Source organism: Coraliomargarita parva (assembly GCF_027257905.1).
Taxonomy (GTDB): Bacteria; Verrucomicrobiota; Verrucomicrobiia; order Opitutales; family Coraliomargaritaceae; genus Coraliomargarita_A; species Coraliomargarita_A parva.
This window is the reverse complement of record NZ_JAPZEI010000011.1, coordinates 1-56,727: the sequence shown is the minus strand read 5'-3', so window position 1 is coordinate 56,727 and position 56,727 is coordinate 1. Positions and strand designations below refer to the sequence as shown.

The 56,727-nt window shown below is 58.0% G+C and carries 59 protein-coding genes, 1 tRNA gene and 1 pseudogene (2 of these 61 cut by a window edge); 20 read left to right on the top strand and 41 right to left on the bottom strand.

The features are described 5' to 3' along the window. Positions 1-2 carry a 2-nt sliver of a class I adenylate-forming enzyme family protein gene (locus O2597_RS15500; protein ID WP_269526317.1) on the bottom strand. It extends 1,333 nt beyond the left edge of the window, so only 2 of the gene's 1,335 nt are visible here; its start codon straddles the left edge of the window (only 2 of its three bases are visible, at positions 1-2); its stop codon lies beyond the left edge, outside the window. Then, positions 1-2,289, bottom strand: the 5' portion of a protein-coding gene (locus O2597_RS15495) for an MMPL family transporter (RefSeq protein ID WP_269526315.1). It extends 6 nt beyond the left edge of the window; the window shows 2,289 of its 2,295 coding nt (coding positions 1-2,289); the start codon lies at positions 2,287-2,289; its stop codon lies off the left edge, out of view. Before O2597_RS15495 ends, O2597_RS15500 begins: the two co-directional genes overlap by 8 nt. Further along, entirely contained in the window at positions 2,286-2,948 is a 663-nt protein-coding gene (locus O2597_RS15490) for a hypothetical protein (protein WP_269526313.1), read from the bottom strand. Before O2597_RS15490 ends, O2597_RS15495 begins: the two co-directional genes overlap by 4 nt. A gap of 53 nt (positions 2,949-3,001) precedes the next feature. Then, positions 3,002-3,778, bottom strand: coding sequence for a glycosyltransferase family 2 protein (locus O2597_RS15485; protein WP_269526311.1), 777 nt, complete (start codon positions 3,776-3,778; stop codon positions 3,002-3,004). Next, a complete protein-coding gene (locus tag O2597_RS15480) occupies positions 3,768-4,553 on the bottom strand; it encodes a lysophospholipid acyltransferase family protein (RefSeq protein ID WP_269526309.1) in 786 nt (261 codons plus the stop codon). Before O2597_RS15480 ends, O2597_RS15485 begins: the two co-directional genes overlap by 11 nt. Continuing rightward, positions 4,543-5,451, bottom strand: a complete 909-nt coding sequence (locus O2597_RS15475; RefSeq protein ID WP_269526307.1) for a hypothetical protein — start codon at positions 5,449-5,451, stop codon at positions 4,543-4,545. The genes O2597_RS15480 and O2597_RS15475 overlap by 11 nt, the downstream gene beginning before the upstream one ends. Continuing rightward, positions 5,444-6,097, bottom strand: coding sequence for a hypothetical protein (locus tag O2597_RS15470; RefSeq protein ID WP_269526305.1), 654 nt, complete (start codon positions 6,095-6,097; stop codon positions 5,444-5,446). The genes O2597_RS15475 and O2597_RS15470 overlap by 8 nt, the downstream gene beginning before the upstream one ends. Then, positions 6,090-7,178, bottom strand: coding sequence for a beta-ketoacyl-[acyl-carrier-protein] synthase family protein (locus O2597_RS15465; protein WP_269526303.1), 1,089 nt, complete (start codon positions 7,176-7,178; stop codon positions 6,090-6,092). Before O2597_RS15465 ends, O2597_RS15470 begins: the two co-directional genes overlap by 8 nt. Positions 7,179-7,185: 7 nt before the next feature. Continuing rightward, positions 7,186-7,509 (bottom strand): phosphopantetheine-binding protein, encoded by a 324-nt coding sequence (locus O2597_RS15460; protein WP_269526301.1) that lies wholly within the window; start codon positions 7,507-7,509, stop codon positions 7,186-7,188. Positions 7,510-7,583: 74 nt separating this feature from the next. Then, a complete protein-coding gene (locus O2597_RS15455) occupies positions 7,584-8,216 on the bottom strand; it encodes a TVP38/TMEM64 family protein (RefSeq protein ID WP_269526299.1) in 633 nt (210 codons plus the stop codon). Positions 8,217-8,339: 123 nt separating this feature from the next. Here O2597_RS15455 and O2597_RS15450 point away from each other — a divergent pair, with 123 nt between their 5' ends. After that, positions 8,340-9,599 (top strand): NAD(P)/FAD-dependent oxidoreductase, encoded by a 1,260-nt coding sequence (locus O2597_RS15450; protein WP_269526297.1) that lies wholly within the window; start codon positions 8,340-8,342, stop codon positions 9,597-9,599. Between the two features lie 12 nt (positions 9,600-9,611). Here the strand turns inward: O2597_RS15450 and O2597_RS15445 are convergent, their stop codons facing one another. From O2597_RS15445 to O2597_RS15410, 8 genes are all read right to left on the bottom strand, one after another. Beyond that, the gene (locus O2597_RS15445; RefSeq protein ID WP_269526295.1) at positions 9,612-10,400 is read right to left on the bottom strand and encodes a polysaccharide deacetylase family protein; all 789 of its coding nucleotides are present in this window, start codon (positions 10,398-10,400) and stop codon (positions 9,612-9,614) included. 7 nt (positions 10,401-10,407) lie between these two features. Continuing rightward, entirely contained in the window at positions 10,408-11,133 is a 726-nt protein-coding gene (locus O2597_RS15440; protein WP_269526293.1) for a phosphatase PAP2 family protein, read from the bottom strand. After that, complete coding sequence (locus O2597_RS15435) at positions 11,134-11,295, bottom strand: hypothetical protein (protein WP_269526291.1); 162 nt, start codon at positions 11,293-11,295, stop codon at positions 11,134-11,136. It lies immediately after the preceding gene. An 11-nt stretch (positions 11,296-11,306) separates the two neighbouring features. Further along, positions 11,307-12,155, bottom strand: a complete 849-nt coding sequence (locus tag O2597_RS15430; RefSeq protein ID WP_269526289.1) for a DUF6159 family protein — start codon at positions 12,153-12,155, stop codon at positions 11,307-11,309. Positions 12,156-12,246: 91 nt separating this feature from the next. Next, positions 12,247-12,915 carry a hypothetical protein gene (locus O2597_RS15425; RefSeq protein ID WP_269526287.1) on the bottom strand — a complete coding sequence of 223 codons (669 nt, stop codon included), beginning with the start codon at positions 12,913-12,915 and terminating at the stop codon, positions 12,247-12,249. Positions 12,916-12,998: 83 nt separating this feature from the next. Then, entirely contained in the window at positions 12,999-15,065 is a 2,067-nt protein-coding gene (gene uvrB, locus O2597_RS15420) for an excinuclease ABC subunit UvrB (RefSeq protein ID WP_269526286.1), read from the bottom strand. A gap of 71 nt (positions 15,066-15,136) precedes the next feature. Further along, positions 15,137-15,844, bottom strand: a complete 708-nt coding sequence (locus O2597_RS15415; protein WP_269526284.1) for an SDR family oxidoreductase — start codon at positions 15,842-15,844, stop codon at positions 15,137-15,139. Between the two features lie 60 nt (positions 15,845-15,904). Then, positions 15,905-16,699 (bottom strand): metallophosphoesterase, encoded by a 795-nt coding sequence (locus O2597_RS15410; protein WP_269526283.1) that lies wholly within the window; start codon positions 16,697-16,699, stop codon positions 15,905-15,907. A 214-nt stretch (positions 16,700-16,913) separates the two neighbouring features. Between O2597_RS15410 and O2597_RS15405 the strand changes: the two genes are divergently transcribed. From O2597_RS15405 to O2597_RS18750, 8 genes and pseudogenes are all read left to right on the top strand, one after another. Beyond that, a complete protein-coding gene (locus O2597_RS15405) occupies positions 16,914-19,175 on the top strand; it encodes a glycoside hydrolase family 3 N-terminal domain-containing protein (protein WP_345783025.1) in 2,262 nt (753 codons plus the stop codon). Positions 19,176-19,889: 714 nt separating this feature from the next. Next, entirely contained in the window at positions 19,890-20,726 is an 837-nt protein-coding gene (locus tag O2597_RS15400) for a rolling circle replication-associated protein (protein WP_269526279.1), read from the top strand. Beyond that, positions 20,684-21,019, top strand: coding sequence for a hypothetical protein (locus tag O2597_RS15395; RefSeq protein WP_269526277.1), 336 nt, complete (start codon positions 20,684-20,686; stop codon positions 21,017-21,019). Before O2597_RS15400 ends, O2597_RS15395 begins: the two co-directional genes overlap by 43 nt. Positions 21,020-21,291: 272 nt before the next feature. Continuing rightward, the gene (locus O2597_RS15390; RefSeq protein WP_269526275.1) at positions 21,292-21,726 is read left to right on the top strand and encodes a hypothetical protein; all 435 of its coding nucleotides are present in this window, start codon (positions 21,292-21,294) and stop codon (positions 21,724-21,726) included. 62 nt (positions 21,727-21,788) lie between these two features. Continuing rightward, positions 21,789-22,211 (top strand): hypothetical protein, encoded by a 423-nt coding sequence (locus tag O2597_RS15385; RefSeq protein ID WP_269526273.1) that lies wholly within the window; start codon positions 21,789-21,791, stop codon positions 22,209-22,211. Positions 22,212-22,339: 128 nt separating this feature from the next. Then, entirely contained in the window at positions 22,340-22,741 is a 402-nt protein-coding gene (locus O2597_RS15380; protein ID WP_269526271.1) for a hypothetical protein, read from the top strand. Next, positions 22,695-22,934 carry a helix-turn-helix transcriptional regulator gene (locus tag O2597_RS18675; protein WP_345783024.1) on the top strand — a complete coding sequence of 80 codons (240 nt, stop codon included), beginning with the start codon at positions 22,695-22,697 and terminating at the stop codon, positions 22,932-22,934. Before O2597_RS15380 ends, O2597_RS18675 begins: the two co-directional genes overlap by 47 nt. Continuing rightward, positions 22,931-23,977: pseudogene (locus O2597_RS18750) on the top strand (tyrosine-type recombinase/integrase); the annotation flags it as partial. The gene O2597_RS18675 and the pseudogene O2597_RS18750, both read left to right, overlap by 4 nt. Before the next feature lie 229 nt (positions 23,978-24,206). Here the strand turns inward: O2597_RS18750 and O2597_RS15375 are convergent. Continuing rightward, positions 24,207-24,292 (bottom strand) — tRNA-Tyr (locus O2597_RS15375). A gap of 107 nt (positions 24,293-24,399) precedes the next feature. Between O2597_RS15375 and O2597_RS15370 the strand changes: the two genes are divergently transcribed. Beyond that, complete coding sequence (locus tag O2597_RS15370; RefSeq protein WP_269526269.1) at positions 24,400-26,190, top strand: chloride channel protein; 1,791 nt, start codon at positions 24,400-24,402, stop codon at positions 26,188-26,190. Here the strand turns inward: O2597_RS15370 and O2597_RS15365 are convergent. The 3 genes from O2597_RS15365 to O2597_RS15355 form a co-directional block, all read right to left on the bottom strand. After that, entirely contained in the window at positions 26,187-27,041 is an 855-nt protein-coding gene (locus O2597_RS15365) for a hypothetical protein (protein ID WP_269526267.1), read from the bottom strand. The genes O2597_RS15370 and O2597_RS15365 overlap by 4 nt on opposite strands. Positions 27,042-27,047: 6 nt before the next feature. Next, on the bottom strand, positions 27,048-27,968 hold the full coding sequence (locus O2597_RS15360; protein WP_269526265.1) for a prepilin peptidase: 921 nt from the start codon (positions 27,966-27,968) through the stop codon (positions 27,048-27,050). Between the two features lie 98 nt (positions 27,969-28,066). Further along, on the bottom strand, positions 28,067-28,993 hold the full coding sequence (locus O2597_RS15355) for a shikimate dehydrogenase family protein (protein WP_269526264.1): 927 nt from the start codon (positions 28,991-28,993) through the stop codon (positions 28,067-28,069). Positions 28,994-29,204: 211 nt separating this feature from the next. On the opposite strand from O2597_RS15355, the gene O2597_RS15350 reads away from it, so the two are divergent. From O2597_RS15350 to O2597_RS15320, 7 genes are all read left to right on the top strand, one after another. After that, the gene (locus O2597_RS15350) at positions 29,205-30,098 is read left to right on the top strand and encodes a UDP-2,3-diacylglucosamine diphosphatase (RefSeq protein ID WP_269526262.1); all 894 of its coding nucleotides are present in this window, start codon (positions 29,205-29,207) and stop codon (positions 30,096-30,098) included. A gap of 249 nt (positions 30,099-30,347) precedes the next feature. Continuing rightward, complete coding sequence (locus O2597_RS15345) at positions 30,348-31,109, top strand: DUF3450 family protein (protein WP_269526260.1); 762 nt, start codon at positions 30,348-30,350, stop codon at positions 31,107-31,109. Positions 31,110-31,129: 20 nt separating this feature from the next. Then, the gene (locus tag O2597_RS15340; RefSeq protein ID WP_269526258.1) at positions 31,130-32,548 is read left to right on the top strand and encodes a MotA/TolQ/ExbB proton channel family protein; all 1,419 of its coding nucleotides are present in this window, start codon (positions 31,130-31,132) and stop codon (positions 32,546-32,548) included. 10 nt (positions 32,549-32,558) lie between these two features. Beyond that, complete coding sequence (locus O2597_RS15335; RefSeq protein WP_269526256.1) at positions 32,559-33,158, top strand: MotA/TolQ/ExbB proton channel family protein; 600 nt, start codon at positions 32,559-32,561, stop codon at positions 33,156-33,158. 40 nt (positions 33,159-33,198) lie between these two features. Beyond that, positions 33,199-33,597 carry an ExbD/TolR family protein gene (locus tag O2597_RS15330; RefSeq protein WP_269526254.1) on the top strand — a complete coding sequence of 133 codons (399 nt, stop codon included), beginning with the start codon at positions 33,199-33,201 and terminating at the stop codon, positions 33,595-33,597. Positions 33,598-33,613: 16 nt separating this feature from the next. Continuing rightward, a complete protein-coding gene (locus O2597_RS15325) occupies positions 33,614-34,273 on the top strand; it encodes an energy transducer TonB (RefSeq protein WP_269526252.1) in 660 nt (219 codons plus the stop codon). Positions 34,274-34,297: 24 nt separating this feature from the next. Next, entirely contained in the window at positions 34,298-35,659 is a 1,362-nt protein-coding gene (locus tag O2597_RS15320; protein WP_269526250.1) for a tetratricopeptide repeat protein, read from the top strand. Between the two features lie 267 nt (positions 35,660-35,926). Here O2597_RS15320 and O2597_RS15315 read toward each other — a convergent pair whose 3' ends face one another. The 4 genes from O2597_RS15315 to O2597_RS15300 form a co-directional block, all read right to left on the bottom strand. Next, positions 35,927-36,862 (bottom strand): hypothetical protein, encoded by a 936-nt coding sequence (locus tag O2597_RS15315; RefSeq protein ID WP_269526248.1) that lies wholly within the window; start codon positions 36,860-36,862, stop codon positions 35,927-35,929. 77 nt (positions 36,863-36,939) lie between these two features. Then, positions 36,940-38,133, bottom strand: coding sequence for a two-component system sensor histidine kinase NtrB (locus O2597_RS15310; protein ID WP_269526246.1), 1,194 nt, complete (start codon positions 38,131-38,133; stop codon positions 36,940-36,942). Positions 38,134-38,220: 87 nt separating this feature from the next. Continuing rightward, positions 38,221-38,625 carry a four helix bundle protein gene (locus O2597_RS15305; RefSeq protein ID WP_269526244.1) on the bottom strand — a complete coding sequence of 135 codons (405 nt, stop codon included), beginning with the start codon at positions 38,623-38,625 and terminating at the stop codon, positions 38,221-38,223. 52 nt (positions 38,626-38,677) lie between these two features. Further along, positions 38,678-39,328 (bottom strand): phosphopantothenoylcysteine decarboxylase, encoded by a 651-nt coding sequence (locus tag O2597_RS15300; RefSeq protein WP_269526242.1) that lies wholly within the window; start codon positions 39,326-39,328, stop codon positions 38,678-38,680. Positions 39,329-39,353: 25 nt separating this feature from the next. On the opposite strand from O2597_RS15300, the gene O2597_RS15295 reads away from it, so the two are divergent. Further along, entirely contained in the window at positions 39,354-40,136 is a 783-nt protein-coding gene (locus O2597_RS15295; protein ID WP_269526240.1) for a VC0807 family protein, read from the top strand. Between the two features lie 87 nt (positions 40,137-40,223). On the opposite strand, the gene O2597_RS15290 is transcribed toward O2597_RS15295, so the two are convergent. The 5 genes from O2597_RS15290 to hisC all read right to left on the bottom strand — a co-directional run bounded on the left by O2597_RS15290 (position 40,224) and on the right by hisC (position 44,627). Next, positions 40,224-40,424: a hypothetical protein gene (locus O2597_RS15290; protein WP_269526239.1), complete on the bottom strand. Its 201-nt coding sequence runs from the start codon at positions 40,422-40,424 to the stop codon at positions 40,224-40,226. A 260-nt stretch (positions 40,425-40,684) separates the two neighbouring features. Then, positions 40,685-41,977: a citrate synthase gene (locus O2597_RS15285; protein WP_269526238.1), complete on the bottom strand. Its 1,293-nt coding sequence runs from the start codon at positions 41,975-41,977 to the stop codon at positions 40,685-40,687. A 57-nt stretch (positions 41,978-42,034) separates the two neighbouring features. Then, the gene (hisH, locus tag O2597_RS15280) at positions 42,035-42,673 is read right to left on the bottom strand and encodes an imidazole glycerol phosphate synthase subunit HisH (protein ID WP_269526236.1); all 639 of its coding nucleotides are present in this window, start codon (positions 42,671-42,673) and stop codon (positions 42,035-42,037) included. Between the two features lie 278 nt (positions 42,674-42,951). Beyond that, positions 42,952-43,554: an imidazoleglycerol-phosphate dehydratase HisB gene (hisB, locus tag O2597_RS15275; RefSeq protein ID WP_269526235.1), complete on the bottom strand. Its 603-nt coding sequence runs from the start codon at positions 43,552-43,554 to the stop codon at positions 42,952-42,954. Beyond that, positions 43,536-44,627, bottom strand: coding sequence for a histidinol-phosphate transaminase (gene hisC / locus O2597_RS15270; RefSeq protein WP_269526233.1), 1,092 nt, complete (start codon positions 44,625-44,627; stop codon positions 43,536-43,538). The genes hisB and hisC overlap by 19 nt, the downstream gene beginning before the upstream one ends. Positions 44,628-44,809: 182 nt before the next feature. On the opposite strand from hisC, the gene O2597_RS15265 reads away from it, so the two are divergent. Both O2597_RS15265 and O2597_RS15260 read left to right on the top strand, forming a co-directional pair. Then, positions 44,810-45,298 (top strand): hypothetical protein, encoded by a 489-nt coding sequence (locus tag O2597_RS15265; RefSeq protein WP_269526231.1) that lies wholly within the window; start codon positions 44,810-44,812, stop codon positions 45,296-45,298. After that, positions 45,291-46,037: a thioredoxin-like domain-containing protein gene (locus O2597_RS15260; protein ID WP_269526229.1), complete on the top strand. Its 747-nt coding sequence runs from the start codon at positions 45,291-45,293 to the stop codon at positions 46,035-46,037. Before O2597_RS15265 ends, O2597_RS15260 begins: the two co-directional genes overlap by 8 nt. Here the strand turns inward: O2597_RS15260 and hisD are convergent. The 10 genes from hisD to mgtE form a co-directional block, all read right to left on the bottom strand. After that, positions 46,034-47,329 (bottom strand): histidinol dehydrogenase, encoded by a 1,296-nt coding sequence (hisD, locus tag O2597_RS15255; protein WP_269526227.1) that lies wholly within the window; start codon positions 47,327-47,329, stop codon positions 46,034-46,036. The two genes, O2597_RS15260 and hisD, sit on opposite strands and share 4 nt — an antisense overlap. 47 nt (positions 47,330-47,376) lie before the next feature. Beyond that, a complete protein-coding gene (locus O2597_RS15250) occupies positions 47,377-48,123 on the bottom strand; it encodes a hypothetical protein (RefSeq protein WP_269526225.1) in 747 nt (248 codons plus the stop codon). Positions 48,124-48,166: 43 nt separating this feature from the next. Further along, on the bottom strand, positions 48,167-49,714 hold the full coding sequence (gene guaA, locus O2597_RS15245; RefSeq protein WP_269526223.1) for a glutamine-hydrolyzing GMP synthase: 1,548 nt from the start codon (positions 49,712-49,714) through the stop codon (positions 48,167-48,169). A 37-nt stretch (positions 49,715-49,751) separates the two neighbouring features. After that, entirely contained in the window at positions 49,752-49,985 is a 234-nt protein-coding gene (locus O2597_RS15240) for a hypothetical protein (protein ID WP_269526221.1), read from the bottom strand. A gap of 174 nt (positions 49,986-50,159) precedes the next feature. Next, positions 50,160-51,281 (bottom strand): Gfo/Idh/MocA family protein, encoded by a 1,122-nt coding sequence (locus O2597_RS15235; RefSeq protein WP_269526219.1) that lies wholly within the window; start codon positions 51,279-51,281, stop codon positions 50,160-50,162. Between the two features lie 19 nt (positions 51,282-51,300). After that, complete coding sequence (locus tag O2597_RS15230; RefSeq protein ID WP_269526217.1) at positions 51,301-52,074, bottom strand: sugar phosphate isomerase/epimerase family protein; 774 nt, start codon at positions 52,072-52,074, stop codon at positions 51,301-51,303. Positions 52,075-52,095: 21 nt separating this feature from the next. Further along, on the bottom strand, positions 52,096-53,250 hold the full coding sequence (locus tag O2597_RS15225; protein WP_269526215.1) for a Gfo/Idh/MocA family protein: 1,155 nt from the start codon (positions 53,248-53,250) through the stop codon (positions 52,096-52,098). 12 nt (positions 53,251-53,262) lie between these two features. Continuing rightward, a complete protein-coding gene (locus O2597_RS15220) occupies positions 53,263-54,315 on the bottom strand; it encodes a sugar phosphate isomerase/epimerase family protein (RefSeq protein WP_269526213.1) in 1,053 nt (350 codons plus the stop codon). A gap of 68 nt (positions 54,316-54,383) precedes the next feature. Next, positions 54,384-55,136, bottom strand: coding sequence for an AraC family transcriptional regulator (locus O2597_RS15215; protein WP_269526211.1), 753 nt, complete (start codon positions 55,134-55,136; stop codon positions 54,384-54,386). 17 nt (positions 55,137-55,153) lie between these two features. Next, positions 55,154-56,500 (bottom strand): magnesium transporter, encoded by a 1,347-nt coding sequence (gene mgtE, locus O2597_RS15210; protein WP_269526209.1) that lies wholly within the window; start codon positions 56,498-56,500, stop codon positions 55,154-55,156. Positions 56,501-56,727: the final 227 nt, after the last annotated feature.

The following is a 56,727-nucleotide window of genomic DNA, read 5'->3' as shown; positions in this document are numbered from 1 at the left end:
ATGAGTCCCCCCTTTTCTGGCACGGTACAACAAGTAGGAGTAATTAAAGCCCAGACCGCAGGCGGTGACCAGGAAAACGGTCAGTCCCAAGGCATGGATCGCCGGAATCTTGCTCCATGCGAGAATGGCAAAGGAAGCGGAGGTCGTCAGCCCGGAGACTAGGACAGAGAGAGGAACTTCCCCGTTACGGCGCACGCCAAGCCAGGTAAAGACCGCATAGTCCAGAACAAGGCAGGCCCCCAGAAACATCCCGATCAAATGGAAGATTCCGGGACTGCCGGGAGACAGGTCGATCAGGGTGGCGGCCCCGCTCACGGAAAAGAGCGGCACGCTGGCCACCAAGGCGCCGGCCTTCGGCCCGAGCACGATCAACAAGACCACTAAAATCACCAAGGCCGCCCACAAACTGAGCTCCAGCGTCCGGTGCCGGTAGCCCGACAAGACCTGGGACAGGCTCTCCACCTGGCTCAAACGAAGTGTTTTCATGCCCTCGGGAAAATCCGGAAGCTCGACCGACTCGTCCAGCAGACTGACACCCCAGTAAATATTGTCCGAATGCCCCACCATGCCTTCCTGCGCACCCGACAAGATCGCGGTCAACGCGGCCATTTCACTTTCATAATCGAGATCGCGATCCAGCATGGACTCGCAGTAACCCGCCCATGCCTCCCGGAAGGGCTCGAAGGCATCCGGCTCGAAGCCCTGCGCATCCAGTGCCGACATCAACTGCCGGTCAAAATCCGGATGAGAGCGGACAAATTCGCGGGCCTGCTGGAAATCGTCGTAGCGTGGGGTAAACTCGAGCGCATTGAGCAAGGACGGTGCAGGATCCATCCCGCCGATCCAAGTAGAGAGTTGTTCCACCTCTTCACGCAAATCGGCAAAGTCTTCCCCTGCGGTAATTAGGATTTGCTGGGAACGCCCCATCATACGGTGCAGTTCGGCTTCGCGTTGATCCAGATACGGAAGCGGATATTTCAGGCTGCGAATATCGTCCTGCCAGCGAAGAAAGGGAAAGGCCGCCAGCCCCAAGAGCCCGGCGGTGAAAGCAAGGACGGCCAACCAAGCCGGTGACCGCCGGGCACCGCGCCAGGCAACCGCAACTGCATCATGGTCCAGTATCCCGAAAGTGTAGATCAGCGTCACCACCGCCGCCACCGCCAGACCGCAGCCGACAAAGGCGCCCATTTGCTGAAGTACCGGAAGATGTGAAAACAGAAGGATGGCAAATCCGGCAAGCGTACTGCCGCAGCTAATCAGAAACGGAGGGAGGAAGCCCCGCAGCGTACGGGTCTCTTTGCCGGAACCGTGCAGATAGGCATGCAGCCCGTAGTCCACAATCACACCACAGAGCACACAACCGAAGATAAGCGCGAAGACATGCATGCGGTCGTAGAGCAACATCATCAAGGCCACTCCCATGAGCAGCGAAGCCGCGAGCATGACAAAGACATGCAGGACCAGAAAAACACGGCGGCACAGGAACACGCAGATCAGGAACACCGCGACAAAGGTCGAGACATTGAGCCAGCGTACCTCTTTGCGCACGGCTTGCTCAGTCTCGTAGGCATAACGGTTCGCACCCGAGTCCAACGCATGCATCCCCGGAGCAACCTCGCGTCCTGCCTCAAGCGCTACCTCCAGCAGGTTAAAGACCGGCACCTGTCCTTTAGCAGACATCGAGGATACGGCAAGTTTGACCTGCAACAGGTAGTCGGACTCGGACCTCGCTGAAGGCTGTGACTGCACCTGCTCAAAAAGAGTCAGCGCATCCGGCAAGAGCAACAAGGGGTCCGACGGGATCAAATCCTCGAAGGCAATCATCTGCGGCTGCTCCAGTGCGGACTCCAGATGCGAAACGGCATATTCTGCCAGCGCCTGACTGTCAGCCACGCCCTCCGGTCCCACCTGCTTCGGGACCCCCGCCAGCCATGAGGGAAAAAGCAACTCGAAGCGTTTCCGGAAGACCGAACGCCCCAGCGCCCCAAGCCCCGATTCCTCAGATAACAGCACGACGTCCTCGACCAATTCGGAGGCCTCAAGGACCTCGCGGTAGCGTTGCACCGCTTCCGGGTCACTCACATCTTGTAGTGCGATCATGATACGGTCCGCATAGACCGAGTTCATGATCCCGCGAGCGAGTCCCAGTTCCGGTGCCGGTGCCTCGTCGGGAATCAAATCGAGCACGTTGGTCGACACCTTGCCAGGCCAATCCAAACGGGCCAGATACACCGCACTGGCAAGCAAGGGCAGGAGCAGGACAAGCATGGCGATCCAACGACGTCTCATGGCTGCATTGCGTGCTCCGCTTCGGGCTCGAAGAAATAATCCGCCACTTCCGCCTCGCTGAAAGCCTCTGGGAACTCAGCCGCGTCCATCCGTATGCGGATCGAGGAGCGGGCCGACTTGTACAGGTCGATTCCATTCACTTCCCTGGCCGTACCGGTCAAATCGATGCGTTCGTAATCCACGTCGGACTCCGGCTTGGCCACCAACTGAAGACGCCAACCGCCCTCACTGGTGAAGTCGCCATACAAGTCGTAAGTCTGCGCCAGTGCCTGGATATCCAAATTCACCAAGCTGGGAAAAAGCGCCAGACTCCCCCGTCGCGAGGAGCTCTCGGGAATGCGGCGAACATCGGCGTCACCCGATTTTCGGTAATAGGCATAGTCGGCGCCCACATGGACAGCCATGGCCTCCGCGCCGGTGTAAGCCAGGCTCACAGCCCCCTCAGAGGACTTGCGAAAGACCCCGCGGTAAAGCTTGGGTTCCTTACGGAAGGCGAAACTCCGGCTCTCCGTGAACGCGGCGCGCACATTCCCAACCATGCGCAACTCTCGAAACAGGTGCGACCATCCCATTTCCAGATTGCCGGCATCCAAATGGTAGGCCGCCACCGCCATGTCCTCAGGCGCCCCATCCTCTGCGCAGAGAACGAAGGGAAACAAGATTAAAACAAGTAATGCGATATGCCGTGTCATCAACATGCCAGATAAGAGGATCAGGTGCGCGCCTTCCAATGGCGGCGGTGCAGCAACATACGCCAAAGCCCCCCAAATACAAAGGCGAACATCAATCGGAACTGCAAGCCGGTCAGCTTCAGGTTGTCTCGGAGATAGTGAAAATGCGAAATACCGCCTTCTTCCTCGCTGAAATAACGCACCGGCACCTCAACCTGACGCGGCGGCGTCCCGAGCCAGACCATGCGCACGGCCACTTCCGGATCGAAGTCGTAGCCCCGGGCAAAGGAGGTGCGCGTCATCGCCTGGCAGAACGGCCCCAAAGGATACACCCGCATCCCGAACAAGGTGTCGCCGAGTCCACACCACAAGGTTTCCAGATCGGTCCAGAATATCGTCAGCTTACGTCCATATAAACGCGCCTTCGGAACTTCGGAACCAAATACCGGACGCCCCATGACCAGTGCATCCGGCGCCGCCGCCGCTTGATTCAACAGGGGCACAATGTGATCCGCCGGATGCTGACCGTCCGCATCCATGGACAACATATGCGTAAAGCCGGCCTCACGGGCGATCTGCGCCGCGTGGTAAACTGCGGCCCCCTTCCCGCCGTTACGCTCGAGACGCAAGACCTTTAATCCGGAATGCAGTCCGCAAGCCGCATCGAGAAAAGCATCGCTCCCGTCGTCGCTGCCGTCCACCACCACCCAGACGTCGGGCCAGACTGCCAAGGCGGCATCCACCGTCCCCTGCAATCGCGAACCGGTGTTGTAAGAAGGAATCAGGACCAGCGCCCTGAGGTCGTGACTAGACGACATGCCCGGAGCCTCCCACTTCGCGGCTGAAGTACGCCTGCAAGGCCGCATTCATGCTGCGGCTGTCCTCGTAGTCCGCAGGATGAAAGCACTCTCCGAGCTCGAGACGGATACACATCGGCAGTCGGGGGATACGACTGACCGACCACCCCTTGGCAAGCGGCGTGTTGATGTAATGGACCAAAACCGTCTGCAAGGGAACGCCCGACTGTCGGGCAATCGCCACCGCACCCAAGCGAAAATCATTGACCGGCCACTCCAATGTCCGGGTCCCTTCAGGAAAGATCAGCAACTGCTCACCTTCCTGCACCTTGCGTTTCCCTTCCCGGATCATGGTCAGGGGATCCGCATTGCTGATAAAGCCCAGCTGCGCTTCCAGATTTCCCCGCATGAGGGATTGTTTCAAGCTCGCCTTGTAGATGCAGGTGATCCGTGGAAGCTGGCAGTAGAAAAGAAAGACATCGAAGAGCGAGGGGTGGTTCGCCACCAGCAGGGGCTTACTGCCCGAGCCGCGCTCGATCCGCTCGAACCCGACATATTCCAGCCGGAAGAGCCGCACGATACGGAGGATGCGAATAAAGAACCTGGAGCAGTAATGAATACCTTTCTGGTAGAAGGCGACCCGCCAAGGCCCGCGAGGCAAGAGGCAAGTAATCAGGCTGCCGATGTTGAAACAGACCACCAGCAAGACGAAGAGCAGCAGGTAGACGTAGTAAACCACAACCCAAAGCGGCCAAAGCATGTAGTCAACCGACCGGTAGTGATACTTAGCTTGCATGCGCGTCTTCGGAATTCATCGGAAGGAAGTTAAACCACATGTATGGACGTTTTTTCAACTCCACTTCCAGTTGGTGCAGCACTTCCTGGAAATGCAGGTAGCCCGCCTGCAAATCGGCCTTCTTGCTTTCGCCGGTGGGCTCGAATGGACGGCTGCAGAGCACATCGACATGCCCCGCTTCCCCCGGAAATCCGAAGGAAAACACCACCGGCATGCGAAAGAGATGCGCCAAGTGGTAGATCGTCACAGGGAAACGGCGGCGGGCCCCCATGAAATCAAAATGCTGGTGCCGGGAACCGTGTTCTTCGCGGTCACACTGGAGGGCAAGCGACACGCCATCTTCCGCCACCGACTTGAGCGCAAAGAGCAGGGATTCCCCTTCATTGATCCAGACAAATTCAACATACTCGCCGAAGATGCGTTGAAGCAGGGTCAGGTCATAGGCGTTACCGACACGCTGGCGCACCATGCGCACCCGACGGCCGAATTGACCGATCATGCAGCCTGTCAGGTCTGAGTAGCCCACATGGAAGGTGCCAAAGAGGGCCGGACGTTCGGAACGGGCCAGTTCGACAAAGGCCTCCTCCTGCCCATTCGGCACAATGTGGAACTCCGGAACCGGCTGTCCGCGCCCGATCCGTAATTTCGCCACCAGTGACTCCGAAAGTGCGAGGAAATGCCGGAAGATTTCGGCATTTGAAGGCTCATGCCCGAGCGCCAGCCGCAGGTATTCACGCGAATAGGCACGCTGCCGCGGCATCAACCAAAAGGCGATCCATACGCCGAAGCGCAACAGGCCTTGAAACCAGGATGCGGGCAAACAGCGGTCGAACCAGATAATGAAATGGTAACCACCGACTGGCCCCGGATTCCGTAATCTTTTGCTCCCTTTAGTCACACCAATCCAACTCCACCTGCCCCGCTTCAAAGCGGAAGCGTTTCGAGCTACGCGACTGCAAGGCCTGAACAAACTCAGGATAGATCGCGTCGTCGGCTATTGATTCCTCAAGGGCTTGCCAGCGGATACTTCCGATCCGTGCCTCCGGCTCCGGCGAGAGCTCGAGGGCCCAAGCATAATTGTAATCACTGCTGATGGCTAAGTCGCGCAGCCAGGAACCGCGCTCCTCGCCGCCACAGAGGATCCAGTTGGCCCCCTGGCAGAGCGCAGTGCTGTTGAGCGCCCTCAGGAGCAGGTTCTGCCCGTTTGCCAGCGGAAATAATTCACGCACCGGCTGCTTCTGCTGGATCAGGTACTGCTCCACCCCGCTGGGATGGATCGAGGTCTGGAACATCTGAGGACTGGGATAGGGAAAGCTGTCGAGAAAGCGTTCGATCGCACAGGTCTCGGCAAAACGGGTGGCATACACCACACTGCTGTCTTCCGAGATCGGCATCTCTTTCAAGACCTCTGAAAGCATCATGCCCAGATGGGTCATGCGACGGGCCACCCGGCGACCGATCGCCTCACGCAGTCCGGCCAGCGATGCCTCGGCATCCTCTCCGGGTTCCCAAACCGCGACTTTGCGAATGTAAAGCTCAGTCATAGCGGATGCGCATAGCGGCATGGGCGCCACCGAAAGCGTTGGAGGTGAGAATCATTTCGGAGAAATCCGCTGCCGCGAAGGAAGCAGGTTGTACGGAATCCGAGAAGAATGGGCCGCTCGCGCCGACATTGCCGGGCACTCGCCCCTCCCGGACCGCGGCGAGGGCAATGCCGAGCTCAACCACCGCACAGCTACCCAATGTGTGGCCAATACTCCCCTTCCAAGAAAAAAGTGGCGCGCCCGGCACGGAACGGGCGGCGGCTTCGGCTTCCAGCCGGCCGGCTTCTAGGGTCCCGGTGCCATGTCCCTTCACCCAGGCGGCCCCCGGTTCAAGATCTTCGCTGATCTGCTGGTAGATCCGGTCGAAGCCGGAACCATCCGGTGCATTTCCTGTAAAATGGTACATCTCGTTGTAGAGCGCCTGCTTGACGATTCGGTAGGGGCTGGGCGAAGCACCGATGACGACTGCACCAGCCCCCTCCCCCAAACCGATCGAGCCGGTCTCATCCGCCTTGTAAGGCTCCGGCATGCCTCCATTGAGGATCTTCAGGGAATGAAACCCCCCGATGACAAAGGGACTGAGAAAATCGAATGAAAACACCAAGGCCTCTTCGGCTTGGCCGGTCTCGACCGCGCGTTCCGCGAGGACCAAGCCGAGCTGGGCGGTCACACAGGCATGAGAGAGGATCGTTGCGTTTGGCCCCCAAGCAAACAGTCGGCGTAATTCCCGGCAGAGGCCCTCCGGCGTGGCCCAGCGGCGCAGTCCTTGGCGCTGACGGTGCTGACTGCACTGGAACAAATGATCGATCCCGTAGTTGCTGCTGGTAAAAAAGATCGGATAGCGCTCGCTCCCCCAGGGACGGGAGGGCAGACCGGCCACGAGCTGCTCCAGATAACCCAGCCAACGGGGACTGCCGGATCCCGGCAAGTCAGGCATCCAGGCGACTGGAACCGTTTCGTCATCCTCGACATCCGGAACCGGACGCTTTTCCAAGGCAAGCAAGCCGTCAAGCAGCGCACGGCAAGTCTGCTTGGCGTCCCCGAATGCCGTTAAGCTCTCTGCTTGTTGAACATAGACCATGCGGGAATCAGGAAGCCGGGTCCTCGACTGCGTCCGGATGAGCCTTGCGATAAGCCGCTTCGACCTGCTCCGGCGCATGTTCCAGAATGTATTCCGCCAGCACCCGAATCGATTTCAAGGCCTGTCGGGTCTCTTCGCTGCTCTTGATCTTCACACCAAAACGCTTCTCCACCTGCAGGACCAACTCCAAGGCGTCGATCGAATCGAGCCCGAGCCCCTCCCCGAACAGGGCTTCTTCTTCGTCAATATCCTCCAATTCCAAGTCGTCCAAATCCAAGGATTCGACTAGTAGGAATTTTAAACTGCCTATTAAGAATTCTTTTTTGCCCATAAAACTTCGACAAAACGCCACAGGATTGCCGGAAAGACAAATTCTAAATCCATTTCGCACTCACCACCAAGCGACTAGGCGGTTTTGCGCCGCTGGTACTGGATCCAGCGCAGGAGCGCCAGGACCAGGACGATGCCACCGATCACCCACAGGTGCCACAGGCTGAAATGGTCGGGTATGAGCCCCCCGCAAGCGACGACACCTGCCGAGATGATCGCGTGGGTAACCAGAGACACCGTCAGGTACAGGACGAAATCCACCCCCATCAGGGCCGGCAGGTAATTCTGCACAAAAAACGGGGCGCCCGGCACCACCCGGAGCAAGAGGACAAAGCGGAAGGCATTCACCTCGGACAATTCGGGGATCGAATACCCTCGACGGGCAAGCAGGGCGGAAAGTGGTACACGCAACAAATGGCGTGCGAGGTAGTAACTGAGGCTGGTATTCACCAATAAGGCCACACAGCAGTAGAACCAGCCTTCCCAGAAACCGTAGGCCACGCCCGCATACAGGTAGAATGCCGCAATCGGAAAGCCCGCCACCGGAAGGAAACACATGGCAAGAAGGAAGCCCCAGCCCGGCAGCGATTGAAGCGACTCCAACAGCTGATTGACGTCGAAATCCAGACGGTAGAGCCAGTACAAGCCGGCCCCAAGGATCAAGCCGAGGGCCAGCAAGCGCAGGAAAATGGAGATTCGTTCTCTCAAGGTACCAGGACTTCTGTTTGAAACCGAACCGCACACAGCAGGCGGATAAAAAGCAAGAGAGGATTTGCTTCAACCGGAATTGGCAAACACAATCCTTGGACTTCCTCGACCACTGACCAAACCATGCAATCTGCATCCACGTACGATTATGACGTTTTCATTATCGGTGGCGGCCCTTCGGGCAGCACGGCCGGCGCCTATCTGGCACAACAGGGTAAGCGCGTCCTAATCGCGGAAAAAGGGCCGTTTCCCGCCTACCGGATCGGGGAATCAATGCTACCGAACGGCAACCGCCTCTTCCGAAAGGCCGGATCTTGGGACAAGGTCGAGGCCGGCGGCTTCATCCAGAAACTGGGCGCCGAGTTCGAAACGGGGGACGGGCGCTACCGCGTGCACAATGTCTTCCGGAACGGCCTGCAGCCGGACTTGCCCTACAGTTATCAGGTCGAGCGGCCCCGCTTCGATCAGCTCCTACTGGAGCATGCGGCGGACTCCGGAGCATCGGTCGATCAGACCGCCGACATCCGCAAAGCGGTCGCCCTCGACCAGGGGGGCTATCGACTGGAAGCGGCCGATGGACGTAGCTGGACTGCCAAATGGCTGATCGATGCCTCCGGACGCCGTTGCTTCCTGGGCCGGCAATGGAAGCTGCCACAATCCCCCAATCCTTACCCCTCCCGCATCGCCGTCTACAATCATTTCGAAGGCGTCCACCGACGCCCCGCGCCGGACGACGGCAATATCATCGTCACACGGCGCAAAGGCGGCTGGTCCTGGCACATCCCGATCAATGAAAGCACCACATCGATCGGCATGGTCACGCTCACGGAAGACTTCAAACGCTCGGGCATGAGTCCCGAAGATTGGTTTCGCCATTGCGTTAGCCAGAGTCCGGTCGTGCAGCAGCGCCTCGAAAATGCCCGTACCCTGACCGAATACCGCACCACCGTCGACTATTCCTACATGTATGACAGCTTCGTCGGTGACCGCTACTTTCTGACCGGGGATGCCGCCACCTTCAGCGACCCGATTTTCTCCGCCGGAATCTACCTCGGTATGGAGTCCTCACTGCTGGCCGCCGACATGCTTCTGAAGGCGGAGGCCACCGGACGCGCACTCACGCCCAGGGAACAGACGCATTACAACAACGAACTGGGCAAAAGCACACAGATCATGCGTGAGTTGATCGACACCTACTATAACGACAGCGGCTTCGCGGTCTTCATGAATCCGACCAACAAGTTCCAGCTCTTTGCCGCGGTCAATACCATCGTGGCAGGCAACACCCGGCCCGGCTTCGGAGTCCGCTGGCGCTACGCCCTCTTTCGCCTGATCTGTCGCCTCAACAAAAACTACCGGATCGTACCTGCGGTCCTAAAATAGAACCAACCGCACTCAGGCAACACGCTCTGTCCGTCTCCGGCTAAGACGCTCGACCGAGGGAAGAATACAGCGATACCCCTGGGTCCGCAAGCCCTCCAGCACCCGCTCAATCGCACGCACCCGAACCTCGGGCGCGACATCCGGGCCCTCGTGCATCAGCAGGATCGCCCCCGGACGCACATTCTTCAGGCTATGCGCCACGATGGCATCCGGATTTTTGCCAACCCCGTCCCCGCTGCGCACGGTCCAAGCGACACAAACCAAACCCCGGCGCTTCAAACCGCCAGCCAGGAAGAAATTCTTGATTCCGACCGGCGACCGATAGAGCCGTACCACGCGTCCGGGCTGGTTGAGCACGCTCAGCGCCCGGTCCAGTTCATGTGCGACACGCTTACGGCCGGCGTACCAGAAATCGCATGTCGGGTGCGTGTGGGTGTGGCAGCCGATCGAGTGCCCCCGCCGCAGCACCTCCTTCACCAATTCGGGATTCCGGGCCGCCCGTCGACCGATCATAAAGAAGGTCGCTTTGGCCTCATAACGGTCCAGCAGTTCCAACAGTTGCGGCGTATCCACCGGATCCGGGCCGTCGTCGATGGTAAGCCAGACCTCCTTGCCTGTCGGCCGGAAGCTGCGAACAACGTCACACATCCCCTGCCAGCCGGGAATGAGCATGTGCGCCACCACCCAAAAGCCGCCGGCGAAAAAGAGGCAGACCCCTAGTGCATCCAGATCCGTGCGCCACAGCAGAATCAAGCCGGCCGCCTTTAACAGCAAGCATTGCAGGAGGAGCCACCACTTCATGATCATCTTACCATGGCACCTTCAACCGCCGCATCCATCCCAGATTTAAGTAAAACACCGTGATGCCGAGCAATACCCCGAAAACCAGGTCGATAAACACATGCTGCCGTGTGCTGATCGTCGAGAGCACAATCGCCAGTCCCCATAAGCCTCCCGCCCACTGCCACCGGCGTCGCACGTTCAAGTGACGCTGCAGCGCCCACAACCAAAGGCCCCCAAAGACCGAATAGCTTACATGCATGGACGGACAGGCATTCCCCGACAAATCGGGACTTTTAAGGAAGGAAAAGAACGAAGGATAAGCATCCCAGTCCACCCCCCACTCGGGAACTTGGGTCGGGTACAGGATAAAGACCGTAAATCCCAGCACGGCCATGAGCAAGGCACCTAGAAAAAGATGCCAGAGCGTGCGGCGCGAAGCGATGAGAACAGACGGCAGGCAGATATAGAACCAGAGCGAAAAATAGATCCACACCGTCCATGGAAGCAGCGGAATCCAACGATCCGGCGCCAGGACCGGCATTTGCCGGACCGGAAAGACAGGGTGTGCCATGACATAGAAATACGCCACAAAGAAGGTGCTAATGACCACCGTGTGCCCGAGGGCCTTGGTCCAAGGCAGTGCTTTGTAACGCTTCGATGCTTCCGACGACATCGCCACATCTCTGTGTAGCTTTTCCTCAAATACAACCCGGAAAGGTATTTTGCCGGACTCCCTCTTCGCGACGGCCATTCAGCGGTTATCGTAGCCCGGTTCGTCCGATTGCGCTTTCAAAGCCGTCTCGCGGTTGCGCCGGTTGTCCTTCTGCATGCTGAAATGTAGCCAAAGGCCGGCCCCGAAGACCAGAACAACGCCGAAGCTAAGCAGCAGCAGAAAGAAGAAGATTGATTGCATACTGGAACTGCCTAGCGCCGTCTAAAGGCATCACGCATGGCATAGGAATCCACCGACTCAGGCAAGGCCCGCCCCGTCGCGTATGTGTAGAGATAGGCCTTGAAGATAAAGTCCGCCGTGCTGCTGATCGCCAGGGTCAGGAAGAAGAGAGGTACGGTCACAGCCAATGCCACAACCGGGGTCGCCGTCATGAACAGGAAGACACCCAGCGCAATCACCGGCAAGGTGATCAGGAAAGAAAAGGTTCCCAGAGAGAAATTACCAGTCAAGGCGGTGCCCCAGGTGTCCTTCAGTGTGCGCATCGAACGCTTGAATGCCTCAATCGGGCCGACACCGTCAGTCACAATCACGGGTACAACGAAGTATGTCAGCGCGGTCCAGGCCGAGCCCAGCAAGGAGGCCACAATCCGGCCGATCTTGTCATTGCGCTCCAGCGCTTTCAGCAGCATGCCGACCACGGCAGAAACAAGCGCCCAACCGAAGATCGCATGGATCCGCTTGATCGCGAACGATAAACCAAAGGCGATTGTCCCCTCTTCCCCCTCAAGGATGCGCATCACCGAGGCCACCAGAGCGGTGTTGAAGAACACGATGACGAAGTAATTGCAGAAATAGAACAGGAACATCGTCACATACATGCCGACCTCTTGCGACTGCCCGGCCGCGCCGTCACCGTCGGCCGCTGCCATCCAAGCTTCCAACTGCCCCGTCTGCCAGAGCGGAAGCAGAAAGCTGGCCACGACCATGAGGCTCGCGATCGATGAAATGACCGGAAAAACGATCAGGTGCTTATGGTCCCAGAGTGTGCTGTAGCTCAGCTTCGCAAACTCCCAACTGCGTGCCCAAGTTTCGAAAAACATAGACCGGACCTATGTAAATAACGTGATTATGGCAATAGTAGATTCGACCCTTGAGAACTGGCAATCAGAACGCCAGCTCAACAGGGACCCGTCAGTCGGGCTCCGGTCCGAGTCGCTTCAGCTGGAACACATAAGCCAGGATGAAGCTCATGACCGCCATCTCTCCCCCATCCTCGAAAATCGCCATAAACCCGCGTATCCGGGAAAGCAGGACATGCAGCATGTCTGCAACCACACCGAAAAAGAAGAGACAGAACAGCAAGCCCAACAGCTGGATGGCAACTTGACGGTTGCGGTGGTCGGCCGTCAGGCAGCCCAAGCCGATGTTGAAGAGAAAGCCGAGCCCGATCACGCCGACCACGATCAATTCCCCGTAATCTGCCGCGCGAAACCCGTGCGCCTTTTCAATTCCGAAGGTTTCCACCAGCCACAGGCCCAGTGTTTCGTGGATGCGCAGCGCATCATCGCAGAAGAAATAAACAAACAACAGGGCGAATACATAATAGAGCCATTGCTTCCGTTGTATCGCAACGGTAAGCAGCAGGCAGGCTAGCCACAGCTCCTTTGTATACTGGTAGAATTCCGCATAGCTACGGTCCTCTTCCAAGGAGAAGACAGGCCGCATACCCAATTCCCGGTAAAAACAGAGGTGCAGGATAATAAAAGCCAAATCGCCGAGCCACAGGAGGTAGAGCAAATCCCGGCTTGCGCCACGGGGCCAAAGCCAGGGGCCGGGATCGATGAACTGTGAGAGGCGCATGGTGAACGACGGGCTGATTCCAAGGTGCAAACAGATACGAAGAATGCAAGCCAGCTCCCACCACTATCGCATTCCGCGTTAGCTCAGCGCCGCTTTTTGGGCAAGCCCTTGGCGTTGTAGACAGCTTTCGACTTTCTCGCTTTTTTCGGTTTTGCCTTCGCTGCGCCACCGGAACCACCACCATGCTTTCCGCTTTGCAGCACCTCGATCTGGTCCCGGATCAACGCCGCCTTTTCAAATTCCAGCTTGCGGGCCGCCTCCAGCATCTCCTCCTCCATCTCGGCAATGACCGAAGCCACATCGCGATCGTCGGATTCGGCCAGGCTCTGCAGCGGGTCCTCCGTCTGCTCGTAACGCTTGCCCGGAGCGTGCAGGCTCTCATCAATACTTCGCTTTACGCCGCGTGGCGTGATCCCGTGCGCCTGATTGTAAGCCAGTTGCTTCTCGCGGCGATAGCCGGTCGTTTCCAGAGTCGCCTTGATCGAGTCGGTGATGACATCCGCATAAAGAATGACTCGTCCCTTTTCGTGACGCGCCGCCCGCCCTGCGGTCTGGATCAGGCTGGTCGCGCTACGCAGAAAGCCCTCCTTGTCCGCATCGAGGATGGCAACCAGGGCCACCTCCGGCAGGTCGAGCCCTTCTCGCAACAAGTTCACCCCGACCAGCACGTCGAACTCGCCCTTGCGCAAGCGCCGCAGGATCTCCACCCGTTCGATGGCGTCGATATCCGAATGCAGGTACTCAACCTGCAGGCCGGCCTCGCGCAGGAAGTCGGTCAGGTCCTCCGACATGCGCTTGGTCAGGGTCGTCGCCAAGGCGCGCTCGCCCTGCTCGGCCGCCGCACGCACCTCCCCGATAAAGTCTTCCACCTGTCCCTTGATCGGGCGGATCTCCATCGGCGGATCCACCAAGCCCGTCGGACGAATCACCTGCTCGGCAACCATTCCGGAGACATCGTATTCGTGCTGCGCCGGTGTGGCCGACACATAAATCGTCTGGCCGGTGATCGACTGGAATTCCTCGAAAGTCTGCGGACGATTGTCGAGGGCCGAGGGCAAACGGAACCCGTACTGCACCAGACGCTCCTTCCGGGCACGGTCGCCATTGTACATCGCCCGCACCTGCGGTATGGTCACGTGGCTCTCGTCGACGAAAAGCAGGAAATCCTTGGGGAAGAAATCGATCAGGCAGAATGGACGCTCGCCCGGCTTGCGGCCGGAGAGATAGCGCGAATAATTCTCGATCCCGGTGCAAAATCCCATTTCCTGCAGCAGCTCGATATCATACTCGGTACGCATCCGGATCCGCTGCGCTTCCAGCAGCATGTTCTGCGATTCGAACCAGGCGATCCGCTCGTCCAGTTCCTCGCGTATCCCTTTCACCGCCCGCTCGATTTTATCCTTCGGCGTCACGTATTGAGTGGCCGGATACAAATGAAACATCTCCAACTTTCCACCGGTTTCGCCCGTCACAGGATCCAGCTCGAAAATACTTTCCAACTCGTCGCCCCAGAACTCGATACGGATGGCGCTCTCCATATAGGCGGGATAGACATCCACCACGTCCCCACGTACCCGGAAAGTGCCGCGCTTGAAGTCCACATCGTTGCGGTTGTATAAGACCTCGACCATCCGGGCCAGGAAATCGTCACGCGAAAGCTCCATTCCCGTCGTAAGGGGAATCATCATCTCCTTGAAATCCTCCGGCGAACCCAGACCGTAGATACAGGACACGCTGGCCACCACGATCACATCATTGCGACTGATCAACGAAGAGGACGCGGCGATCCGCAGGCGCTCGATCTCGTCGTTGATCGAGGAGTCCTTCTCAATGTAGGTGTCGGTCTGCGGGATGTAGGCTTCCGGCTGGTAGTAATCGTAGTAGCTCACAAAGTACTCCACCGCATTGCCGGGAAAGAAGGCCTTGAATTCGGAATACAACTGCGCCGCCAGGGTCTTGTTGTGCGAGATAATCAGGGCCGGGCGCTGCAGTTCCTGAATGACATTGGCCATGGTGAAGGTCTTTCCCGACCCCGTCACCCCCAACAGTGTCTGGTACTTGTTCCCCCCTCGCACCGATTCAACCAACTGCCGGATCGCCTCCGGCTGGTCCCCCTGCGGCCCGTATTCACTGCTGATCTTGAAATCCACACCCCAGAGAAAGCCATGTCTGCGCTTTCTGCAAGCGGATCGTACAGTGCGGCGCCATTGCCCGGTTGAAGCTACGTCCGATAGCTCCAGCCTTTGTCGTCGTGATAGACCATCAGCTTGGTCATCCCTCCGTCGACCGTGAGATTTTCGCCCGTAATGAAACTGCTCTTCGGATCACAGAGAAAAAGGACGGCGTTGACGATATCGGCGGGATTGCCCACGCGCCCGGCCGGGTGCTGGCCGGCATCGGCACCGTCGAATGTAGAACCGCTGGTATCGATCCATCCCGGTGAGATCGCATTGACCCGCGCCTTGCCCGCGAGCGTCACCGCCATCGCATGCGTCAGCGCACTGATGCCCCCCTTGGCCGCGGTGTAGCTTTCCGTGTCGGACTGGCTCATCCGCGAGCGGGTGGATGCAATATTCACAATGCTGGCGCCCGGATTCAGGTGCTCCATGAACAGCTGCGTCAGGTGGAAGGGCGCACTCACCCCCACCCGTAGCACATAATTGAAGTCCTCGTAGGTACAGGTCTCCAAGCCGCCCTTCGAGAGACAGGCATTGTGGACCAGGTAATCGATCGAACCATAGTCCGCGATCACTTTGCCCGCAAAGGACCGAAGCACCTCGGCATCGGCGATATCACCCACAAAATAGTCATTGTCCTGCCGGTCGATGGTGCAGACCGAGACTCCCTGTGCGGCAAAGGCTTCACAAATCGCCTTTCCGATCCCCTGTGCGCCCCCGGTGACAACTGCGACTTTTGAGCTTTCTTTCATCTTCTTGACGAATCCGAATACCCTGACGGCCTTTTGAAATCAATTGGATTCGAACCGATCTTATACCGAGTCCAACAGGGACGCTCCCAACCAGGACTCCGGCCAAATGCGCAACTGCACCTCCCCATGCTCCACCACAGCATAGGCCGCCTGCGCGAAGTCGATGCAGAACGACTTGCCCTTCTCATGCGGACTCGGACAGCGGGTATGCCCGACAATTTGAGGCAGCTCCAAGGCATCCTCAAACTCCTGGTTCCAATCCAGCCAAATGGGCCCGCCATAGGGAAGCAGTCCGCCCCGGGCCCGCCCCGCCGCAAAAATCGGATTCTCGGATTCCTTGTAGATATTTCGCATCGCCTTTTTCCACTGCTGCCGCAACCAGCGATACCGCGCCCCCCGGTCCGGCAGCTCCGAAGGCCACCAGTCCGGATGCACTCCTGCGTGCGAGAACAGCCAGCCGTCAAGCAAGACCGCGACTTCAAGCCCACGCCAAAACTCGGCATCCCAGATTGCATTGATGATTTCAGCACGTTCCAAGGTCGTCTGCGGCAGCCAACTCCCGATGATCTGGTTCGGCCGCCCCCGCTTGCGCAGACAAGCCGGCCGCAAGGCATAGTAAGGGAGATCGTGGTTGCCGCAGATCAGGTGCAGCTTGTCTCCGAGAATCTCCTTCATCCCGACCAGCGTACCCGCCATTTGCTTCAGATTGTCCGCGTCGGGATTCACCTCGCCATGCGGGTCGAAGTAGTCCCCCAGACAGATCACCTTGTCGAACTCCGCCGTATCCTCGACTGCGAGGATGTATTTCAGGAAACCAAGGTTCTCATGCAGATCCGGGATAACGAGTAGTTTCATTCAAGCTTGGGTTAGAGATCGGGGCACACTCGGAATGAGACGTGCCTGCGTTCAGCTATCATACACTGCTGTCAAGCCCGCTTCGATACTATTCGACGACCCGTCCATAAAATCCAAATCAGAAGGCCCGCTTTGACGGAATAAACATCCAAGTCCGCAACTTCGAGCTTGATGCTTTCACCTAAGCGTGAACCCTCTGATCAAACGTTGCATCATGAATCGAGCCATGCCTGAAATTTACAAAAACCCAAGCGCAGACCTCCAAGCGCGGATCGACGATCTGCTCGCACGCATGACGCTGGAAGAAAAAGTGGGCCAGTTGATGCAGCTGGACGGCGGACGCCTTGATCTGGACCACATCATCCACCGTCAGCACGTGGGCTCCCTCCTCCACTGCCAGAACGAACGCGCACTGGAAGCGATCGAAATGGCCGCCAAGACCCGCTTGGGGATACCGCTGCTCTTCGGGGACGATTGCATCCACGGACACTCCTTTCATCCGGGTGCAACGATTTTCCCGACCCAACTCGCCATGGCGAGCAGTTGGAATTCTGAATTGATCGAGGCAAGCGCACGGGTCACCGCCAAAGAGGTCTGCCTGACTGGGCTCAAGTGGACCTTCTCCCCGGTCCTCTGCCTCACCCGCGACCTGCGCTGGGGCCGTGTCGGCGAAACCTTCGGAGAGGACCCCTACCTAATCGGCGAATTTGCCTGCGCCATGATACGCGGCTACCAGGGCAAGGGCCTGACCGACCCGGAGGCAATCCTGGCCTGCGCCAAGCACTACGCAGGCTATTCCGAAACACAGGGTGGCCGCGACGCATCGGAAGCCGACCTCAGCCGGCGCAAGTTGCTCTCCTACTTTCTGCCACCGTTCGAACGGGCGGCCAAATCAGGCTGCCTCTCCTTCATGACCGGCTACCAGTCCATCGAGGGCCAACCCTCCACCGCAAATCGCTGGTTGCTGCATGAGGTACTGAAAGAACAATGGGGCTTCGACGGCGTGCTCGTAACCGACTGGGATAATGTTGGACGCATGCACTGGGAGCAGAAAATCGTCCCCGACATCAAGGAAGCCGCGGCACTCGCGATCAAGAGCGGCAACGACCTGATGATGTCGACCCAGAGCTTCTTTGAAGGCGCACAGGACGCCTGCCGTGAAAGTCTGGTTTCGGAAGCCGAAATCGACGAGGTGGTCAAACGGGTGCTATCCGTCAAATTCCGTATGGGACTCTTTGAGGATCCGGGCCGTCCGGATCTCGAAAAGCAAGCGCTAGTCATCGGCTGCGAGGCCCACCGCAAGGTCAACGAAGCCATGGCCCGCGAATCCCTCATCCTCCTGCAAAACGACGGCCTGCTTCCGCTCGATTCGAAGGCGCTCAAAAAGATCGCCGTGATCGGCCCCAACGCCGACGACGCCCAAACCCAACTCGGCGACTGGGCCGGGGCTAGCGGACAAGTCGAGTGGATTGCGGACGGGCACCCACGGGCCTGTACCGTGACCGTGCTGGACGGGATCCGTCGCTTCGCCCCAGAAGGCTGTGAAGTCAGCTACCGGATAGGGGCCGATATCACCGCAAGAGCGGTAACGGAGGAGGATGCTTACGATGACGGACAGGTCCGGCGCAGCGGCAATGTGATGGCCGATCCGGACCCGGCTATGATTGAAGCCGCGGTCAAGGAGGCCGAAGGCGCGGATGTCGCGGTTGTTGTCGTAGGCGACAACATCAACCTGATCGGCGAGCAACGCTCGACCGCTACCCTGGAACTTCAGGGCGGCCAGCTCGAACTGCTTCAGGCGCTCTCCAAGACGGAAACCCCGATGGTGGTCGTGCTGATCAACAGCAAGCCTCTCGTCCTGCCCAAGTCCGTGCAGGAGGCTGCCGCCATCATCGAAGTCTTCAATCCCGGGATGATGGGAGGCCAGGCAATCGCAGAAGCGATCTTCGGAGCGTTCAACCCCTCCGGCCGCCTGACCATCTCGATCCCCTTCCATGTCGGCCAACAGCCAATCTTCTACAGCCAGGTGAGAGGCCAGCACGGCAACCGCTACGCCGACCTGACGCAAGAACCGCATTTCGCATTCGGCTATGGTCTCAGCTACACCAGTTTTGCCTATTCGGAACTGAAAATCGATAATACAGGCCCCCTGACAGAGAGTGACACGTTGCAATTCAGCGTCTGCGTGACAAACACCGGCAGCCGTGCCGGACGGGAAACCGTGCAGGCCTATGTGTCCGACCTGGTGACCTCTGCCACCTGGGTGAACAAGGAGCTCAAGGCATACAAGCAAGTGGACCTGGAACCGGGCGAACAACAGTGCGTCGAGCTCAGCCTGCCGGTTGCCAGCTGCAGCATGGTCAACCTCGACTGCCAACGCGTGGTCGAACCCGGTGATTTCGAACTGCAGGTCGGCTCCAGCAGCCGCGATGTCGACCTGCTCAAGCAAACCTTCACCGTAGTCGCCGGCCACTAAACCAACGGAGGCAGGGCGTCCCGCCCTGCATACACTCGACCCAGGCATAAGAAAGCCCCTTCGGTCTCGAAGGGGCTTAATGCCAAAGTGGTGGTGGGAGCCGGATTGGCTCGCTACGCTCGGTCCTGCGGACCCATCCCTAGGGGATGCCCCATCTCCGCTGCGCTCCGTCGAACCAGCAGCTGGTCCTCATCCGGCTCAACGGGCATAAGAAAGCCCCTTCGGTCTCGAAGGGGCTTAATGCCAAAGTGGTGGTGGGAGCCGGATTCGAACCATCTCCCCAAAACGCGCAAAGCCTTGATAATAAGCAACAAGACTCCAGCCCAAAAGAGCCTTGGACTGATATAGGGACTGATCCAGCCCTAGCCCGCGTAAATACTGCGTGGAAAGACCTATCGGAGACCTTGAAGGCGGCGATTCTGTTGATCGTCGAATCAGCGGAACGAAAGGAGGACAAGTGATTGCTTCCATTTCAAGACTTCCGAGCAAGGTTGACACTCTCCCCACCTGTATGAATGGAACTTCATACAAAGATATAAGACACATTTCCGAGATCATCAGACAGGATCTCGCGAACCAGTTGCCTAGTGGGGCTGGAACGGTGCCCGAAGGGCAGGCTTTAGCGACAGCGGCCCGTGATTGCTTGCAATCTATCTCGCGGGCAAAGCCAGTGGAAGGGGGCCCCACGGCCGACAAGGTAGAAAGGCCCAAAGAGTGAAAACCACCTACCTAAAACCTTTCGTTCCCACCTCATGGTTTCACCCCGTTGGCATTTACAAGGTCCTTAAGCGCTTCTGGGATCGCTTACCCAACGTAGCTGGCTGCCTCTTTGCCACCTTCACCATCGACCGTGAAGCCATGCGCGCCCAAGGCTACGGCCCCTCCGAGGCCTTCGATATTACCCGCGACCGAATCCGCAAAATCTTCTACGAGCTGCGCCAAGGCGTCGAATGGAAAGGCAAGCTCTACAAGATCAACTCGGAATACTGCACGAAGGTCGAATTCCACAGCGACGAAGAAGGCTGGCCCCACTTTCACTGCATCTGGCTGACCCGTCGATTCGTGCCGGCTGAGTTGCTCGCCCACCTCTGGAGCTACGGACGAACCAACGTCAAGCGGATCAAAAACGACGATTTTCACTACCTGCTCAAATACGTCTGCAAGGGCGGACAAATCCCCGAGTGGGTGCAAGACCGCAAACGCCTGCGCATCTTCCAGCCCTCACGCGGCTTCCTCAAACCAGACCCCAACAAGCGGGAAACTAAAAAGAAGGAAACCGAAGGCCTGAAACGCCACACAAGCACGCTCCGTGAACGCCTCAACAAGTGGGAGCGTCTCGCCCTCATCGTGACCGAAAACACCGAGAAAGCCTACAAGGAAGTCCGGCAGGTCATTCTATACGCTCCATTCAAAAGCATTTTCGACCGTCTGATTCTCTCAGTCGCCCTAGATGGTCGATACATGGGCGACCATAAAATCAAAATCAATAAACCAAAGGAACTATATCCATGGATACTAAACCTGCATCAAAACCCGCTACCAACCGACTAGAACAAAACGGCCTCTTCGTTCGTGGTGTAGCGATCTCAAACACCGCCCTCAAGATCACCAAGAAAGACGGGGGCATTCTAGCCCTAGTGAAGCATGAACTGGCTCTCGAGCCCGGCACAATCGTGCTGCAACAGTTCATCGACCCGAAGGACAACCCGCAAATCTCCATCGAAGGCGACCAAGTGACCAGATTCCCCAAGCTGGAGCTCTACAAGCCCTATATGGCTAAGGTTGGACGCATGGAGGAAATTCGAGGGCAGCAGACCGCGACCTCTTGGGAAGCCATAGTCTAGTAGTAGCAAAGCAAAAGAGGCCCCACGACGGAGGCACACGCGGCGCGTGTGCCCCGCCGTGAGGCCCTTTCCTTGTTTACACAGTTAATAATTGTCCCAGAGGCTCAGACCGCTCTCCCTCTAACCCCCTTTAGGTTTGCAATTGCTCTGCCACGTTACTAGGATCGTCTTCGTTAATACGAACAAGGCTGAAAACAACGCCGCTTCGCGGTCGTGATTTCGCCTGTTCGTAAGATTTTTAAGTGTGACCTATAATACTGTTCGATGAAAGAATGAAGAAAGCAATATCAGCATTAACCATACTCATCGTTTCAGTGGTTCGCAGTGCTGAGCTGCCGATATCAATCAAAGCTCTTATTCCGCGACATGCTGACATAACATGGCAGTCCACAATCGAACGGGATGAAAAAGAAAAAATATCGGTCTTCTACTGTCTGCCAAAGTTAGGCAGGAATGACGTCGCTAAGTATCTTGAGATTTTTGAGCTAGAAGGGGATGGTGCTGCGAAGCGATTAGACCGGATCTACCTTGGAGGCCGGGGAGCATGCTCAATCGATGAAATTAAAGAGAATGGAGAGGCGATACTTATCCATGTCCGAGAGCATCAAGGTTCTGATTCGATCTCCACACCCACTAAAGAAGCAATAATTACCATTAGATACAGGGCCCTCCCAATCTCGATCTCCAAGACTTACACAAATGAATGATCGAACAATAGGAGGTGATCAACGGCTGAAGCCGTGCTCACTCCAAACGTTCGAAGAAAGAAATGAATCGTAACCCATTCAGAAAAGCCCATCTTGCCTATTGGGTAATCACACTTGTTGGGCTGACTTACTTCTTCTACTTCTACACAAGCACCCATCCTAAGATTCCAACAGCCATCACAGAGGAGGTTGAAAAAAGGATAAAAGAAGGAGGGGAAGAATACTTGAAGTCTATCCCTGTTCATGATCCACATAACATACTGAATGAAAATGAATCCTTCAGGGTTACTCGATTTGATGACCGTATGGACATTCTCACTGTCTCATTCAGGCATAAGGAAATAAAGAACCTAACGGCACTGATAAGCTTCGGACGCTTTGGGGAACTCGAACCAACCATCGCATTCGGATTGATTAAAACTGGGTTCGAACCAAGCGGTGGTATCAACTCCGTTCGCGCTGCTCACTCCGAAGATACACCTTAACGTTAGGCAACGAGCAGAAACCCATCGGTTAAGCGCTGGCACTCTTAGCATTCAAAAGCATACGAGAAGCTTACAAGACACATGTTTAATTCGTTGACAATGCTTAATCAGCTTATTCATTTCAACGAATGAAAAACAAAAAAAGACCGCCTAGCCCCCAAGAACTTCTCAAAGAGGCAGAAGAAACTTTCACCACGCCTGACCTAAGGTCCTATGCAGATGTGATCATGACATTGCGGGATAAGGGTCTATCTTGGCGCAATATTGCCAGTTGGCTTTGTGAACGAAACATCGAGTGCACCTACAACGAGGTCTATTACATCGGACGCCAAGTAGCACTCGATCAGGCGGCCAGAGAGGCAGAACGCCAGAAGTTCATTGAAGAACACGGCTTTGACCCATGGGCCGAGGAAGAGGATGACTCACAGTTTGAGCATGATCCCGTCGAAGCACTCCGGCGAAAGCTAGACAGGGAAAAGGAAGATGAGGATCGCTTTAGTGAAGAGGAGGACAACCAATTCCATGAATAGCCCATCCGATCGCCTGCTACGTATCGAGGAACTCATTGAACGTCTGAGTATTTCTCGCCGAAGCATCTACCGATTGATTGCTGATGGAGAATTCCCACGTCCGATCCCAATAGGAAGAGCAGCACGCTGGTGCTTGAGTGACGTTGAAAATTACCTCGAAAGACTCAAACAACAAAGAAGCCTAGCAAAATGACCGTCCGGAAGCGCACACGTCGAATAAAAGGGAAGCTAGTATACGATCGTAATTACACTGGCTTCTTCTGCCTACCTTGGGAGTTCAAGGAGCGCAGTGTCGCGCTTAAGACCTCGGATAAGCAAATTGCAGAAAAGCGTCTCCGCGAATACGTCAACGTCCTAGAACGTGAGCGGGAAGGTGAGGACATCCCCTCGCACCTCTGGGGCGCTCCCAAGAAGGAAATCACTGCCCTTCTTATTGAATACCTCGAACTGCTAGAATCCAAGGAACGAGGGGAAAAGCACATCAACGGAGTTCGCGTGCATATAGAACGGCTTATCAAGGAATGCAGATGGACCTCCGTCGACTCGATCAGCCAACGCACCTTTGAAGCTTGGCTCGCCTCCAATCCCCTCACCCTTCGAACCGAGAAGCCACTTTCAGCCAAGACAAAGAAGGAGTACCAAAGCGACCTTCAAGCCTTCTCCTCATGGCTCACAACTAGCCGCATTCTCAAGGAAGACCCGCTTAAGTATCTCAAGCCGATTAAGACCAAGGGCAAAGAAACCAAGAAGCGCCGAGTCTGGACCTTCGAAGAAGTCAGCCAGTTTCTGGCAACTCGCCCTGGTGGCAAAGTCGATTACCGGAGCGCTGTCTTGCTTCTATTCAAAACCTCCCTCCGCAAATCTTCCCTGCAAAACCTGCTCTGGGCTGACGTGCACATAGACACGGATTCGCCTTACATCGAGATAAGGGCCGAGAACAATAAGAACGGGGAACGCCTTGTTCGTCACATCGATTTGGAAACAAAAGAAATCTTTGAGGCCATGCGCCCCGTAGACTGGAAGCCTGAGAACAAGGTCCTCCCCTACAAGATTCCCAATACGACCCGCCTACAAAAGGACCTGAAGGCCCTCGACATCCCATATTGGACTGAAATCGGCCAAATCGACTTCCACGCCTTCAGGCACACAACCGCCACACTTTTCTCCCAGATCGGAGCCCCTACCGCGTTCGTCCAAATGCTCCTAGGCCACAAGACAAGGGCCATGGCGGACCGCTACACCGTAAAGAACGGCTTAGACTTTAGCGGCGAGTTGTCTAAGCTAGAGCCCGTTTTTAAGGACAGAAAATGGACCGGTATATGGACTGATTCTCCAGACTTTTCGGGTCATTCGGAGGCACAAGCTGACACAAGAGAAGGCCCCTTCGAAAATTCGCAAGTCGTTGCTGCTGGCACGTCTAGGCATAAGAAAGCCCCTTCAGTCTCGAAGGGGCTTAATGCCAAAATGGTGGTGGGAGCCGGATTCGAACCAGCGAACTCGTACGAGAACAGATTTACAGTCTGCGTGCTTTGGCCGCTTGCATATCCCACCGGTTGGAGGAAAAGCGAGGACTGTAGAGCCGGAGAGAAGCTTGCCAAGTCATTTTTTTGAATTTCTTCCGTGCATTTGTGTTTCTCTTTTGCCTAGCTGGAAAACTTATGCCGCGTGAACCGTTTAGTTTGAAGAATCTGCCAAACTGGATGCGGGGCCGTTTTGATGACGCGCAACGTTTCCTGATGCTCTGCATCTGTGCCGGGGTAATCTGCGGCTTGATCGGAGTCAGTTTCCACCTAGCCATCCACTTCGTGTTTGAGGGACTCTTCGAGCTTTACGAGGGATTTGGGATGGGGGTCTGGTCCTATCTGGCGATGGCTTTCTCCCCGGCGGTCGCCGGTTTGATCGTGGGATTGATGATCCGCTACGTTTCCCCGACCGCCAGTGGTTCGGGGATTCCGCAGACCAAGGCGGCCTATTACCAGAAGTTCGGGGTGATCAAGATATCCGAAGCCTTCTGGCGCTTCATCATCGGCACGATTTCGGTGGGCATGGGGAACACCCTGGGCCGTGAAGGCCCGACCGTCCATATCTGCAGCGCGGTCTCCTCCAAACTCGGACGAATCTTCGGTCTGGGCAAATTGCGGGTGCAGGCCATGGTCCCGGTCGGGATGGGCGCCGGCATCTCCGCAGCCTTTAATGCGCCGGTCGCGGCCATTACGTTCGTCTTTGAAGAGCTGCTGGACAATTTCAGTAGTAAGGCCCTCGGGGGGATCCTCATTGCCGTGGTGGTCGCCGCGGTCGTGGAACGCACCTTCCTCGGCGAGCACGGCGCCCTTCAGGCCGACAACGAGTTCTTCCATACGTCCTGGTGGATGCTGGTCTGCCTGCTGCTCGGCCCCGCCGCCGCACTGCTGGGACATGCCTTTACCAGCATGCTCCTCTGGCTCCGGGCCCGCTTCAAGCAATGGCAACAAATGCCCTCCTACCTGAAACCGGCTCTCGGCGGCCTCAGCGTCGGTCTGTTCGGGATCTCGGTCCTGGTACTGAGCAATGGCCACCACGGCGTCTTCAGCATCGGTTATGACGACTTGAACGGCGCCCTCAACGGCGAGTTGGTCTGGAAGGTACTCCTCTTGCTCCTGGTCGGCAAATTCTTCGCCACCATCATCTGCTACGCCTCCGGTGCCAGCGGTGGTATTTTCGCCCCCGTCCTCTTTATCGGCAGTATGCTGGGCGGCCTCTTCGGGGTCGCGCTCGTTCATTTCGGCGGTGTGGACCCCCATGTGCAGGCCGGCACCGCCCTGCTCGGCACCGGCGCCTTTTTTGCCGCAGTCATTCGCTGTCCCATGACTTCAATCCTGATCATCTTCGAGATGACCCGGAACTACTCCCTCATCCTGCCCCTGATGGTCGGCAACCTACTGGCCTACGTCATCTCAGCCAAGCTGCGCCCCATCCCGATCTATGACGCGCTGCTCATACAGGACGGGATCAGTCTCAAGAAACTGCCGGCCTACCGCGGCGAGCAGGACTGGCGCAACCTCCCGGTCAGTACCATCATGACCCACGACAGCCGGGTCGCGATCGGTGTCTATAACGCAGTCGAAAACCTTGAAAGCATTCTGGACGGCGATCACAAGCACCACGGCTATCCGGTGGTCTCGGACCTGAACAGCCAAACCCTGATCGGCATGATCACCCACCACGAGATGGAGGAAATGAAGGCCTCAGGCGACGAACGACCGATTTCCGAAATCGTCATGGAGCAAAAGATCATCGCCATCCATCCGGACGATTCCATCCGCGATGCGGCCAACACCCTGGTCTTGAAGGATGTCCTGCAAGCTCCGGTGGTCAGCCGGAAGCACCCGACCAAGCTGCTCGGCATCGTCACCCTGCACGATATCGCACGCCAGCAGAACGCGATCGAGGAATCGATGGAACGCGACTAGCCCCCAAAGAGCAGGCCCCGATTGAACTCCGCGGTAAAATCGGACAGCTCCCCCTCGTAGTTGAGGATGAAGCTGCTCATGTTGCGCTTGTCCACCTCACGGGCGTCGATAAAGAAGCGGTAGGCCAGTTCCTGCGCGTCATAGGTATGGTCGAGCATACTGCCAACCAGTTGATCGAGGTCGCCCCGGGTCTGCTCCGAGAAATGGCAGATCGTAGCCAGACGTTTGGCCCAGTTAACCTGAGCCGCCTGCTCTTCCCCCACTTTGACCATCTGGCTCAAGGCCGCCGCAAAGGTCACAAGCACACGGGTCTGGCGATTATTCCGGAGTTTCGGAGACGCATGCCAGTAGCTTCGGAAGGCTTGGAGAAAATAGGGCTGCTCAAGAAAGCGGGCAAAGTCGGCTTCACGTTCCGACAGAGGCGCCTGCCGGATGCCGGCGATACGCTGGCTGGCATTGCGCTGCCCCGCCAACCAGGACTTGATCCGGCTATAGCCCTTGGGCACGACAAAGCCCCGCATCAGGCTATGGGACGCCGCCGTCTCGCGCAAAAACTCGGGCAACAGGGCAAGGATGTCATTCCGGTAGCGCACGACATCGTGCGGCGTCAGCAGGTATTGCTCGATCCTCGACAAAATGGAACGTTCTTCCTGGGCGGAGGGCGGTCCCTCTTCATACAGTTCAAGCTTCCAGCGTGTACGCTCGCTCAGACCTGACTCCTCCCGGATCCACTCCTGAAGCAGTGTCCAGTCCTTGTGCGCATGCGTGCTCCGCAACTCCCAGCACAGGCAGTACGCCATCGCCGCAATCAAGAAGTCTTCGGTATCGGGATCCTGCGGTGTCGTCGGCATCCGCTCTTATTTCCCCAAGAATGTGGCCGCAAACTCGACGAAGTACGCGTCCACATAAGGTTCCAACCAAAGAAAATAAAGCCCACCGGCCACCGCCAACATGGGACCAAAGGGTACCTGAGCCCCGAAGGCCACGCTCTCGTCGGCCTCCTCCCCTTCTCCGTCCTCTGCTTCCGCCGCTTCCTGGCCGTGACCGAGCAGGCGCGCGACCAGAAGGACCGGCAACAGGACAATCGAGCCGATAAAGGCCCCGCCAAACATCGCGAAGACCGCGCCCTGCCAGCCGCAAAAGGCCCCGATAAAGCCGACGAACTTCACGTCGCCCTCGCCCATGGCCGGCTTGCGGAAGACAATTTCGCCGAGCACCGAGATCCAGTACACGAGCCCCGCCCCAATTAACGCCCCCGTCAGCGAAATGACGCCGGACTGGATGTTGGCCAGCACAGGGGGACCTTCCACCGCATGCAGCGAAGGCACGCAAACAGAGAGCAGGACGCCGAGTACCATGCCTCCAATCGAAAAACGGTCCGGGATAATCATATGATCCAGATCGATAAAGGTCGAACAGACCAGGAACGACAGGAACAGCATGCCAATCAGCGCGGGAAGCGGCGGATGCGTCAGCCAACTCATGCCGAAGAGCATAGCGGTCATCAATTCGATGACCGGGTAGCGGACGCTGAATTTTTCACCGCAACAGCTAGCCCGTCCGAGTAGGATCACCCAACTGAGAATCGGAATATTGTGATACCAGGGGATCGGCTTGCCACAGGCACAGGTGGAGCCGGGATATACCACCGAGCGGCCCGCAGGGATGCGGTAAATACAGACATTCAGGAAACTGCCCCATATCGCCCCGCCGAGAAAAGCGAGCAGGGTAAAGAACCAGGGAAAATCTTCGTTAATGAATTCTAAGGTCTCCAACATGATTGGCGGGTAAATCTAGGCCTTTGGCAGGCCACTCCAAAAAGTCAGCCCTTGTGTAAGATGAAAAGCATGAAACTTGGCGATTTCCTGCGTCACGGTCAATAGCGGGGCGGCAAGCCCAAGGCGTGACAGGCGGCCGACATCATGGCACGCGCATCCACCTCCGCATGCGACCAGATTTCAAGGGAACGCGCCCCCTGGTGGACCAGCATGGAAAGCCCGTTGGCCACGGCCATACCCCGGGCCGCAGCCGCCTTCAACAAGGTCGTGCGCGCCGGATTGTAGATCATGTCATAGACGACCCAGCCGGCCGGAATCTTGTTCATCTCGATCGGAGCCGGATCTTCCGGCTTCAGCCCCAGCGAGGTCGCATTCACCAGGACCCCAGTCTCCGGCAGGTCCGCAGGTGGTGATGCCAGCGCAAATGCCTCGGCCCGTCCTCCGTCCGGCATCCCGGAAAGCACGTCCATCAAACCCTGCAAACGGTCCGGACTGCGGTTGCCAATGTAGAGGCGCTCGCAACCGTCGTTCAGGCACTGCACCGCGGCCGCACGCGCGGCCCCGCCCGACCCAAGCAGAATCACCGTCGCTCCCTGGAGACGGGCCCCCAGGTCTTCCGCGAGTCCGTTGCGCAGGCCGTAGCCGTCCGTATTGAATCCGTCATAGCCGAATTCGTCCCAGACCAGCGTATTGACCGCGCCCATGCGCTCGGCATCGGGAGAGATCCCTTTGATCAAACCAAGGGCGTCCACCTTGTGGGGAATGGTCAGGTTCAAACCGAGAAAGTTGTGCTGGTGAAAGAGCGGTAGAGCTTCCGGCAAGTCCTCCGGCCGCACATCAAATCGATAGTAGGCCCAGTCCGCGAAACGGGAATCCTGCGCGCGCAACTTGGCGATCGCGGCGTTGTGCATGGCCGGACTGACTGAATGCTTCACCGGATGCCCGAGTACCGCCAATGCGGTGCCGCTGAACCGGGTCTTGCCAAGATCTTCAAGTGTATAGGTACGTTCCGTGTCTGCCGTCATATCGTTTACGCGTCTGCTTCGTCCCAGAAGGAACCAGTTCGGGAAGGATTACGACACGAAAACGACATCCAATCCGCCTCCAAAAGCCCCAAATTCGTTACGGAAAGGTGACGCGCGTTTCAGCCAAGTAACATCCTTGGCCGCTGTAACAATAGACTTTGACCGCGCCCTGTCACGCTGCCTATAAACCGGCCCCGTAACACAGACCAGCGTGAAAAAGACAACTCTCAGTTACCGAACGATCTTCCTCTCCGATGTGCACCTCGGCACGTTGGATTGCAAGATCGACGAAGTGAACCACTTCCTGAAGCACACGCACTGCGACACCCTCGTCCTCAACGGCGATATTATCGACGGGTGGAGCTTGGCGCGCAAAGGCGGGTGGACCGAGCAACACACCCGCTTCATCCGCCTGGTCCTGAAGAAGCTCGAAAAGCGCGGCACCGAAGTGATCTACCTGCGGGGCAACCACGACGATGTCCTGAGCCGCTTCCTTCCGCTCTTCTTCGGCAAGCTCCGTATCGTCAACGAATATATCTTCAAGGGCGCCCGGGGCGACTACCTGGTCGTGCACGGGGACGGCTTCGACGCCGTGACCATGAACCACAAGTGGCTCGCCATCCTCGGCGATATCGGCTACCAGTCACTCCTCCGTATCAACCGCTTCTATAACAAGTACCGCTCATGGCGGGGCAAGGAGTACTTCTCCCTCAGCAAGGCCATCAAGGCCCGAGTCAAGTCCGCCGTCAGCTTTGTCGGCAACTACGAGGAGCAGCTCCAGAATTTTGCCCGCAAACGCAACTGCCAGGGCATCATCTGCGGACACATCCATACGCCGGACAACAAGATGATCGGCGATGTCCACTATTTGAATTCCGGCGATTGGGTCGAGTCCCTCACCGCGATTGTCGAGGATGACGAAGGCCGGCTCGAAGTCATCGGATACAAGGACTTCTGCCAACACCTCGAGGAAAAGGCCCGGCTGAAAGCGCTCAAGAAGCTTAAGAAGAGTGAAGATCTTCCCGAGCCGGAACCGGTCGAAGAGGACGACCTCGACCTGCCTCTGACACCAACCGCTCAGTTTCTCGCCCAAACGGCCAGCTGAGTCCGGGAGGGTAAGGGTAGCCAGAGCCGAGAATGCGCAAACTTGCATTGGGCCTTTACTTTATTGAGAACGTGTCTCATCTTTTGAGACATGAACATACTGCAGGCGGCACCGGCCGTTCATTTCTCCATTCTTTGCCAGACAATAAGCAACGATACACGCACTCGTAACATTTGAAACAAAAGCTTAACCTAGAGGTGCTTTCATTGAAATGCGCTTTCTGCTACTGCAACCCACTTCAAGACGAATATGAAAACTAGATTTTTAATCGGCATCACCCTCGGCACCTGTGCGGCAGCACTGAGCGCCTGGGGGCAAAGCAATCCCGAGGACACGCGCGACGTCCTGAATAAATGGGTGGAAACTCGTCAAATCATCTCGAAGGAGAAGAGCGACTGGCGCGTGGAGCAATCCATCCTACAGGACACGAAGCAGCTTCTGGGCAGTGAGCTGGAGCGACTGGATCAAGCCCTGGCGGATCTCGAAGCATCCGCCACTGCGGCCGACGAGGACCGCAGTTCGCTGGCCGCCGAAAAGGAAACACTCAACGCCGCTTCCGCGGTCGTACAAGCCAACATCGGGGAGTTGGAGACTCAGGTGAAATCGATTCTCCCCACCCTGCCCGAACCGCTGCTTGAGAAACTCAAGCCACTCATCCGCCGACTGCCCGACGATCCGGCCAAGACCGAACTCTCCCTCGGGGAGCGCGTGCAGAACATCGTGGGTATCCTCAGCCAGGCCGACAAGTTCAACACCACGATTACGCTCAGCAGCGAGTCCCGCGAGATCGAAGGCGGCAAGCTGGTACAGGTCAGCACGCTCTACTGGGGCCTTGCCCAGGCCTACTACGTGGACGACTCCGGCGACTATGCCGGCATCGGCTACCCCGGAACCGGTGGTTGGGAGTGGCCCCGCATCGAAGGCGCCGGGCCGCAGATCCGCCGCCTCCTTGATATTTACGAAGGAACCGAAGACATCCAGTTCGTCGAAGTCCCGGCACGTATCCAATAATTGACTACAACAGCACGACCATGCACGTCCTGAACAAACACATTCTTGCGGCCGCCGCCCTGGCCTTCGCCCTCTGCGGATCCACCGGCCATGCACAGAGCTTCCAATCCGCCAGCGCCGCAGCCTCCAAAGACCTGGAAACCGCGCTCAAGGACCTCACCGACACGCGCGCCGGTATCGCCGAGCAAAAGATCCCGCTGATCCGCGAAGTATCGAAGCTTGAGGATGAGGTGCGGCAGAAGACCGCGGAGCTCGACCGCCTGCGCCGCCTGCGTGACAACAGCGATCTGAGCCTGAACCGTCTGCGCGAGCAGGTGGACGGGATCAAGGCCCAGAACGAATACGCGGCGGGCTTGCTGGATGAGTTCGTGCGTTCCTTCGAAACACGCATCGATTACAGCGAACGCCAGCTCTATGAGGGCGCAACCGAAGAAGCTCGCCTCGCCCTGGAAGACTCCGACATGACCCAGGCCGACCGTTTCGTGAAGCAAATCGACGTGATCGGTGTCGCACTCGACCGTCTGGAACAACTCGTCGGCGGCTACACCTTTGACGGCCTCGCGCTCGCCCCCAACGGCGACATCGTAAACGGGTCCTTCGCCGCCTTCGGCCCCACCGTCTATTTCGCCTCCGGCGACAGCGATCTCTCCGGCCTGGCCATCACCAAGTTGAATGCGGCCGAAGCCGCCATCGCGGAACCCGGTGAAGGGTTCGGCAGCGGCATCCGTCAATTCGTGGAGTCCGGCGATGGCTCGATTCCGGCCGATGCAACCCTGGGCAAGGCCCTCAAGATCGTCGAAGGCAATGATTCGGTCATGGAGCACGTGGCCAAGGGCGGCAGCGTCGGCTATGTCATCATCGGCCTCGGCTTTGTCTGCGTGATCCTCGGCGTGATCAAGGTGATCGAAGTGGTCAGCTTCAAGACCCCCTCGCCGGAGCAGGTACAACAGGTACTTGCCCATATAGAGCAAAAGGATATCGCACAGGCGAAAACTTCCGCCGCGACCATCCCCGGAGCCGGTGGCGAACTGGTCCTGTCCGGTGTGGAACATGCCGATGAGAAGCGCGGCACCCTCGAGGAAATCCTCTACGAAAAGATCCTCGCCGTCCGACCGAAACTCGAACGCTTCCTTCCCTTCATGGCCCTGACCGCGGCCGCCGCACCACTGCTCGGACTACTGGGTACCGTGACGGGTATGATCAAGACCTTCAATCTCATCACGATCTTCGGGACCGGAGACGCCAAGAGCCTCTCCTCCGGCATTTCCGAAGCGCTGGTCACCACCGAACTCGGTCTGGTCGTCGCGATTCCCTCCCTCATCCTGCACGGCCTGCTCTCCCGTATGGCCCGCCAGAAAGTCGGCGATATGGAACAAACCGCGGTGGGCTTCATTAATGGCGTGATTGGCGCCCGCAACGCCGACAAGGACGCCGCGTAAGCACTTCACGATGAACCTGCTCGAGACATTCCAGAAGTGCCAGGACATCTGGCTCAGCGGCGGCTGGGTCATGATTCCGCTCGCCCTGCTGGCCGTCCTGATTTACTCGATCGGGATCCAGCTCGTACTCTTCCTGCGAAAAGGCAACATCCAGCTGGGCCATGAAAGCGAATGGCTCACCTGGATCTACGAACCCGCCAAGGCCGAAGGCCGCGTGGGCGAGATTATCCGATACACACAGGAAAACGTGACAGCTGCCAAGCACGTCCGCAATCGTTTCGAGGAGATCCGTCAGAGCATGCTGCACGACATCGAGCGACGGCTCATCTTCCTCAATACGCTCGTGGCCGCGGCCCCGCTGATGGGCCTGCTCGGCACCGTGATCGGCATGCTCGGAACCTTTGCCGCAATCTCATCCGGTGGCGGTGCCGAAACCGCGGCAATGGTCGCGGCCGGCATCTCCGAAGCGCTGATCACCACTCAAACCGGCCTCTTCATCGCCCTGCCCGGCATCTTCCTGGTCCTGGTAGTCCGCCGCCGCAAGCATGCGGTCGAAGCCGCACTCGCCCGTATCGAGTCGCTCAGCCTGACCAAGCTGAAACTCGATTGAAACCTTCCCACTTTTGCACCTTTAACCTTCCCACTTTAAAATGCGCCGCAACCTGACATCCGATGAGCGTGACGACGTCGAGATCAACCTCTCGCCGATGATCGACATGGTCTTCATCCTCCTGATTTTCTTCATCGTCACCACCGTCTTCGTCGAAGAGACCGGCGTCGAGGTGAACAAGCCCGAAGCCGCAGCCGCCGTGCAACTGGAAAAGAACAGTATCCTGATCGCCGTGACTGCGGACAACAAAGTGATCTACGGCGGACGCGACATCGGCATCAGCGGGGTGTCCCCCATCGTCAAGCGCCTCACCCTGCAGGAAGACGTTCCCGTCATCATCCAGGCAGACGAAGGTGCCAGCCACGGCGTATTCGCCCGCGTCTACGGCGAGGCCAAGCTGGCCGGCGCCAAGACCATCAATTTCTCAACCAAACGCTAAGCCGCCGCACTCGAGCATGTCCAAGGTTTACAAAGCACCCAGAGGTAAAGGTACCGGCGCCGGAGGCACCGTGCTGGGCATCGCGGTGAGCGGCCTGCTCTTCCTCGCCATCCCGCTCACACAAATTTTTACCAGCTACGAGAAGGCGCCCCAGGAAATCGACACCCTCGAAATCGCCACGCCGCCCCCGCCGCCTCCGCCGGACGAGCCACCGCCACCGCCGGAGCCCGAGCAGGAAGAACCGCCGCCCGAGCTGGACACGCCGCCACCGCCCATCTCGCTGGAGCAACTCGACATGGCCCTGAACCCGGGTACCGGAGGCGCATTGGCCGGCGACTTCGCCTTGCCCACGTTCGACGTCAGCCAGAAGGATCTCGGCGGCCTCGATATCTTTGACATCAACGACCTCGAAACCAAACCGCAGCCCCGCAAGCAGGGCGCACCGAAATATCCAAGCACCGCGCAACGCAAGGGACTGGAAGGCTATGTCGTGGCCGAATTCATCATCGACGAACATGGCGATGTCTCCTCCGTGGAAGTGAAGCAGTCCAGCAACCCCGTCTTCAACCAACCCACCATCGACGCGATCCGCAACTGGAAGTTCACGCCCGGTGAAAAAGACGGACGCAGCGTGAAGACCCGCACCCGGGTCAAGATCCCCTACAACATCAAGTAAGACTTTCCACCACCCATTTACAGTATGAAACGAGTCCTCACACTACTTCTCGGCGCATCCCTCGCCGCCGGCAGCCTGACCGCCCAGGTCAACCAGACTGTCGCCCGGCAGATGTGGAACGATTCCACCTTTGTCAATGAATTCCTCGGCAGCTATGGCTTCCTCGCCGGCTATGAACCGGGCATTTCCGAAGATGAGAAGCAGGCCCTGCGCGCGCTGATCGACCTGATCAAAGTCAGCCCCTCGGCCGCCATCCAGCAACTGGAGCCGCAGATCAAGACAAGCAGCAGCGCCGCCTTCGACTTCATCCTCGGCAACCTTTATTTCCAGGACGGCCAGCTCGGCAAGGCGACCCGGTACTACAACAGCGCGATCAAGAAGCACCCGGACTTCCGCCGTGCCTACAAGAACCTTGGCCTCGTCTATGTGCAGGAAGGCGACTTCGACAAAGCCATCCCAACCATTTCGAAAGCGATGGAACTCGGCGAGGTGGACGGCCGCTCGTATGGACTTCTGGGATACGGATATCTAACCAAAGGCCGCTACTACCCGGCGGAGGCCGCCTACCGCCAAGCCATCCTCATGCAGCCTTCGGTCAAGGACTGGAAAGTCGGGCTCGCACGCTGCCTGCTCGAAACCTCCCGCTATGACGACGCCATCGCACTCTTTGACACCTTGATCAAGGATGAGCCCGACAATGCCGACTACTGGCTCCTGCAGGGTAATGCCTACATCGGCAAAGGGGCATCCATGATGGCGGCCAAGAATCTGGAGATCGTCCGGCGCATGAACAAGGCCGACCTCGGCACCCTCACCCTTCTTGGCGACATTTACATGAACAACGAGTCGCCTGACCTGGCCCTCGACGCCTACCTCGCCGGCATCAAGCAAGCGGGACCGGGCGAAAGCAAGGCGCTCCTGCGGGCCGCCGAATTGCTCAGCCGCACCGGCAACTACGCGCAGGCCAAGACTATGATCGCATCCCTGCGCCAAAAACTCGGCAACGAACTCGACAAGGATGAAGCGCTCAAGCTCCTGACCGTCGAGGCCAAGATCGCACGCGCCGAAGGCGATGATGACACTGCCGTGGCCAAGCTCAACCAGATCGTGGAACGCGATGCCCTCAATGGAGAAGCCATCATCGAACTGGCGAATTACTACGCAGACCAGGACGACATCGCAAAGGCGGTCAACCGTTACGAACAGGCCGCCAAAATCGATGGCTTCGAACGCCCGGCTCTCGTCGCCCACGCCCAAGCCCTCGTGCGCGACGGACAATACAAGGAGGCACTACCGCTGCTGCGCCGCGCGCTTAAGATCGAGTCCGACAACAACCTAGAGGACTACGCACAACGTGTCGAACGCGCCGCCAAGGGCCAAAGCTGAACGGAATAGCAATTTCCCCAAAAGCCGCAGCTCCCGCTGCGGCTTTTTTGTCGGTATACGGAGCAAACCGCATGCACCCCTCCACCGCTTCGCGGTCCCATGTCATCTGCCACAGGGGAGGAACTTCGGGGCCAGACAGCCCGAGAATATAGCTCCTCCCCTGCAGGCAGGGGAGGTGGCTGCGCTTGACGCAGACGGAGGGGTTCCAAGCAAAAAAAAAACGGCCGCACTCCAAGTGCGGCCGTCGAATCATTCTGAAATTCAGGATTACTCCGCCACCGGCTCAGCAGGCATGGACGGCGCCATCGGCTGGGCGCCACCGCCCTGCCCCATCATCATGAGCCCCATGATCGGCATCATGGCACCCTGAAGCGCGGTATCGAACTGCTGCTGGGTTTCGGCGGCATCCAACTGGTCAAGCACCCCCGTGAACATAGTCAGAACGCCCATGATTTGAGGCTTGTTGGCGGTCATTTCCTCGACGCTCAGCGCTTCCAGCTTGGCTTTCGCATCGGCCATCTGCGTCGACCACTCATCCGCCATCTCGGCGGGAACCCAACGCCCCTCGATCAGACGGTACACTTCGGATTCCGGCTCGGAGCCCGGCACCGAAATCTTCAGGGTCGCCTCGTTTTCCGTGCGCTCCACCACTTCCACAGCGGCCTGCTTCAGGTCCTCCAGCGTGGTTTGCTCCGCATCCGACAATTTGGAAAGCTCGACGGCATACTGGGCGAGCTCGGCCACTGTGGTTTCGAAAAAGGCCTGACCGTCAAAACCCTGCAGGCCCGCGATCGTCGACAGATCGCTCTGGCTGAGCGTCTTGACCACGCCGATCAAGCCCGGCAGCGAGGCTTCCAGCTTCGCCTTTTCCTCGGCCGACTGGCCCTGCAGCATCTGCGTGTTCAGGATAAAGTCCTTCTGTTTCTGGGCCACGTCGGCCAGACGTCCGAACATGGCGAAGGTCTGCTCATACATTTCCGCGTCCAGCTTGGTGCTGGCCAGTTGTACCAGACCGTTCACGTCCGACTGGTAGGTCGCAGGCATGGCCTTCCAGAGAATGCCGGTATTGCCGGCGCCCACTTCACGAGAGATTTTCTCAATCGCGGCATCCGGTTCCGCAGGAATTTCAGGACTCTTCGCACAGGCGGTAAATAGCAGACCGAAGGCGGCAACGGTAAGCGTGGAGTATAAAGTCTTTTTCATGCAATTTGAGGTTAAACGTTTTAGACGTGAAGGCCGGAACTTAGGCAAGCCAGAGCCTTTGGTAAACAGAAATCCGGTTATTTTTTAGTCATCCCCGAAGAACTTTCGAGCAGCCGCGTGCGGCGGTGCTGCTGCGGGAACTGGAGCGTGATGATCGTACCAATCCCCTTTCTGGACTCGATCCCGATCTGCCCGCCGTGATCCCGCATGATTCGCTGCACGATCATCATGCCCAGCCCGTGCCCCTCTCTCTTCGTGGTGTAGTAGGCCTGGAAGACCTTCGATAGATCCTCGTCGGAAATACCGGAGCCCGTGTCAATGAATTGCAGATACACATAATCGTCATCGCTCCGGGTCAGGATGCGAATGTGGCCGCCCGGCGCCATTGCCTCCATCGCATTCTTGATGATATTGAAGAAGACCTGCTTGATCTGCCCGCGGTCCCCCAGGATCGTCGGGAGGCTGTGACTGACCTCGACATTCACATCCAGCTTGCGGTCCGACAGCTCCACTTCCTGCACGCGCAAGACCTCCTCCACCAGCTCGAGCAAGTCCAACTCGTTGAGCTCCGGTTCACGGGGACGCACCGCCTCCAGAAAGTGCGTGATGATCGCATCCAACCGGTCCACTTCACCCTGGCAAACACGCAGCGACTCGGATAGTTTTTCCCCCTCGGCGCCCAGTCCCAGCTTGCGCAATTTCCGTTCGATCAGCTGCAAGTGGATGGTCAGCGAGTTCAAGGGGTTGCCCAGTTCATGGGCCACGCCAGCCGCCAGGCGCACGATCGAGCTGGTCCGCTCATTCTCGATCATCTCCTCCATCGAGACCTTTTCTTCGGTCACATCGGAAAGCACCACGACATAGCCGCCGCTGTCATCATGCCCGACATGGGTATCAATCGGCACCATGTACAAACGCACGAAGCGGTGCTCCGGATAGCTCAGCTCCAGCTCACGCGAGAGCACCGGTTTCGCCTTCTGACGGGAGTTCACTTCCTCCGCGTTGAGCGAACGGGCCAAGTCCGGCACCATCTTCCAGAGCCGCACCACCCCCACATCGGATTTCTTCAACCCGATCATGCCGCAGGCGGCATCGTTGGCGTACTGCACCACCCCGTCCGTATCAATCACCAGGATCCCGTCGTGGATCGTGTTGAACACCGTCTCCTGCATCTTGCGCTCACGTGCCAAACGCTGCACCAGGATCCCCAGGTTCACCGAATCCAAGTCCTCGATGCGCCCCAGTATCTTATCTAAGCCAGTGTTCTTCATCAATCTGTTCGACTCCACTCCTTACTCCTACTCCTACTCTTACTCTTACTCCTAATCTTACTCCTAATCTTACTCCTAATCTTAATCTTAATCCCCAACCGCTCCGTACGTCGCGGGCGTCTCATACGCACGATCCTGAGACTGGCTTCGGATCAAACCGACCAACATCGATACAATCTCCACCAGAACTGCTTTACCCCGCTCCGCGTCCTTTACATCCAAGCGCTTCTTCCGCACCAATACATCCAAAGCCGCCGCACATTCCAAGGCTGAACCACGCGCGATATCATGAAAGCGGCAACGATCCGGCGGAGTGAACTTCCCGTTGCCCTCCGCAATGTTCAGAGGGATCGAAGTCGAGGCCCGATCCAGTTGGTCTACCACCGACAGTCGCTTTGCCTGCCCTTCAATGATAAGATCGGCAATCTCCACGAAATCCAAAGCGCGTTGGTAGACAGCTAGCTTCTCGTGGTCGAATTGAGGTTTTATCATATCGGGGATGGGAGTAAGAGATTAAGAGTAAGAGTAAAACAATGATGCGGGCCTACTCCTTCCCGGGGGCCACCAGTGTGATGAGCTCGCGGGCAATCGCCTGCTTGCTGTCGGGACCGAGCAGCGTACTGCTGCCGTCGGCCGCAATCAGGAGCACCTCGTTGGTGTCGGCGGCGAAGCCGGTTCCCAGCTGCCCGACCTTGTTGGCCACAATGTAGTCACAGCGCTTTTCCTTCATCTTACGCTCGGCATAAGCGCGGATGTCGTGCGTCTCCGCCGCAAAGCCGACCACCGTCTGCTGGGCCTTGCGCTCTGTCATCGTCTTCAAAATGTCCACCGTGCGCTCGAACTCGATCGTCATCGAGGCGTCGCCCTTCTTTTCCTTCTTCGCATGCTGCACCTTGGGACGAAAATCGCTCACCGCCGCAGTCATAATCAGGATATCACAGGCGTCAAACAGCGCATCCACCTGATGCAACATCTCCTCCGCCGTCACCACAGGGTAGAGGATCACCCCGTCCGGCTCCTCCAGCGCGACCGGTCCAGCCACCAGGTCCACCGTCCAGCCGGCGTCCACCGCCGCCTCGGCCAGGGCGAAGCCCATCTTGCCGGTCGACGGATTGCTGATAAAACGGACCGGATCGATAAATTCACGGGTCGGGCCCGCGGTAATGAGACAACGAATAGTGCTTGCGTTCGCCATAAGTCCTCAAAGCCTAGGCAAACTCATGCCCGATCCGCAACCCAGCAACCGCCCCGAAACCGAAAATCCTTTCACCAGCCACAGGCCCGAGGTGAAGAAGGAAAACACCCTCCTGAACATCGGGTTCAACATCATCCTGCCCATTCTCATCCTCAATAAGGGCAAGAAGTGGTTCGGCCACCTGCTGGAGCCGCACTTCGACAATGTCGCCATCCCCATCCTGCTCATCGCCCTCTGCTTCCCCGTCGGCTACTTCGTCTACGACTATTTCCGCCGCAAGAAGTACAACATCTTCTCCATTCTCGGCCTGATCAGCGTACTCATGACCGGCGGCATCGGGATCTTCAACATCCCCACCGAGTGGTTCGCGGTCAAGGAGGCCGCCATTCCCGCACTCCTCGGGCTGGCCGTCATCATTTCCCTGAAAACTCCCTACCCCCTCGTCCGTACCCTGCTATGGAACCCCGAGATCATGGACGTCGACAAGGTCCATCTCGCCCTCCGGGCACACAATGCCGAACAAGCCTTCGACAAGCTGCTGGAGAAGTGCACCTGGCTGCTGGCCGCCTCTTTCCTCCTCAGCGCCGTGCTCAACTACCTGCTGGCCCGCTGGATCGTGGTCAGCCCCAGTGGCAGCGACGCCTTCAACGCCGAAGTCAGCAAGATGATGGCCTGGAGCTGGCCCGTCATCGTCATCCCCAGCATGGTCATCATGATGTTCACCCTCTGGCTCCTCCTCAGCGGCATCCACAAAATGACCGGCCTCAAGCTCGAGGAAGTCATGCACGGCGCAAAGGAAGACAAGTAGCCAGCGAGGGAGGAAAGCAGGAGCAAGCCTCCAAAGAAGCAAGTCAACCGGGGCATGAGCGCGAGCAAGCTCGCACGCTACCTCGCTTCAATTCCATATTTTACATTCCGAGGGCTTGCACAGGCAGCGCTGTGCCTGGGCGACATCCCAGGCCGTACCGGAACCGACCTCGAAGCGATCCTCTTCCGCCTGGAGGCTGAGCTCGCGGAACTCGCGCGTCTGACATGAGGTGACGATCTGCTTGGCCGCACGTTCCAGCTCGTTGATCGCAAGAGGAACACACAACACGGGACAAACCACCTCCCCGCCTGCCAGCGGGACTCCTCCTTAACCAAGGAGGAGAACTTCAGGGCAGCACCTAAACCTAGATTTCCATCATCTAAATAAGCCCCCAATAACTCCTCCCCGGCAGGCAGGGGAGGTGGCCCGGCTTGTCGGGACGGAGGGGTTTCGAGCCACCTCAGACACTCAAGCCACACGCAGCGAACCCATAAAAAAGAGCCCGTCTCTTGCGAAACGGGCTTCTAAATTCGTTGGCTCGCTGGGGCCTATTCCCGCTCGCCCATCGCCACGTAGTCGCGCAGGGTGGCACCGGTGTAGATCTGGCGGGGGCGGTGGATCCGGCTTTTCGGATTATCCGCAATCTCCTTCCAGTTGGCGATCCAACCCGGCATACGGCCGATAGCGAACATAACGGTGAACATTTCCACCGGAATCCCGATCGCCTTCAGGATGATGCCGCTGTAGAAGTCGACGTTCGGGTAGAGCTTGCGCTCGATGAAATACGGATCTTCCAGTGCGGCCTGCTCCAGGCGCTTGGCGATATCGAGCATGGGATCCTTGATATCCATGCTCTTGAGGATGCCTTCGGCACTCTTGCCCAGAATCTTGGCGCGCGGATCGTAGTTCTTGTACACCCGATGACCAAAGCCCATCAGCTTGGCTTTGCCCTCCTTGGCGGCCTGAATGAAGCGTGTGCCGTCGTCACCGGACTTGTGGATGTCTTCGAGCATCTGGATGACCGCCATGTTGGCGCCACCATGGGAGGGCCCCCACAAGGCACATACCCCGGCGGAAACGGAGGCAAAGAGATTCGCACCGCCGGAAGCGACCATACGGACGGTCGAGGTGGAGCAGTTCTGCTCATGGTCCGCGTGCAGCATGAGGAACAGGTCCAGTGCCTTGGCCGCGCCGTGCTCGTCCACATAATCGTTATAGGGCTTGGAGAACATCATGTGCAGGAAGTTCTCCGCATAACGGCGGTTATGGTCCGGATACACGAAGGGCAAGCCCATCTTCATCCGGTAGGTCATGGCCGCAATGGTGCGGACCTTGGAAATCAGCAGCGCAGCCGTCTCGTTGAAGTGAGCCAAGTCCTGCTCGCGGTCGTTGGAAGACATTTCCGGGTAGTAGGCACCCAGCGAATTCAGCATGGCTGAAAGAATCGCCATCGGGTGGGCATAACTCGGGAAACCGTCAAAGTGGTGGTGCATCCCGGTGTGGATGGACGCATTTTCCCGCACGCTGAAACGGAAGGCATCAAAGCATTCTTCGGGCGGGAGGTCCCCGTAGATGACCAGCATCGCGGTTTCGAGGAAGCCGGAGTGCTCGGCCAGTTGCTCGATCGGATAGCCACGGTGACGTAGAATCCCCTTTTCGCCGTCGATGAACGTGATGTCACTCAGGCAGGAGCCGGTATTGCCGTAACCTTCGTCGAAGGCGATGAAGCCACTTTTCGCTCGCAGCGTTCGGGTATCGAGGGCCATTTCGCCTTCGGTTCCCTTGAGGAGGGGGAACTCAAAATTTTCACTTCCAAGTCGAATGGTTGCGGTGTCTTCCATGGTCTTAATTAGAGAGCTTATTTGGTAGAAAGGCAAACCGAGCCGTAAATAGCTCGGTTAGAGTGATTTCAAAAAATTCGCATAGAGTTGCAATCCTTTTGCCTGACTTTTTTCCGGGTGGAACTGGGTCGCATAGCAATTGCCCCGGCGAATACCGGAAACAAAACGACCGCCATAGTCCGTCTCAAAGAGGGTCAGGGCCGGATCTTCCGGCTCTATGTAGTAGCTGTGCACAAAGTAAAACTGGTCCTGCCCGCTGACCAGCCCTTCGGTTATCGGATCCCCCTCGGCAAAACTGACGGCATTCCAGCCCATGTGCGGGATCTTCAGCGAAGGGTCGATGCGGAAGCGCTTCACCTGCCCCTTGAAGACGCCAAGCGCAGGGGTGTCCCCCTCCTCGGAATGCTCGAACAGCGCCTGCAGGCCCAGGCAGATGCCGAAGAACGGCTTGTCCGCGGCGATCCAGTCGCGAATCGCATGGTCGAAACCGGTCTCCTTCAATAGGCGCATCGTGTCGACAATCGCCCCCTGCCCCGGAAAGACCAATGCATCCGCACTGGCGATTTCCTCAGGACTGGAGACCAGGTGCGCATCCGCCCCAACGTGCTGCCAGGCACGCAGGACCGAGCGCAAATTCCCCATACCGTAATCGATCACGGCGAGCTTTGGTGAGGCTTGAAGCGTATCGGAATCCATGCGAACGGTACAAGGTGCCCAGTCCGACTACGGATGCAAGCCGACAAAATTTTCTATTAGGAAAAATACTTCATCCGCTCAATGAAATCCCTTCATAGCTCGGTTCTCTAGGAAACGTAGAGCGGCCCTTTCACCATGGCTCAGCACTTCGACACTAAATTCTCACGAACTCGTCGACCAATCCGTCCACTGTAGCCGAATTGGTAACAATTTGGATGACATTGAGACAGTTGCCCTACACATGCCTAAAAACAGGCATGACCGTGATGAGGCTTTCCTTAGTTGGACAAAGTGCCCTTGGTCGTGGGCACGGCATCACCGACACGCGGGTCGATGGTGGTCGCCATGTCCAACGCGCGGGCGAAGCATTTAAAGATGGCTTCTGCGATGTGGTGCGGTTCTTCGCCGTATTCCAGATTGATGTGCAGGTTGCAGCAGGCGTCATTGGCAAAGGCCTGAAAGAACTCCTTGATCAGGACGATACTGAAGTCGCGCACCATCGGGAATTTGAAATCCACCTTGTAGACGAAGGCCTGACGGTTCGACAGGTCCAGCGCGACACGGGCCAGGGATTCATCCATCGGCAGGAGGAAGAACCCGTACCGGCGAATCCCGCGCTTCTCGCCCAGAGCCTGCTTCAGGCACTGCCCCAGCACGATTCCGGTATCCTCCACCATGTGGTGATAGTCCACATCGATGTCCCCCGTCGCCTTGATCTTGAGGTCGAAGAGCCCATGCTTCGCGAAAAGCGTGAGCATGTGGTCGAAAAACGGGATCCCGGTGTCGATTTCAGACACGCCGGTGCCGTCGACATTCAGCTCCATCTGGATCTGAGTCTCTTTCGTATTACGGGTGAGTGATGCTATGCGTGCTTCAGCCATGACTTAACGGCGGAGACGAAGGCCTCCATTTCAGCGTCCGTTCCTATGCTGACACGGACAAAAGCGCAAGTTAAAGGATGCGCGGCGAAATAGCGCACGAGGACACGATTGTCCTTGAGATGCTGGAAGAGGGACTGAGCCACCTCCGGTCCGGTCTCGCCGGCCGCGTTTTTCGGCTCGGTAAAGAGGAAATTCGTGGCGGAGGGATAAGTAAACCAAGCAAGCTCATCCAGACGCGCGCGAGTCAGCTCACGGGTGGCAATCACCTTACGGCACTGTTCATCAAAATAATCGATATCCTCAAAGGCCGCCAAAGCGGCCGCTTGTGCGATGCGGTCGAGGTTGTAGGCATCCCGGACACGGTCGAGCATGCCAATGATCGCCTTGCTGGCCAAGGCAAAGCCGACTCGCATCCCCGCAAGGCCGTAGGACTTGGAAAAGGTGCGGACCACAATAAGGTTTTCATATTCCTCAAGGAGCGGAATCGCCGACTCCCCGCCGAAATCCACATAGGCTTCGTCCACCACCAGCAGACCGTCGATGGCCTGAAGCGCCGCTTCGATCTCGGCGCGCGAGAACGGCACCCCGGTCGGGGCGTTGGGATTGGTCAGGAAAAAGACCGTGGCCTTGGTCGCGGCCATCGCCTCGATGTCGAGCTTCATGGACCGGTCGAAGGGCACATCGATCAAGCCCTGCCCGGACATGCCGGCCACCACGGGATACAGTGAATAGCTGGGCACCGTATGGGCGGCTCCGGGCGCCTGCACGAAACATCGGGTCACCAGGTCCAAGATATTGTCGGATCCGTTGCCCATGATCACATGCTTGCCGGTCAGGCCGAAGCGCTCCCCGATCGCGTCGCGCAGCTTGCGGCTCACCGGTTCCGGATAGAGGCGCAGCTTGGGCACTTCGGCCGCCACTGCGGCCGCCACTCCGGGCGAGGGCGGATACGGGTTCTCGTTGGTGTTGAGCTTCACCCAGCCTTCTCCCTGCGGTTGCTCCCCCGGGACATAGGCGTGCAGTTCCTGAATGTGCGGCAAGGCACGTTGATGGGCGTCGAAAGTCTTTTTCATCGGTTCAAAGCAAACCGCAGAAATTGTAGAAGTCGGCACGCGCACGCAAAATAATTCGGAAAATGAAAATACCGGAACGCGGAAGCGGCAGCGGATGGCAGGAAAACGCAACATCCCCCCCGAAACAGGCTTATTTTATTTCCGTAATTGCAAGGCAGGCGCTTCACCGCTTAAATCAAGCCATGTCCTTTGTCCCCCCTCGATTCCTGTTACTACTACTCCCCTTCCTCATGGCCTCCCTCCACGGAGAGCCCAAGCCCGATGTAGCGGCGGTCGCCTGCCTGCCCCTCCAGAAAGCGGTCCAGTCCGGCACGATGCTCGACTGCCTTGATCAGTGGTACACGAGCCCCAAATACAGCCCGCTGGTCGGACAGAAGACTTACCAGAAATCCGCGGCCTACATCCGGCGGCACGAGTCCAACGAACTGGGCAGGGCCCTGAGCTATGAGTTCCTAAATATTGATACTCCCATCGAGGAGAGCGCAGTGGTCTACGCGGTCCTGAAATACGAAACCGGGGCCTTCTTTATCAAGACGGTCTATTACTGGCACGACAGCAGATGGAACCTGCAACACTATAGGTTCTGCACCAATCCCACCCACATCATTCCGGACACGATTTACCAGTCCAACACAAGCACCTCCGACACCCCCCACTCCGATCATGAATAAAGTAGTACTCGCCTTCTGCTGCGCCTGCCTGGGCCTGCTGCCCCCGGTCGTAGCCTCCCCATGGTCCGAGTTCTTCCCCGACGGTCTGATCAACGCCAAGGGTGAGCCGGTCGCCCCCGCAAGCCTGGATGGAAAGATTGTCTGTCTTTATTTCTCCGCCTCCTGGTGCGGCCCCTGCCGCGGATTCACCCCGAAGCTGATCGACTTCTACAAGCGCTACGCCCCGGACATCGAGATCGTGCTGGTCAGCAAGGACCGGAACCGGAAAGCCTTTTTGAATTATATGGCGGAATACCCGATGCCCTGGCTCGCCGTCGACTGGGCCGACAGCAAGGTCGACGGAAACCTGCCGCGCGAGTTGATCAAAAAGTACCATGCAGGGGGCATCCCGAAACTAGTGGTACTGTCGCGCGACGGCAACTCTGTAGTGGAGGCCAATGCCCGGATGCAGGTTGCGATCTTACCGGAAGACTACGCGGAAAAACTTCGAAACAGTGATCCCAAGCAAAGCGCCCAACGGTGGCGCAAGCGCGAGGAGGCCAAAGGCAAGACCATCAGCGATGAAGCCTACACGCTTCACGTCGGACACATCAAGGAACGCTACCTTAAGATGGCCGAAACATACGATGCCGCAGCCAAAGCCAGCCTACGCGAAGTCCACTTGGGCGAAAATCCGGAGTGGCTGGATCTGGTTCACGACTACTACCGGCAGCTGCGCGCCGAGGCCGGCGAGAACTAGAGGCGGATCGTCAGCGACTTGCCGTGCGCGTCCAGTTTCTCGAGGCGTGCAAAGGTTTCCACAACGGGCGCGGCTTGGGCGAGGCTCTTGGCGTCATAGCGCACGATGGAGGATCGGCGCATGAAATCGCTGGCCTGAAGGCCGCTGAAGAAGCGTCCGGCCCGTCCGGTCGGGAGGGTGTGGCTCGGCCCGGCGGTAAAGTCCCCCAGCACGGTCGGCGTAAGATAGCCCTGGAGAATGGCCCCGGCGGTGGTAATTTGCTGGCTCAGAGGCTCGATCGACTTGTCCGCTACCTGCAACTCCAAGTGCTCGGGAGCCACGTAATTGGCCACCGCCACACACTGGTCCAGAGTCTTGCAGTGCACGGCGAGGCAACGCCCGTCGATCACCTTGGCACATTTCTCGGCATGGCTGAGCGCCGGCATCTGCTTCGCAATCGCCTTTTCCACCTTACCGATAAGCGCCTTACTGGTGGTCGCAAAATAAATGATCTCCTTGCCGCTCCCGTGCTCGGCCTGGGCCAGAAGGTCGGCGGCCACGTGGTTCGGGTTGGCCCCGGAGTCGGCAATGATCATCACCTCGCTCGGACCGGGCAGCAGGTCGATACCCACCGTGCCCAACACCTGGCGCTTGGCTTCCATGACAAAGGCGTTCCCCGGACCGAAGATCTTGTCGACCGCGGGAATGGTCTTGGTGCCGAAGGCCATCGCACCGATCGCCTGCACACCACCAACCTTGTACACCTCCTCGATCCCAACCATCGAAAGGGCCGCCAGCATGCCGGGCGCGATCGAACCGTCCGCCGCCGGAGGCGTGCACACCGCGATCTCCGGGCATTTCACCAACTTGGCCAATACCGCGGTCATCACCACGGTGGAGACCAAAGGCACATTGCCGCCGGGAATGTAGAGACCCACCCGTTGGATCGGATAAAAACGTTCACCGATAACGCCGCCCTGCGCGTTCTTCGCCTTCCAGGCTTTCGGCAGAGTCTTCTTGTGGAATTCCTTCACCATCGCGATGGATTCGCGAATCGCCTTGCGATCGGCGGCGGACAGAGTCTTTTCCGCCGCTTTCAACTCGGCCGGATCCACCCGCATGGCCGGTGCATTGAGCTTGGCGCCATCGAACTTTTCGGTGTAGCGCAAAACCGCCGCATCCCCGTCTTTCCGGATGTCTGCCAAGACGGAGGCAACCACGCCGGACACATCACCGGAGACCGTGGCACGACCGCAGAACTCGCGCAGTGCCGCATGAAACTTAGGTGTATCGGAATACTGAAGCTTTTGCATAATGGATAAAGTCCGTTCGTTGCGTAGCGGTATATCGGGAACGAAGCCTAAAAGACGGTCGTTTCCGGCTTTTGCTTTTGCCCCTGCGGGATGGTGAAGATGCCGTCCGGCAAGGGCTTGTTGACGAAAATATTGGTCAAGACCACGGTGTGCAGCTTCTTGCCATCCTGATAGTATTCGACACGCTCCGGGAATTTGATGCCACCGATGAGCTGCGTGCCGCTTTCCACACTCTCTACCATGGCATCGCTGACCGTGGAGACCAGGCTATCGTCATTGACCGCGAAGTAGCGGACCGTGACCGGCCCCTCTTCCGGGTAGCTGTAGACCAGCTTGTGACAACGGATGCCGCGGCGTTGCTCGATCCCTTCGTAGCTCACGCGCTCGCCATTCTTGAAGTCCGGCCGGAAGTAACTGAAATATTGCCGCGTGCTGTATTGCACCTGATCCATCTCCTTGCCGGTCAAGGTACGCATCTGCGAAGCCTTGGCATTCAGGTTGGACCGGATGATGCAGGCGTCTTCCCCGCTCAAGATGGTAGTCTCCACCAGGTCGTCCACCCGCACTTCCAAACGCTGGGATCCCGGCTTGCGGGCGATGATCAGCAAGGTGGCATCGGGCATCTTGGGCTCCGCCGGGACGATTCCGCCTGTCATTTGCAGCGTCACCAGCCCATCGAGGACGGATTCATCCGCGATTGTGGCGCGGGCGCGGTTGATAATCTCGGAGGCCGAAGGTGTTTGTGCCGAAAGGCCGACGACACAGAATAGACTCAGAGCAACTAAATATTTCATAACTGTAGGGCAGTTCAGACCGGGCCGTCGCGTCAAAGTTCACTTATTCCCACTCGATCGTGCTCGGCGGCTTGGAACTGATGTCGAGGACGACACGGTTGCAGCCAGTGACTTCGTTGATGATACGGCTGGAAATCGTGCGCAAGACGTCGTAGGGCACACGGGCCCAGTCGGCGGTCATCGCATCCACACTCTCGACGATACGGAGTGCGACCACATTCTCGTAGGTACGCTCATCCCCCATCACGCCCACCGTCTTGACCGGCAGAAAGACACAGAAGGATTGCCAAACCTTGTAGTACAGGTCGGCCGCCATCATTTCCTCATGCAGGATCGCGTCGGCCTTGCGCAGGACTTCGAGGTCTTCGGCCTTGATCGGGCCCATGACCCGCACGCCGAGACCCGGCCCCGGGAAAGGCTGGCGCCAGACCACTTCCTTGGGCAGTCCGAGCTGGGTGCCGAGCTCGCGGACCTCGTCCTTGAACAACTCGCGGAGCGGCTCGAGCAACTTCAGGTTCATCTTCTCCGGCAAGCCGCCCACATTGTGGTGGCTCTTGATCAGCGCGGCCGGATTTCCGTCAATCGCGACCGATTCGATCACGTCCGGGTACAGCGTCCCTTGGGCGAGGAAGGTGTAATTCCCCTTCTCCTTCAGGTCATGAACCGCTTCATCGAAGACCTCGATGAAAGTGTTCCCAATGATTTTGCGCTTTTGCTCGGGGTCGGAAACACCGGCGAGACGGTCGAGGAAGAGGTCCACCTTGTCCGCCACCCGCAGGTCCAGGTCGAAATGATCCCCGTAGAGCTTTTCCACCTGCTCGCGCTCGTGCAGGCGCAACAGGCCGTTGTCCACAAAAACACAGGTGAGCTGGCGACCAATCGCCTTGTGAATCAGTGCCGCAGCCACGGAGGAGTCGACCCCGCCGGAAAGCGCCAGGATGACACGCTCTTCACCGACGGTTTCACGGATCTTCTGGACGGATTGCTCGATGTAGTTGGCCATCGACCAGTCCGCCTTGCACCCGCAGACCTTGAAGAGGAAGTTTGCAATCACCTCCATGCCCATCTCGGAGTGCGCCACCTCGGGGTGGAACTGCATGCCGTAGAAATCGCGCTCGGCATCCTGGATCGTCGCATAGGGCGAATTTTCCGTCGATGCAATCGCCTCGAACCCGGTCGGCAGGGCTTCGAGACGGTCACCGTGCGAATTCCAGACCCGCAGATTATCCGGCAGGCCGTCAAAGAGTTTGCCCTTCTTCGCAATATTGAGGGTGCCGTGGCCGAACTCACGCTCGGTGCTCTTGGCAACCTTGCCGCCCAGCATGTGGGCCATGAGTTGCTCCCCGTAGCAGATGCCCAGAACAGGAACGCCCATTTCGAAAACGGCTGCGTCCGGACGGGGCGAGCCCTCGAGCAGGACGGACGACGGCCCCCCTGACAGGATGACGCCCCTGACGTCGGCATCCTTGAGGACGCTGGCTTGCGTGTTATACGGGTAGATACGGGACAACACGTTGGCTTCGCGGATGCGGCGCGCGATAACCTGTGTGTACTGGGAACCAAAGTCGAGGACGGCGATATGTTCTGGCATGTGCTGTATGAAGGTGGGTCAGTCGGAAAATGAAAGGTTAAAATCGTAATCGACCATTCGTAAAGCCGCATTGGGGGCAATCGCATTCTTCGCTCCCGTGCGGACCGGTGTAAATCTGACTGCATTTGATGCAATGGTAGATCACCTTGTGGCGCTGCGCCTCGTACAGGTGCTTGTCGCGCCAGTCGTAATAGAACCAGAGCCCGAAGATCAGCACGAAGCCGGCTACGAGATAGAATAGATAAAAGATCTCAACGCTTAAGGTAATCACGAAAAACTGAATCCGGAAGATGGACAGGTTACGGGGAAAAGCCCCAAACTGTTAACATGATCGCTCCGGGGCGGAACAATCAATACGAATCTGCACCCGCCCGGATACGCAAAAAGCACGGCCCTGATTGAGGACCGTGCTCTAGAAATCCAGTCGGATTCAAACAGCCTGGGCTTACAGGGCCAGCTTCCCTTCGACCAGTCCCACGGGGAACGGTTCCGGCCGCTCCGGCTTGGACTCGATGGTGACATGCTCCCCGCTGAGCGAGGACTTCTCGAAGGAGTGCATCAATTCCATGACGTGGTAGGCCAGTTCGCCGCTGGCACGATGTGGACGCCCCTCCCGGATGGCATAGGCCATGTCGGCGGCACCGATGCTGCGCATGTTCGTCTCATAAGGGAACTCAAGCGCGTGCTCCAGCCAATCCGGCTTGTCACTGCCCTCCGGTTTCAATTTCGGATCGTAGATCGAAATCGGACCACCGAAGGTATTGGGATCCGGCAGGGACATCGAGCCCTCGGTACCGTAAAGTTCGATGCGCGAGTGCTTGTGCGCACAGACATCGAAAGAGAACACCGCCGTAATCACCGCACCAGAATGAAACTCCAACGTAGCCGAGGCGTGCGTCGGGATTTCAACGGGGATTTTCTGCCCCTTACGTTCCGGACAACCTGCGATACGCTCGTCGAAAGCCTTCGAAACCACGGCTGCAACCCGCTTGACAGGCCCGAGCAGGTTGACCAACGCAGTCAGGTAATAGGGCCCCATATCGAAAACGGGGCCGCCGCCGACCTGATAATAGAATGCAGGGTTCGGGTGCCAGCCTTCCGGCCCCCGCCCCATCATGAAGGCAGTCCCCGAAACAACTCTGCCAATCACGCCATCATCCACCAGCTTGCGGCCGGTCTGGTGTCCGGCACCGAGGAAGGTGTCCGGCGCGCAACCGATCCGGAGTCCTTTTGCCTCCGCGAGTGCGGTGAGGGCCTTGGCCTCTTCCAAGGTCACAGTCAGCGGCTTCTCGCAGTAAACATGCTTGCCCGCGTTGAGGATCGCGGTGCTGACTTTCGCATGGGCGGCCGGAATGGTCAGATTGATGATCAATTCGACATCCGGATTGGCCAGCAGTTCTTCCACTGTTTGCGCCACGCATCCGTTTTCTTCCGCCTTGGCTTTGGCCACCTCCAGGTTGAGGTCGGCACAGGCGACGACCTTGAGGATATCAAAGACTTTGGCACCATTGAAATAGGCCTGGGAAATTTTACCGCAGCCAATAATTCCGATTCCGAGGGGTTTCATAGAGATATGTTTTCTGGGGTTATTTGTTGCCGCGGGCAATGCCGGACTGGGTCAGGTAAGTATAACTTTGCTGGACGGCTTCGATCATATCTTTGTCGTAACGATCCAGTTCAACTACAATGTATTCAGCATGCTTGGCTTCGGCCGACGCGGCCTTCAGATCCACGTCGCCGGTACCGGCCGGGAGGAACGGAAATTCAGCCTCACGGTCATTCACATGGCCGTCCTTGAAGTGTAGGGCGCGGCCACGCGGACCGATGTCCTTGAGGAACTCAACCGGATCGATTCCGGCGCGCGCCACCCAGAAAATATCCGCCTCCCACAGTACCGTCTCGGGAGTCAGCTCCAGGAAGAGTTGATGGGCACGGCGGCCGTCTTCCAGTTCCGGAATATCGGCATCGTGATTATGGTAACCGACCAACAATCCATGTTCGGCGGCGTTTGCGGCGGCTTCACAAAAGAGTTCCGTGGTCGCCTTCACGCCATCAACGGTCTTCATGCAATCTGGGAAACCGGGCGGCACCCCGGGAATGATATATTTATGCCCGAGCTCGAGAGCAGTTTCGATAACCTTGTTCTTATTGTCCCCGAGTGGTAGAGGACAGTGCGCGGTCGGCGCGGTGATACCAAGCTCCTTGTAGAGCTTGGCGGCCGCAGCCGGACCCTCGCCGTGCATACCGGCCGGTTCCACGCAGGCGAAGCCCATATCGGCAAGCTTGCGGATCGTACCTTCGAAGTCAGCACTGAGCGGGTCGCGCAGGCTGTAGAGTTGAACTGATATTTGTGGTGTCATTACTAGGGATCTTGTCTGTCGTTACTGGATAAAACTTGTCCATTTGCTATCGGAAGCCGCCGAGGCGACAGCCGTCTCGATGAACGCCATGCCATAGACCCCGTCCTCGATGGTCGGGAAGTCGTAGTCGCCGGCGTCCGTGCCATCGATCGCGTCGCGGATGGCCCGCACCGCCTCGCTGTAGATATTGGCAAAGGCCTCGAGGAAGGCTTCGGGATGCCCCGCCGGAATCCGTGTGAAACGTTTGGCCGCCTCACTGAGATAGTCGTTTCCCCGGCGAAGGACTTGAGCCGGCGCGGAATTGGACTTGAGGATCAGTTCGTTCGGATGCTCCTGATGCCACTCCAGCGAACCTTCCGTACCGTAAATCCGGATACTGAGGTTGTTTTCCTCTCCCGCCGAAATCTGCGATGCGTACAGCACCCCTTTGGCCCCGCCCTTGTAACGGACCAGCATGTTGCCATCGTCCTCAAGCAGGCGGCCGTCAACGAAACTGGTGAACTCCGCACAGAGCGATTCGATCTTCAGGCCGGTGATATAACGGCCCAGCTGCTCCGCATGCGTGCCGATATCCCCTACACAACAGGACGCGCCTGCGCGCTGCGGATCCGTGCGCCAGGCCGCCTGCTTCTGATCCTCCGCCTCTATTTTATCGCTCAACCATCCTTGCGGATATTCGGAGACGACCTTGAGAATCCTCCCCAGCCCACCGCGGCGAACAATCTCTCGAGCTTCCTTGACCATCGGATAGCCGCTGTAGTTATGCGTCAGCGCAAAGATCTTTCCGGATTCGGCCTGCACCGTCTGAAGCGCCTTGGCCTCCTCCAGCGTCAGGGTCATCGGCTTGTCACAGACGACGTGAAAGCCGGCCTTGAGAAAACAGGCAGCCACCGGGGCATGCATGAAATTCGGGGTGACGATGGAAACGAAATCGATCCGCTGGTCTTCGGGGAGCGCGGCTTCCGCCGCCGCCATCGCTTCATAGCTGCCATAGACCCGCGACGGATCCAGAAACAGATCCTCTCCCGAGGCCCGGGATTTTTCGGGATTGGAGGAAAAGGCGCCGGCCACCAGGTCGATCTGACCATCCAGTGCGGCCGCCATCCGGTGCACGGCTCCGATGAAGGCATCACGGCCTCCACCCACCATGCCCATGCGTAATTTTCTCTGGGGCATTGTCTGTACGGGTTATTGGTTCTCTTTGTCGAAGGCCGCATCAAAGGCGACCTTGTTGACTGGGAAATCGAATCGCCTGACATTGGCGGCCGATTCCGCAGCCCCGTGAAACCGGTCCATACGGCCATCCTCCCATTCCACGGATAGCGGGCCAGCATAGCCGATGTCATTGAGCGCGACGATGATCTCCTCGAAGTTGATGTCGCCCCGCCCCACCGAGCGGAAGTCCCAGTAGCGGCGCGGGTCCGTAAAATCCGTATGCCCGCCGAAAACACCGACTGTGCCATCACCATGCCCCCACCAGGCGTCTTTCATGTGGGCGTGATAGATACGGTCGCTGAACACACGGATGAACTTCACGTAGTCGACCCCCTGGTACCCGAGGTGCGAAGGATCGTAGTTGAAGCCGAAACGCTTGTGCTGGCCGACCGCATCGAGCGCACGCTGGGAACTGGCGATATCGAAGGCGATCTCGGTCGGGTGCACCTCCAGGGCGAAATTGACATCGACTGCCTCAAAGGCATCAAGGATCGGACCGAAGCGCTTGGCGAAGTCTTCGTAGCCCTTGTTCAGGTAGTCCTGACTGGTCGGCGGAAAGGCATAGAGCGCGTGCCAGATACTGGAACCGGTAAAGCCGTTCACCACTACGGGAAAAGGATTCGCCTCCGGACGCAGGTCCATGAATTTGCGGCAGGCATTGCCCGTATCGATCATTTTAGCGGCGGCACGCTGGCGCACCCCTTCCGGATCGCCGTCCCCCCAAACATCACCGGCCAGGATCGCCTTGTGCCGCGCGTCGATCGGGTCGCAGATCGCCTGGCCGACCAAATGGTTGGAGATCGCGTAACAGGTTAGGCCGTTGTCGGACAGCAATTGCCACAAGTCTTTCAGGTAAGCCTCGTCGGCGAGTGCCCGGTCCACATCGAAGTGGTCTCCCCAGCAGGCGAGCTCGACGCCATCGTAACCCATCGCCTTAACCTTGGGTAAAAGTTCACGGACCGGGATGTCGGCCCACTGGCCGGTGAAGAGAGTAACGGGGCGGGTATTGCTTGAGGTATCCTTCATGCCCATAGATTAGCAGAAACGGGTCGGTCAATGCTATGTGATAATAGGCATGTTTTTGTAAATTTTCGTCATTTACCCCCGCTCACCGCAACGAGTCGGGCGTAGTCCTTCGGGGTCATCTGCAGTCCGGCCCGGAACGCCCGGCTCAGGCAGCTTTGGTCGTAGAAGCCGCAATCCTGGGCGACTTCCGAGAAGGACTTGCGGGAAAGGCGGATTTCGCGACAAGCCGCATTGAGACGTACCTTGTTGAGGTATTTCTTCGGGGTGGTGTTTAGGTAGCTCTGGAAACGCCGCTCCAGGGTGCTGACCGACAGATGACCGGCCTCGGCGATTTCACTCACACTGATCTCCGACGGGAAGTTCTCCGCAATGTAACGTAACGCAGCTGCAGTGTCCTCCGGCATGCCTTGGACAATTGAGCCGGAACGGATCAGCCGCGCCACCCCGGCAATGCCGACTACACGGTTGGCACGGTCAAACAGGGGGATCTTACTGACTTCACGCCAGTCCGGCATGAGATCGTCGTTGGGGGAAAGCTCCAACTTGCCGAGCATCGGTTGCCCGGACTTCAACACACGGGCATCGTCCTGCATGTATTCCTCCGCCAGATGCGACGGGAGGATGTCACGGTCCGTTTTGCCAACCAGCGAGCCCCAGCCATCGACCCCCATGATCTGGCAAAACTCATCGTCACAGGCGACAAAGCGCCCCTCCGTATCCTTCACGAAAAAGCAAAGATCGGGGATCGCCTTAAAGAGGGGCTCCAGCAGCTGCCCGGGGCGCAAACTGTCAACAAAGTCGTGAAAAGAGAACTCGGACATGATCCGGCTCTGGTATCCTAACCCAGGATGGAAACCGCAACTGTGAAATAGATGGTCAAGCCAACGGCATCCATCATCGAAGTAATCAACGGACTGCTGGCCACTGCGGGGTCGAGCTTAAGCTTGGTCAGGGTAAAGGGAAGCAGGACACCGATCAGGTTCGCTACCATGACAATGGCCACCATGCTGATCGAAACGATCATCGCGATCTCCACCCCGCTCCGGTAGATGCCGAGCAACCAGGACAGCACCCCCATCACGCCTCCCAGCATCAAGCCGACAAGGATCTCTTTGGCCACCGCACGGTACCACTTCTCCAGCTTCAGGTCTCCCGTGGCGATCGCACGTACCATCAGGGTGGCCGACTGCGCGCCCGTATTTCCCCCACTGGCGATCAACAGTGGCATGAAAAAAGCGAGCACGATATAATTGACCAGATAGTCCTGGTACTTCGCGATGATCCCCGCCGAGAGCAGGTTCACAAAAATAAGGATGACCAGCCAGCCGATCCGCTTGCGGAAAAGGAAGGACGGCGCGGCCGCCGTGTAGTTCATGTCAAGAGGCGCCACCGCAGCGCCCTTCTGGATGTCTTCCGTCGCCTCTTCCTCGGCCACGTCGAAAATATCGTCGACCGTCACAATCCCAAGAAGCACCCCTTCGGAATCAACCACTGGCAAGGCATTCACGTCATAGCGCTGAATCATTTCAACAGCGACTTCCTGGTCGTCAAAGGCCGACAAACTGACGAAATTGAAATTCAGCATGTCACGGATCACCCGTTCCGGCGGAGCCATGATCAGGCGTCGCATGCGCACGATATCAATCAGTTTCCCGTTGCCGTCCGTCACATACAGGATGTTGAGAATCTCGCTGTCCCGACCGAACTTGCGAATATGGGCCAGGGCATGCTCACAGGTCCACTCGGCACGCAAGCGGATATAATCCGGCGTCATCATCCGGCCGACACTGTTTTCCGGATAGCCGAGCAGTTGGCGGGATTCCGTCAAGTCCTCCGGGCTGAGGAGTTGCATCAGGCGCCGAGTCACGGTGGCAGGCAGCTCCTCTAACATAGCGGTCCGGTCGTCCGGACTGAGGTTGGCCAGAAGGTGACGGGTGTCCGAATCGGTCAGCGCATCGAGGATCTCATCCTGGTATTCCGGTTCGAAGTGGGAAAAGACGTCCGCCGCGCGCTGGCGCGGCAAGGCACGGTACACCAGGATCTGATGCGGTTTGTCGAGGCTCAGAATCAAATCCGCAACCTCAGGATCCGCCCAGTTACAAAGACGCTCGGATAGCGCCTTGAGCTGCCCTTTCTCGATCAGCTCAGCAACTTCAGTTTCCGTCACTGTATTCTCTTCCACCATGCGACTCCGTAATAGAAGCCAGTCCCACTCGGAGTAAAGCAGCGATTACAGGATTGTGTTAGATAAAACACCAAAGAGCATGCAGGAAACGGCCTAGCCTCTAACTGAACACCTGTCTTCGTAGCGGCTTGATCACGGCTAGGTCGCCCCAGTCCGCCCCCTGCAGGGCGAGTGCCCTGGGCGGGTATTTGCGTCGCTTTTGGGCCTGCCAGGCCCCGGTAAAGCCC

Bases quoted from the DNA above. Each gene is read 5' to 3' on its own strand.
- O2597_RS15485 (WP_269526311.1), bottom strand. From the start codon at position 3,778: ATGTCGTCTAGTCACGACCTCAGGGCGCTGGTCCTGATTCCTTCTTAC.
- O2597_RS15480 (WP_269526309.1), bottom strand. From the start codon at position 4,553: ATGCAAGCTAAGTATCACTACCGGTCGGTTGACTACATGCTTTGGCCG.
- O2597_RS15470 (WP_269526305.1), bottom strand. From the start codon at position 6,097: ATGACTGAGCTTTACATTCGCAAAGTCGCGGTTTGGGAACCCGGAGAG.
- O2597_RS15465 (WP_269526303.1), bottom strand. From the start codon at position 7,178: ATGGTCTATGTTCAACAAGCAGAGAGCTTAACGGCATTCGGGGACGCC.
- O2597_RS15460 (WP_269526301.1), bottom strand. From the start codon at position 7,509: ATGGGCAAAAAAGAATTCTTAATAGGCAGTTTAAAATTCCTACTAGTC.
- O2597_RS15450 (WP_269526297.1), top strand. From the start codon at position 8,340: ATGCAATCTGCATCCACGTACGATTATGACGTTTTCATTATCGGTGGC.
- O2597_RS15445 (WP_269526295.1), bottom strand. From the start codon at position 10,400: ATGAAGTGGTGGCTCCTCCTGCAATGCTTGCTGTTAAAGGCGGCCGGC.
- O2597_RS15440 (WP_269526293.1), bottom strand. From the start codon at position 11,133: ATGGCCGTCGCGAAGAGGGAGTCCGGCAAAATACCTTTCCGGGTTGTA.
- O2597_RS15435 (WP_269526291.1), bottom strand. From the start codon at position 11,295: ATGCAATCAATCTTCTTCTTTCTGCTGCTGCTTAGCTTCGGCGTTGTT.
- O2597_RS15430 (WP_269526289.1), bottom strand. From the start codon at position 12,155: ATGTTTTTCGAAACTTGGGCACGCAGTTGGGAGTTTGCGAAGCTGAGC.
- O2597_RS15425 (WP_269526287.1), bottom strand. From the start codon at position 12,915: ATGCGCCTCTCACAGTTCATCGATCCCGGCCCCTGGCTTTGGCCCCGT.
- O2597_RS15415 (WP_269526284.1), bottom strand. From the start codon at position 15,844: ATGAAAGAAAGCTCAAAAGTCGCAGTTGTCACCGGGGGCGCACAGGGG.
- O2597_RS15410 (WP_269526283.1), bottom strand. From the start codon at position 16,699: ATGAAACTACTCGTTATCCCGGATCTGCATGAGAACCTTGGTTTCCTG.
- O2597_RS15405 (WP_345783025.1), top strand. From the start codon at position 16,914: ATGAATCGAGCCATGCCTGAAATTTACAAAAACCCAAGCGCAGACCTC.
- O2597_RS15395 (WP_269526277.1), top strand. From the start codon at position 20,684: ATGGATACTAAACCTGCATCAAAACCCGCTACCAACCGACTAGAACAA.
- O2597_RS15390 (WP_269526275.1), top strand. From the start codon at position 21,292: ATGAAGAAAGCAATATCAGCATTAACCATACTCATCGTTTCAGTGGTT.
- O2597_RS15385 (WP_269526273.1), top strand. From the start codon at position 21,789: ATGAATCGTAACCCATTCAGAAAAGCCCATCTTGCCTATTGGGTAATC.
- O2597_RS15380 (WP_269526271.1), top strand. From the start codon at position 22,340: ATGAAAAACAAAAAAAGACCGCCTAGCCCCCAAGAACTTCTCAAAGAG.
- O2597_RS18675 (WP_345783024.1), top strand. From the start codon at position 22,695: ATGAGGATCGCTTTAGTGAAGAGGAGGACAACCAATTCCATGAATAGC.
- O2597_RS15370 (WP_269526269.1), top strand. From the start codon at position 24,400: ATGCCGCGTGAACCGTTTAGTTTGAAGAATCTGCCAAACTGGATGCGG.
- O2597_RS15365 (WP_269526267.1), bottom strand. From the start codon at position 27,041: ATGCCGACGACACCGCAGGATCCCGATACCGAAGACTTCTTGATTGCG.
- O2597_RS15360 (WP_269526265.1), bottom strand. From the start codon at position 27,968: ATGTTGGAGACCTTAGAATTCATTAACGAAGATTTTCCCTGGTTCTTT.
- O2597_RS15355 (WP_269526264.1), bottom strand. From the start codon at position 28,993: ATGACGGCAGACACGGAACGTACCTATACACTTGAAGATCTTGGCAAG.
- O2597_RS15345 (WP_269526260.1), top strand. From the start codon at position 30,348: ATGAAAACTAGATTTTTAATCGGCATCACCCTCGGCACCTGTGCGGCA.
- O2597_RS15340 (WP_269526258.1), top strand. From the start codon at position 31,130: ATGCACGTCCTGAACAAACACATTCTTGCGGCCGCCGCCCTGGCCTTC.
- O2597_RS15335 (WP_269526256.1), top strand. From the start codon at position 32,559: ATGAACCTGCTCGAGACATTCCAGAAGTGCCAGGACATCTGGCTCAGC.
- O2597_RS15330 (WP_269526254.1), top strand. From the start codon at position 33,199: ATGCGCCGCAACCTGACATCCGATGAGCGTGACGACGTCGAGATCAAC.
- O2597_RS15325 (WP_269526252.1), top strand. From the start codon at position 33,614: ATGTCCAAGGTTTACAAAGCACCCAGAGGTAAAGGTACCGGCGCCGGA.
- O2597_RS15320 (WP_269526250.1), top strand. From the start codon at position 34,298: ATGAAACGAGTCCTCACACTACTTCTCGGCGCATCCCTCGCCGCCGGC.
- O2597_RS15315 (WP_269526248.1), bottom strand. From the start codon at position 36,862: ATGAAAAAGACTTTATACTCCACGCTTACCGTTGCCGCCTTCGGTCTG.
- O2597_RS15310 (WP_269526246.1), bottom strand. From the start codon at position 38,133: ATGAAGAACACTGGCTTAGATAAGATACTGGGGCGCATCGAGGACTTG.
- O2597_RS15305 (WP_269526244.1), bottom strand. From the start codon at position 38,625: ATGATAAAACCTCAATTCGACCACGAGAAGCTAGCTGTCTACCAACGC.
- O2597_RS15300 (WP_269526242.1), bottom strand. From the start codon at position 39,328: ATGGCGAACGCAAGCACTATTCGTTGTCTCATTACCGCGGGCCCGACC.
- O2597_RS15295 (WP_269526240.1), top strand. From the start codon at position 39,354: ATGCCCGATCCGCAACCCAGCAACCGCCCCGAAACCGAAAATCCTTTC.
- O2597_RS15285 (WP_269526238.1), bottom strand. From the start codon at position 41,977: ATGGAAGACACCGCAACCATTCGACTTGGAAGTGAAAATTTTGAGTTC.
- hisH (WP_269526236.1), bottom strand. From the start codon at position 42,673: ATGGATTCCGATACGCTTCAAGCCTCACCAAAGCTCGCCGTGATCGAT.
- hisB (WP_269526235.1), bottom strand. From the start codon at position 43,554: ATGGCTGAAGCACGCATAGCATCACTCACCCGTAATACGAAAGAGACT.
- hisC (WP_269526233.1), bottom strand. From the start codon at position 44,627: ATGAAAAAGACTTTCGACGCCCATCAACGTGCCTTGCCGCACATTCAG.
- O2597_RS15265 (WP_269526231.1), top strand. From the start codon at position 44,810: ATGTCCTTTGTCCCCCCTCGATTCCTGTTACTACTACTCCCCTTCCTC.
- O2597_RS15260 (WP_269526229.1), top strand. From the start codon at position 45,291: ATGAATAAAGTAGTACTCGCCTTCTGCTGCGCCTGCCTGGGCCTGCTG.
- hisD (WP_269526227.1), bottom strand. From the start codon at position 47,329: ATGCAAAAGCTTCAGTATTCCGATACACCTAAGTTTCATGCGGCACTG.
- O2597_RS15250 (WP_269526225.1), bottom strand. From the start codon at position 48,123: ATGAAATATTTAGTTGCTCTGAGTCTATTCTGTGTCGTCGGCCTTTCG.
- guaA (WP_269526223.1), bottom strand. From the start codon at position 49,714: ATGCCAGAACATATCGCCGTCCTCGACTTTGGTTCCCAGTACACACAG.
- O2597_RS15235 (WP_269526219.1), bottom strand. From the start codon at position 51,281: ATGAAACCCCTCGGAATCGGAATTATTGGCTGCGGTAAAATTTCCCAG.
- O2597_RS15230 (WP_269526217.1), bottom strand. From the start codon at position 52,074: ATGACACCACAAATATCAGTTCAACTCTACAGCCTGCGCGACCCGCTC.
- O2597_RS15225 (WP_269526215.1), bottom strand. From the start codon at position 53,250: ATGCCCCAGAGAAAATTACGCATGGGCATGGTGGGTGGAGGCCGTGAT.
- O2597_RS15220 (WP_269526213.1), bottom strand. From the start codon at position 54,315: ATGAAGGATACCTCAAGCAATACCCGCCCCGTTACTCTCTTCACCGGC.
- O2597_RS15215 (WP_269526211.1), bottom strand. From the start codon at position 55,136: ATGTCCGAGTTCTCTTTTCACGACTTTGTTGACAGTTTGCGCCCCGGG.
- mgtE (WP_269526209.1), bottom strand. From the start codon at position 56,500: ATGGTGGAAGAGAATACAGTGACGGAAACTGAAGTTGCTGAGCTGATC.